At 64.4% G+C, this 56386-nt stretch carries 56 protein-coding genes and 4 pseudogenes (2 of these 60 running past the window's edge); 30 read left to right on the top strand and 30 right to left on the bottom strand.

Annotated elements, in window-relative coordinates; translation table 11 throughout:
* On the top strand, window positions 1-810 hold the 3' portion of the coding sequence (locus tag PSR88_RS39725) for a 1-phosphofructokinase family hexose kinase (RefSeq protein ID WP_016881421.1). It extends 144 nt beyond the left edge of the window; 810 of the gene's 954 nt are visible here — the last part of the coding sequence; its start codon lies beyond the left edge, outside the window; its stop codon occupies window positions 808-810.
* Window positions 811-1082: 272 nt separating this feature from the next.
* Here the strand turns inward: PSR88_RS39725 and ppsA are convergent, their stop codons facing one another.
* Entirely contained in the window at window positions 1083-3455 is a 2373-nt protein-coding gene (ppsA, locus tag PSR88_RS39720; RefSeq protein ID WP_016881420.1) for a phosphoenolpyruvate synthase, read from the bottom strand.
* 157 nt (window positions 3456-3612) lie between these two features.
* Here ppsA and PSR88_RS39715 point away from each other — a divergent pair, with 157 nt between their 5' ends.
* Complete coding sequence (locus PSR88_RS39715; RefSeq protein WP_016881419.1) at window positions 3613-3798, top strand: hypothetical protein; 186 nt, start codon at window positions 3613-3615, stop codon at window positions 3796-3798.
* Window positions 3795-4457: a hypothetical protein gene (locus tag PSR88_RS39710; RefSeq protein WP_016881418.1), complete on the top strand. Its 663-nt coding sequence runs from the start codon at window positions 3795-3797 to the stop codon at window positions 4455-4457. The genes PSR88_RS39715 and PSR88_RS39710 overlap by 4 nt, the downstream gene beginning before the upstream one ends.
* A 443-nt stretch (window positions 4458-4900) precedes the next feature.
* Here PSR88_RS39710 and PSR88_RS39705 read toward each other — a convergent pair whose 3' ends face one another.
* Window positions 4901-5776 (bottom strand): 3-oxoacyl-[acyl-carrier-protein] synthase III C-terminal domain-containing protein, encoded by an 876-nt coding sequence (locus PSR88_RS39705; protein WP_342338989.1) that lies wholly within the window; start codon window positions 5774-5776, stop codon window positions 4901-4903.
* Window positions 5760-6863, bottom strand: coding sequence for a 3-oxoacyl-ACP synthase III family protein (locus tag PSR88_RS39700; protein ID WP_029538612.1), 1104 nt, complete (start codon window positions 6861-6863; stop codon window positions 5760-5762). Before PSR88_RS39700 ends, PSR88_RS39705 begins: the two co-directional genes overlap by 17 nt.
* A 176-nt stretch (window positions 6864-7039) precedes the next feature.
* Between PSR88_RS39700 and PSR88_RS39695 the strand changes: the two genes are divergently transcribed.
* From PSR88_RS39695 to PSR88_RS39680, 4 genes are all read left to right on the top strand, one after another.
* Entirely contained in the window at window positions 7040-7624 is a 585-nt protein-coding gene (locus tag PSR88_RS39695) for a CBS domain-containing protein (RefSeq protein ID WP_016881415.1), read from the top strand.
* Window positions 7625-7681: 57 nt separating this feature from the next.
* Window positions 7682-7939: a hypothetical protein gene (locus PSR88_RS39690; protein WP_016881414.1), complete on the top strand. Its 258-nt coding sequence runs from the start codon at window positions 7682-7684 to the stop codon at window positions 7937-7939.
* A 106-nt stretch (window positions 7940-8045) separates the two neighbouring features.
* Window positions 8046-8942: a universal stress protein gene (locus tag PSR88_RS39685; RefSeq protein WP_029538609.1), complete on the top strand. Its 897-nt coding sequence runs from the start codon at window positions 8046-8048 to the stop codon at window positions 8940-8942.
* Between the two features lie 319 nt (window positions 8943-9261).
* The gene (locus PSR88_RS39680; protein WP_016881412.1) at window positions 9262-9825 is read left to right on the top strand and encodes a CBS domain-containing protein; all 564 of its coding nucleotides are present in this window, start codon (window positions 9262-9264) and stop codon (window positions 9823-9825) included.
* 6 nt (window positions 9826-9831) lie between these two features.
* On the opposite strand, the gene PSR88_RS39675 is transcribed toward PSR88_RS39680, so the two are convergent.
* Window positions 9832-10146 carry a DUF1918 domain-containing protein gene (locus PSR88_RS39675; protein WP_016881411.1) on the bottom strand — a complete coding sequence of 105 codons (315 nt, stop codon included), beginning with the start codon at window positions 10144-10146 and terminating at the stop codon, window positions 9832-9834.
* A gap of 603 nt (window positions 10147-10749) precedes the next feature.
* Here PSR88_RS39675 and PSR88_RS39670 point away from each other — a divergent pair.
* Window positions 10750-10968 carry a hypothetical protein gene (locus tag PSR88_RS39670; protein ID WP_157180107.1) on the top strand — a complete coding sequence of 73 codons (219 nt, stop codon included), beginning with the start codon at window positions 10750-10752 and terminating at the stop codon, window positions 10966-10968.
* Between the two features lie 243 nt (window positions 10969-11211).
* Window positions 11212-11583: pseudogene (locus PSR88_RS39665) on the top strand (PAS domain S-box protein); the annotation flags it as partial.
* Window positions 11584-11768: 185 nt separating this feature from the next.
* On the opposite strand, the gene PSR88_RS39660 reads toward PSR88_RS39665, so the two are convergent.
* The 5 genes from PSR88_RS39660 to PSR88_RS39640 all read right to left on the bottom strand — a co-directional run bounded on the left by PSR88_RS39660 (window position 11769) and on the right by PSR88_RS39640 (window position 14971).
* Complete coding sequence (locus PSR88_RS39660; protein ID WP_016881408.1) at window positions 11769-12203, bottom strand: CBS domain-containing protein; 435 nt, start codon at window positions 12201-12203, stop codon at window positions 11769-11771.
* Window positions 12204-12264: 61 nt separating this feature from the next.
* Entirely contained in the window at window positions 12265-12429 is a 165-nt protein-coding gene (locus PSR88_RS39655) for a hypothetical protein (RefSeq protein ID WP_016881407.1), read from the bottom strand.
* 130 nt (window positions 12430-12559) lie between these two features.
* Entirely contained in the window at window positions 12560-13024 is a 465-nt protein-coding gene (locus PSR88_RS39650) for an Hsp20/alpha crystallin family protein (protein WP_016881406.1), read from the bottom strand.
* Between the two features lie 212 nt (window positions 13025-13236).
* Window positions 13237-14589 carry an alpha/beta family hydrolase gene (locus PSR88_RS39645; RefSeq protein ID WP_016881405.1) on the bottom strand — a complete coding sequence of 451 codons (1353 nt, stop codon included), beginning with the start codon at window positions 14587-14589 and terminating at the stop codon, window positions 13237-13239.
* 157 nt (window positions 14590-14746) lie between these two features.
* Window positions 14747-14971: a hypothetical protein gene (locus PSR88_RS39640; RefSeq protein ID WP_237723972.1), complete on the bottom strand. Its 225-nt coding sequence runs from the start codon at window positions 14969-14971 to the stop codon at window positions 14747-14749.
* Between the two features lie 426 nt (window positions 14972-15397).
* Here PSR88_RS39640 and PSR88_RS39635 point away from each other — a divergent pair, with 426 nt between their 5' ends.
* Window positions 15398-16297, top strand: a complete 900-nt coding sequence (locus PSR88_RS39635) for an SPFH domain-containing protein (RefSeq protein ID WP_016881403.1) — start codon at window positions 15398-15400, stop codon at window positions 16295-16297.
* Here PSR88_RS39635 and PSR88_RS39630 read toward each other — a convergent pair.
* Window positions 16280-16465 carry a hypothetical protein gene (locus PSR88_RS39630; protein WP_237723977.1) on the bottom strand — a complete coding sequence of 62 codons (186 nt, stop codon included), beginning with the start codon at window positions 16463-16465 and terminating at the stop codon, window positions 16280-16282. The two genes, PSR88_RS39635 and PSR88_RS39630, sit on opposite strands and share 18 nt — an antisense overlap.
* Here PSR88_RS39630 and PSR88_RS39625 point away from each other — a divergent pair.
* The 3 genes and pseudogenes from PSR88_RS39625 to PSR88_RS39615 form a co-directional block, all read left to right on the top strand.
* Window positions 16379-16783 (top strand): annotated as a pseudogene (locus PSR88_RS39625) (universal stress protein); the annotation flags it as partial. The gene PSR88_RS39630 and the pseudogene PSR88_RS39625 overlap by 87 nt on opposite strands.
* Complete coding sequence (locus tag PSR88_RS39620; protein ID WP_016881400.1) at window positions 16780-17199, top strand: universal stress protein; 420 nt, start codon at window positions 16780-16782, stop codon at window positions 17197-17199. The pseudogene PSR88_RS39625 and the gene PSR88_RS39620, both read left to right, overlap by 4 nt.
* Window positions 17200-17237: 38 nt before the next feature.
* Window positions 17238-18245 (top strand): potassium channel family protein, encoded by a 1008-nt coding sequence (locus PSR88_RS39615; protein ID WP_037196474.1) that lies wholly within the window; start codon window positions 17238-17240, stop codon window positions 18243-18245.
* A gap of 24 nt (window positions 18246-18269) precedes the next feature.
* Here PSR88_RS39615 and PSR88_RS39610 read toward each other — a convergent pair whose 3' ends face one another.
* From PSR88_RS39610 to ctaD, 6 genes and pseudogenes are all read right to left on the bottom strand, one after another.
* A complete protein-coding gene (locus PSR88_RS39610; protein WP_016881398.1) occupies window positions 18270-18503 on the bottom strand; it encodes a PLDc N-terminal domain-containing protein in 234 nt (77 codons plus the stop codon).
* A gap of 73 nt (window positions 18504-18576) precedes the next feature.
* Complete coding sequence (locus tag PSR88_RS39605; RefSeq protein ID WP_016881397.1) at window positions 18577-19119, bottom strand: flavodoxin domain-containing protein; 543 nt, start codon at window positions 19117-19119, stop codon at window positions 18577-18579.
* Window positions 19116-20612 (bottom strand): DUF4389 domain-containing protein, encoded by a 1497-nt coding sequence (locus PSR88_RS39600; protein ID WP_016881396.1) that lies wholly within the window; start codon window positions 20610-20612, stop codon window positions 19116-19118. The genes PSR88_RS39605 and PSR88_RS39600 overlap by 4 nt, the downstream gene beginning before the upstream one ends.
* Before the next feature lie 103 nt (window positions 20613-20715).
* On the bottom strand, window positions 20716-21990 hold the full coding sequence (locus tag PSR88_RS39595) for a wax ester/triacylglycerol synthase domain-containing protein (protein WP_237723971.1): 1275 nt from the start codon (window positions 21988-21990) through the stop codon (window positions 20716-20718).
* Between the two features lie 325 nt (window positions 21991-22315).
* Window positions 22316-22825, bottom strand: a complete 510-nt coding sequence (locus PSR88_RS39590; RefSeq protein WP_016881394.1) for a pyridoxamine 5'-phosphate oxidase family protein — start codon at window positions 22823-22825, stop codon at window positions 22316-22318.
* 519 nt (window positions 22826-23344) lie between these two features.
* A pseudogene (gene ctaD, locus PSR88_RS39585) lies at window positions 23345-25167 on the bottom strand (cytochrome c oxidase subunit I).
* Window positions 25168-25344: 177 nt separating this feature from the next.
* Between ctaD and PSR88_RS39580 the strand changes: the two are divergent.
* Window positions 25345-25779, top strand: a complete 435-nt coding sequence (locus PSR88_RS39580) for a pyridoxamine 5'-phosphate oxidase family protein (RefSeq protein WP_016881393.1) — start codon at window positions 25345-25347, stop codon at window positions 25777-25779.
* Between the two features lie 764 nt (window positions 25780-26543).
* On the opposite strand, the gene PSR88_RS39575 is transcribed toward PSR88_RS39580, so the two are convergent.
* The 6 genes from PSR88_RS39575 to PSR88_RS39550 all read right to left on the bottom strand — a co-directional run bounded on the left by PSR88_RS39575 (window position 26544) and on the right by PSR88_RS39550 (window position 30847).
* Window positions 26544-26969 (bottom strand): hypothetical protein, encoded by a 426-nt coding sequence (locus PSR88_RS39575; protein ID WP_016881392.1) that lies wholly within the window; start codon window positions 26967-26969, stop codon window positions 26544-26546.
* 131 nt (window positions 26970-27100) lie between these two features.
* A complete protein-coding gene (locus PSR88_RS39570; protein WP_016881391.1) occupies window positions 27101-28321 on the bottom strand; it encodes a globin domain-containing protein in 1221 nt (406 codons plus the stop codon).
* A gap of 1 nt (window position 28322) precedes the next feature.
* Complete coding sequence (locus PSR88_RS39565; RefSeq protein ID WP_016881390.1) at window positions 28323-28796, bottom strand: RrF2 family transcriptional regulator; 474 nt, start codon at window positions 28794-28796, stop codon at window positions 28323-28325.
* Between the two features lie 604 nt (window positions 28797-29400).
* The gene (locus PSR88_RS39560) at window positions 29401-29751 is read right to left on the bottom strand and encodes a hypothetical protein (protein ID WP_016881389.1); all 351 of its coding nucleotides are present in this window, start codon (window positions 29749-29751) and stop codon (window positions 29401-29403) included.
* A gap of 20 nt (window positions 29752-29771) precedes the next feature.
* Entirely contained in the window at window positions 29772-30131 is a 360-nt protein-coding gene (locus PSR88_RS39555) for a DUF3846 domain-containing protein (RefSeq protein ID WP_016881388.1), read from the bottom strand.
* A gap of 5 nt (window positions 30132-30136) precedes the next feature.
* On the bottom strand, window positions 30137-30847 hold the full coding sequence (locus tag PSR88_RS39550) for a hypothetical protein (RefSeq protein WP_037196485.1): 711 nt from the start codon (window positions 30845-30847) through the stop codon (window positions 30137-30139).
* A gap of 690 nt (window positions 30848-31537) precedes the next feature.
* Here PSR88_RS39550 and PSR88_RS39545 point away from each other — a divergent pair.
* Entirely contained in the window at window positions 31538-32665 is a 1128-nt protein-coding gene (locus PSR88_RS39545; protein ID WP_016881385.1) for a hypothetical protein, read from the top strand.
* A 163-nt stretch (window positions 32666-32828) separates the two neighbouring features.
* Here PSR88_RS39545 and PSR88_RS39540 read toward each other — a convergent pair whose 3' ends face one another.
* On the bottom strand, window positions 32829-33041 hold the full coding sequence (locus PSR88_RS39540) for a hypothetical protein (RefSeq protein WP_237723968.1): 213 nt from the start codon (window positions 33039-33041) through the stop codon (window positions 32829-32831).
* Between the two features lie 83 nt (window positions 33042-33124).
* Between PSR88_RS39540 and PSR88_RS39535 the strand changes: the two are divergent.
* Window positions 33125-33301: pseudogene (locus PSR88_RS39535) on the top strand (GNAT family N-acetyltransferase); the annotation flags it as partial.
* Between the two features lie 132 nt (window positions 33302-33433).
* On the opposite strand, the gene PSR88_RS39530 reads toward PSR88_RS39535, so the two are convergent.
* A complete protein-coding gene (locus tag PSR88_RS39530) occupies window positions 33434-33829 on the bottom strand; it encodes a hypothetical protein (RefSeq protein ID WP_237723966.1) in 396 nt (131 codons plus the stop codon).
* Between the two features lie 215 nt (window positions 33830-34044).
* On the opposite strand from PSR88_RS39530, the gene PSR88_RS39525 reads away from it, so the two are divergent.
* Genes PSR88_RS39525 through PSR88_RS39500 form a run of 6 tightly spaced genes read left to right on the top strand, consistent with a single transcriptional unit; the run spans window position 34045 to window position 40920 of the window.
* Complete coding sequence (locus PSR88_RS39525; protein ID WP_016881382.1) at window positions 34045-35463, top strand: hypothetical protein; 1419 nt, start codon at window positions 34045-34047, stop codon at window positions 35461-35463.
* On the top strand, window positions 35460-37352 hold the full coding sequence (locus tag PSR88_RS39520; protein WP_016881381.1) for a hypothetical protein: 1893 nt from the start codon (window positions 35460-35462) through the stop codon (window positions 37350-37352). Before PSR88_RS39525 ends, PSR88_RS39520 begins: the two co-directional genes overlap by 4 nt.
* Window positions 37349-39442 (top strand): hypothetical protein, encoded by a 2094-nt coding sequence (locus tag PSR88_RS39515; protein ID WP_016881380.1) that lies wholly within the window; start codon window positions 37349-37351, stop codon window positions 39440-39442. Before PSR88_RS39520 ends, PSR88_RS39515 begins: the two co-directional genes overlap by 4 nt.
* Window positions 39439-39834, top strand: a complete 396-nt coding sequence (locus tag PSR88_RS39510) for a hypothetical protein (protein WP_016881379.1) — start codon at window positions 39439-39441, stop codon at window positions 39832-39834. Before PSR88_RS39515 ends, PSR88_RS39510 begins: the two co-directional genes overlap by 4 nt.
* Entirely contained in the window at window positions 39776-40507 is a 732-nt protein-coding gene (locus PSR88_RS39505; protein ID WP_342338988.1) for a hypothetical protein, read from the top strand. The genes PSR88_RS39510 and PSR88_RS39505 overlap by 59 nt, the downstream gene beginning before the upstream one ends.
* Entirely contained in the window at window positions 40504-40920 is a 417-nt protein-coding gene (locus tag PSR88_RS39500; protein ID WP_016881377.1) for a hypothetical protein, read from the top strand. The genes PSR88_RS39505 and PSR88_RS39500 overlap by 4 nt, the downstream gene beginning before the upstream one ends.
* A gap of 258 nt (window positions 40921-41178) precedes the next feature.
* Here the strand turns inward: PSR88_RS39500 and PSR88_RS39495 are convergent, their stop codons facing one another.
* Together PSR88_RS39495 and PSR88_RS39490 are read right to left on the bottom strand one after the other, a co-directional pair.
* Window positions 41179-41592 carry a hypothetical protein gene (locus PSR88_RS39495; protein ID WP_157180105.1) on the bottom strand — a complete coding sequence of 138 codons (414 nt, stop codon included), beginning with the start codon at window positions 41590-41592 and terminating at the stop codon, window positions 41179-41181.
* Between the two features lie 912 nt (window positions 41593-42504).
* Window positions 42505-43665, bottom strand: coding sequence for a CaiB/BaiF CoA transferase family protein (locus tag PSR88_RS39490; protein ID WP_016881375.1), 1161 nt, complete (start codon window positions 43663-43665; stop codon window positions 42505-42507).
* Between the two features lie 264 nt (window positions 43666-43929).
* Between PSR88_RS39490 and PSR88_RS39485 the strand changes: the two genes are divergently transcribed.
* The 8 genes from PSR88_RS39485 to PSR88_RS39450 all read left to right on the top strand — a co-directional run bounded on the left by PSR88_RS39485 (window position 43930) and on the right by PSR88_RS39450 (window position 50981).
* Entirely contained in the window at window positions 43930-45087 is a 1158-nt protein-coding gene (locus PSR88_RS39485) for an acyl-CoA dehydrogenase family protein (protein ID WP_016881374.1), read from the top strand.
* Between the two features lie 5 nt (window positions 45088-45092).
* Window positions 45093-46151, top strand: a complete 1059-nt coding sequence (locus PSR88_RS39480; protein WP_237723964.1) for an acyl-CoA dehydrogenase family protein — start codon at window positions 45093-45095, stop codon at window positions 46149-46151.
* Window positions 46152-46474: 323 nt separating this feature from the next.
* Window positions 46475-47182: an HAD family hydrolase gene (locus tag PSR88_RS39475; RefSeq protein ID WP_016881372.1), complete on the top strand. Its 708-nt coding sequence runs from the start codon at window positions 46475-46477 to the stop codon at window positions 47180-47182.
* Between the two features lie 156 nt (window positions 47183-47338).
* Entirely contained in the window at window positions 47339-47854 is a 516-nt protein-coding gene (locus tag PSR88_RS39470) for a hypothetical protein (RefSeq protein ID WP_237723960.1), read from the top strand.
* 12 nt (window positions 47855-47866) lie between these two features.
* The gene (locus PSR88_RS39465; protein WP_237723958.1) at window positions 47867-48391 is read left to right on the top strand and encodes a pyridoxamine 5'-phosphate oxidase family protein; all 525 of its coding nucleotides are present in this window, start codon (window positions 47867-47869) and stop codon (window positions 48389-48391) included.
* On the top strand, window positions 48366-48911 hold the full coding sequence (locus tag PSR88_RS39460; protein ID WP_237723957.1) for a cupin domain-containing protein: 546 nt from the start codon (window positions 48366-48368) through the stop codon (window positions 48909-48911). The genes PSR88_RS39465 and PSR88_RS39460 overlap by 26 nt, the downstream gene beginning before the upstream one ends.
* Complete coding sequence (locus PSR88_RS39455; RefSeq protein ID WP_083853053.1) at window positions 48908-49453, top strand: pyridoxamine 5'-phosphate oxidase family protein; 546 nt, start codon at window positions 48908-48910, stop codon at window positions 49451-49453. Before PSR88_RS39460 ends, PSR88_RS39455 begins: the two co-directional genes overlap by 4 nt.
* Window positions 49454-49562: 109 nt before the next feature.
* Window positions 49563-50981 carry a nicotinate phosphoribosyltransferase gene (locus PSR88_RS39450; RefSeq protein ID WP_016881367.1) on the top strand — a complete coding sequence of 473 codons (1419 nt, stop codon included), beginning with the start codon at window positions 49563-49565 and terminating at the stop codon, window positions 50979-50981.
* Between the two features lie 1068 nt (window positions 50982-52049).
* Here the strand turns inward: PSR88_RS39450 and PSR88_RS39445 are convergent.
* The 4 genes from PSR88_RS39445 to cofH form a co-directional block, all read right to left on the bottom strand.
* Window positions 52050-53405: a coenzyme F420-0:L-glutamate ligase gene (locus PSR88_RS39445; RefSeq protein WP_016881366.1), complete on the bottom strand. Its 1356-nt coding sequence runs from the start codon at window positions 53403-53405 to the stop codon at window positions 52050-52052.
* A 234-nt stretch (window positions 53406-53639) separates the two neighbouring features.
* Window positions 53640-54593, bottom strand: a complete 954-nt coding sequence (gene cofC, locus PSR88_RS39440; protein WP_237723955.1) for a 2-phospho-L-lactate guanylyltransferase — start codon at window positions 54591-54593, stop codon at window positions 53640-53642.
* A gap of 10 nt (window positions 54594-54603) precedes the next feature.
* Window positions 54604-55401, bottom strand: a complete 798-nt coding sequence (gene pgl / locus PSR88_RS39435; protein ID WP_016881364.1) for a 6-phosphogluconolactonase — start codon at window positions 55399-55401, stop codon at window positions 54604-54606.
* Window positions 55398-56386, bottom strand: partial view of a 5-amino-6-(D-ribitylamino)uracil--L-tyrosine 4-hydroxyphenyl transferase CofH gene (cofH, locus tag PSR88_RS39430; protein ID WP_016881363.1) — the 3' end only. It continues 1483 nt past the right edge of the window; 989 of the gene's 2472 nt are visible here — the last part of the coding sequence; its start codon lies off the right edge, out of view; the stop codon is at window positions 55398-55400. The genes pgl and cofH overlap by 4 nt, the downstream gene beginning before the upstream one ends.

Below are 56386 nucleotides of genomic sequence, written 5' to 3'. Positions count from 1 at the left end.
CACGTTCTCGGCACCCCCGCGACGGCGGTGTTTCCTTCCGGCGGCCACACCGGCCGCGCCCTCGAGGACCTCGTAGCCACCGAAGGCGTTCCCATCCGCAGCCGGACGATCCGCGGCTCCACCCGGGAGAGCCTGACGATCAACGAAAACGAGACCGGTCTTCAGTACCGATTCGTCCTGCCAGGACCGATAGTGACCGCGCGGGAGCAGATGGAGTGCCTCGACCTGGTCACCGAGGTCGCGTCGGGCGCTGACTATGTGGTGGTGAGCGGGAGTCTGCCGCCGGGCGTGCCCGCCGACTTCTACCAGCAGGTGGCGGACGTCGTCGGTGACCTCGGTGCGCGAGTGATCGTGGATACCTCCGGTCCGGCCCTGCGACTACTTCGGGGCGGTGTCTTTCTCGTCAAACCCAGCATCCGCGAACTCCGGGACTGGACGGGGCGGGAATTATCGGTGATCGACGACCAGGTGGCCGCGACTCGGGAAATCATCGACCGGGGGGTCTGCGAGGTGATCGTCCTCTCGCTCGGCGCCGACGGGGCACTGCTGGTCACCCGGGACCGCGACGAATATTTCCCGTCAGTCGACGTCGCCGTGGTCAGCGGTGTCGGAGCGGGCGACAGTATGGTCGCCGGCGTGATCTGCGGTCTGGCGCGCGGTCGGTCGTTGAGCGACTCGGTCCGGTACGGGATCGCCGCGGGGGCGGCCATGCTGCAGACACCGGGCACCGCCCTGTGCCGGCGAGCCGACGTCGAGCGATTCTATGCACTGCTCACCGACGGATCCGCGGCCGGCACCACCGTCGGATAGTCACCCGTGCGCGAGAGGGAGACCGGCGCGCGCACAATTCGGCGTAGTCCGGATCAGATCGTGAACCGTCCAGCGCGAGTTGAGAATAGACGACGCCGTACGCCCGGGGCGAGCTGCGCCCGGGCGCCGTCCGCGACGGTGAGCGGATCCCCCTCCCTCACCACGACCCCGCGTGACGTGCGTCGGGCAGCTGTAACACGGCCACAGGCAGCACAGTGTCGATGCCCACAGAAGTCAGCGGTGCTGCTTGATCGGTGTCGCGACGGGTTCGCTTATTCGGTTCCTCCGCGCCGGTCGCCCTCCGCGGACGTTCGCAGATCAGATCGCGCTCGGTCGAGCAGGATCCTGCGTTCGGCGGCCGAGACATTGTGGCGGGTCGCGGCGAGGGCATCCGGTGCCACGGACACCGAGGTAATGCCCTTGCGTACGAGGTGTTCCGCCAGAGCGGGATTGGTCGACACCGCCTGCCCGCACAGGGAAGTGGTGAGCCCGGCACGGGTGGCCCGCTCGATGATGACGTCGATGGCGTCGAGTACCGCGGGATCCATGGTGTCGAACAGGTCCCGGCAGATTTCGGAATCCCGATCGACTCCGAGTACCAGTTGGGTGAGGTCGTTGGTCCCGATGGAGACACCATCGATGCCCAGGGCCGCGTACTCCGGAATCCAGTACGCGACGGACGGCACCTCCGCCATGATCCATCGGCGCATGCGGCGATCCGCGCCCAGCGGATGGGAGTCCAGGTCGGCCAGGCACTGTGCGAGCTCCCACCGGGTACGGACGAACGGGATCATCAGATGCACGTTCGGGTAGCGCTTCCGGACGGTGAACAGCACGTCCAGGTCGAGGCGGAACAGTTCGGGTTCGCGCACGTAGCGGAAGCAGCCGCGGTAGCCGATCATCGGGTTGTCTTCGTGAGGCTCCACGTCGCCACCGGCCAGGTCGGCGAATTCGTTGGTGCGTAGATCGATGGCCCGGTAGATGACCGGACGCGGGGAGAATGCGGCGGCGATGCGTTCGACCGCCGCCGCCATCTTGGCCACGTACTCGTCCCGGCGGCCTTGCGCGATCATCGCGGCCGGGTGTGTCCCGCCCAGCGCGTCCATGATCATGAACTCGGCGCGCAGCAGGCCGACTCCGTCGACGTCGGCGGCGGCCACCCGGTCGGCGGCGTCCGGGGTGGCGAGGTTGACGTACACGGAGGTGGCCGTCACCTCCGGTGCCGCTCCCCCACCGGCCCGATCGGTCGCCGGTCGCAGTGAAGGAACGGCACCCGTCGCCGACGACTCCGGTGCAGGACCGGATACCGCGCCGTCGTAGACCACCCCCGAATCGCCGTCGACGGTGACGATCGCCCCGTCCACCAGTTCGCTGGTCGCGGTCCGGGTACCTACGACCACGGGACGTCCCAGCTCGCGCCCGACGATGGCCGCATGACAGGTGATCCCGCCGCCGTCCGTTACGATCGCCGCCGCACGCCGCAGCACCGGAAGCCAGTCGGGGCGTGTCATGGGTGCGACGAGGATCTCTCCGTCGGACAGCCGGTGAGCATCGGAGACGGACCGCAGGATGCGGACCCGGCCGGACGCGGTTCCGGGACCGGCGCCGAGCCCGTGGACAAGGACCGTGCCCGTCGACGCACGGGTTTCCTCCTCCGGACGAGTCCGGGACTGTCCCAGCGTCGTGATGGGGCGTGTCTGGACGATCCACAACCGATCGGCGGCGAAGACGAATTCGAGGTCCTGGGGAACGTGATAGTGGTCTTCGACCGCGGCGGCGAGCAACGCCAATCGTTCGAGCTGTTGGTCGGTGAGAACGCGCCGGCCTCGTGCCTCAGCGGGAATCTCCACCGCATGCTCCCCATCCGAATCCGCGGTGAGGGAGAACGACTGTGACCCGATGTGGGCGTCGATCACCGCGAATCCCGACTTCGCCACCACATAGGTGTCCGGCTCCACCTGGCCGCCCACCACCACCTCACCCAGTCCGGTCGCCGCTTCGACGACGATGCGGTCGCGTGCGCCTGTTCTGGGATCTGCGGTGAAGACCACGCCCGACTGGTCGGCGTCGACCATCAATTGCACGACGACCGCGATCGACGGTTCCTCGGTCACTCCCTGGACACTGCGATAGGTGAGTGCGCGTTCGGACCACAGCGACGCCCAGCACTTGGTGATCGCCTCGATGAGCCTGTCGGCACCGGATATGCCGATGAAGCTGTCGTGGATACCTGCGAACGAGGTGTCGGCGGCGTCTTCGGCGGGTGCGGACGAGCGCACCGCGACCCTCGGCGACCCGTCGCCGAGTCCGCGGTACGCACCGAGAATTTCCGCGCGCAGGGCAGCGGGCACCGGAGCGCCGAGAACGGTCGCCTGCAACTCGTGCGACGCTGCGGTCAAGACGCTGTCGTCGGCTCCGGCGGGTGGCAACGCGTGTTCTCGCAGGGTGTCGCGCACTCCCGCCTCGTCCATCGCCTGCAGGTAGCCTTCCGCGGTGACGGCAAATCCTGCGGGGACCGGATAACGTGCTCGCGTCAGCTCACCGAGATTTGCCGCCTTGCCCCCGACCGATGGCGCGTCGGACAAGCCGAGTTGATCGATCGGCGTGACCCAACGGTGTTCGACCACCGCCTGTTGCGGATTCATGAGGTCTCCTCGTCGTCAGGGTCCAGCGAACACCGTCGACATCGGACCGCACAGGGTCCAAAGTCACCGCCACGTGCGCGCGGGGCCGTAATACTCTGTCCATTCCTGGTCTCCCGGCTTGATGATGGGACGTACCTCGACCGAACGGAGCCGCGAGATGAGAATTCTGGTCACCACGGCAAGCGAACACGGGGCCACCACCGAACTCGCCGGCCGTGCCGGAGCAGGTCACCGGGGGCGGGGACCGACCGCCGAGGCAGCCGAACCCGACAACAATCGGAGTCGCGATTCCGCCACCGCCCGCGTCGATACCCGGCGACCCGGACAGGAGACAGGGCGGTGACGCGTGTCACGCTCATCTGGCAGTCCATCGGCGGCGCGGTGTTGATTGCGGTGCACGTGATCCTGACGAAACCGCTACGCCGGTGGCGCACGACGTGGGGTGCGACCGCAACGGAGGCCGCGGCAGCGCTACCTGGAGACGACCTGATCGAGAACCCCACATGGGGTTACACACACGCCGTCACGGTCGACGCGCCACCGGAAGCGGTGTGGCCCTGGATCGTCCAGATGGGTCAGGGCCGCGGCGGCTTCTACAGTTACGTCGGACTCGAGAACCTCATCGGCTGCCGCATGCGTAATACCGACAAGGTACTTCGCGACTGCCAGAACCTGGACACCGGCGACGAGGTGCGGCTGCACCCGAAGGCGCCCCCGCTGACCGTCGCATCGGTCGAACCGAATGCACGCCTGGTCCTCCACGCACGCGACCCTCGCACCGGCGACGCCTTCATCTGGGCGTTTCATCTCCTTCGCGACCGTACTGGGTGCACCCGGTTGCTCGAGCGGGGCTGCAGCTTCTGCGGACCCGGGCTCGTCAGCCGACTGTCCTTCGGGCCATTACTCATGGAGCCGATCGGTTTCGTCATGAGCCGGAAGATGCTCCTCACCATCCGCGCTCTCGCATCGGCCTCCGGAACCGAAGCCGCGCGACCAGACTGAAGCGGAACCACACCTGTTCGGAGAAGTACGGCTGCAAGTATCGGGGTGGGGTTCGCCCACCAACACCGTGCCGAACGCGCCACTGCGGCATTACATCCACGCATGCGGCGCGCGATTCTCCGCGACGGCGCCCCGAGCCGGGTGGACGTCATCACCTGGGTGCCGGGCGACGTGGTGCGACTCTGGCGGGCGAAGTCGTCCCCACCCATCTGCGGCTACTGCAGGCGGTACGCGGCAACAGGACGACCCGCCGAGCGCCTTCTCCGACTGCGCGTTCTTGGAAACCATCGCACATGCTGGGACGAGCACGAGGATTGTCATCATCACCGATGCCAAGCCGACTTTCACTTGTCCACAGTTGGTTTCGATCGCAGTGGGCCTCGGCGAACTCAACCCAAGGGTCGGCCTCCGCCGGTGGCCGAGAATCCAGTTGCCTGCCGGGCTCAGGGTTGTTCGCTGTAGAGGGCGGCACCGGCGGTGACCCCTGCACCCACGGCGATGATCAGGACTCGGTTCCCGGCCGGGATTCCGCCGGTCCGGCGGTCCAGGGCTGCCACGAGGGACGCGGTATGCATCCGTTCGTCGTCCGCGACCGCAATCCGCGGCACGGGGACACCCAGATGTTCGGCGAGTGCCGTGCGGAACTTCCGCCGGGCGGGAGCGGCCACGATCAGATCGACGTCGGCGAGCCCGAGGGAGGATGCCTTCAGGCATTCCCGTGCCGCCTGCGCTCCGGCGGCCGCGAATCGCTCGTCCCTCGACTCCGACTCCCGGAACCGAAGTACGTTCCGGGAATCCTCGAGTCCGACGGTGGCACAGAAGCTTTCACCGGCGTCGGGGCAGTTCACCCAGCGGACGGGCCCGAGGCCGAATTCGTCGTCGGTCCACCGGCAGAGGATGGCCCCGCCCGTCGGCGCGAACGGAAAGTGCTCGCTCATCCCACGGCCGGGATCGGCGTCACTGGCGACCACCAGCGCCCAGTCGATGGTGTGTGACCGCAGGAATCCGTCGACGATCTGCAGTCCGGTGAGAGCCCCGCAGGATCCGTTGGCGACGTCGAACGAGAAGGTCCCGTGTGTGTCGTCGTGGGGGTCCTCCGGGTGGGCTCCGATGTCTTGCTGGATGAGTGCAGCGAGGGCGGGCTCGCCCAGATTCCGGTCCCGGTACATCCCGACGTTGACAAGCAGGTCCAGGTCGTCGGCGTGTCGGCCGGCCCGTTCGAGGCAGGTCTGGGCAGCGGAGACCGCGAGATGCAATGCACTGTGCCGGGTACGCCAGCCGCCGCGGGTGACGTCGAGCCGATCAATGACGGTGCCCATAGCGTGCCACCAATTCCTCGTCCAGGGTCAACAGAACGACGCCGATCTCCAAGCCCGAGGCGAGGGCGATCAACGCCACGGTCTCCCCCGCTCGGATGCGGCCGGCTTCGAGTTCCTCGACGAGCGCGACGGTGTGGGTCGTCGAGGCCGTGTTCCCGTATCGGTCGACGGTGATCACGGCGTCGTGCCGCGGAGCATCGCCGAGGGTGGCGGTCACCTCGGCCATCCCTTTGCGGATCGCCCGCGCCGAGGTTTGGTGCGTGATCACGTGATCGATGTCGTGCAGGGAGATCCCAGCGGCGTCGAGCACCTCGTGCAACAACAGCGGGGTGTCCGCGATCGCCGCCCGCTGGATGCCCCGAGAATTGGTGAACATCCGGGCGCCGGGGTCGCCGCCCTTCGGGTAGGCGAGACAGAGCCGGCTGTAGTCGGCGACGGTGGTGAAACCGGCCAGGCCGATCCCGGCCGATCCGACGGGGGCACGTTCGAGGAGCAGCGCGGCCCCGGCGTCGCCGAGGGTCAGGCAGGCAAGTTCCTTGCTCATGATGTTCCGGATGTGCTGGGCAGCATTCTGTCCGAGCTGCGAAATGTATTCACCACTGACCACGAGCGCCCGTTCGACGATGCCCTGACGGATCCAGTTGTTCATCACCGTCACCCCGGTCAACATTCCGGCGCACGCGTTCGAGAGGTCGAAGGTCATCGCCGTTCCCGCGCCGATCGCCTGGGCTACTGCACTGCTCATCGTCGGTTCCACCCATTGGGTGAGACCGCCGTGAAACTTGGTGATGCTGCAACTGACCACCACATCGATCGACCCGGCGTCCCGGTTCGCCCGTTCCAGGCAATCCAGTGCCGCCGAGATCGCGAGCGTGTAGGAGTCTTCGTCCCCGACCGACACCCGCCGCTCGCGGATCCCGGTGAGGCGTTCGAGGTCGATGTGGGTCGAGTGCCGGGTGGTCGACATCAGGTCCGTGGTCGTGAGATGGGTGGCGGGCAGATGCCGGCCGGCCCCGGCGAGACGGGACGCGAACGGCATTCGCAGGCCGTCGTTCTCGGTCTCCATGACCAGCCAACGCTTGACCATCCCGTCCACCTCCGTGCTCACTTCACGATCGCGCACCGGGGATCTCGTCACCAGGGCATTTGGTCCCTTCCGGGGACCTTCGAAGTCTTCTCCGAGGAACTCGACGAGGTGAGGTCCTAGGACCCTTGTCCCGGGGCCGCGGCGCGCCGACGCTGAGGACAACGAGAGGAGTCGTCATGCAGGCACGACACGTCATGAGCAGCCCGGTCACCACGGTGGACAAATCCACCTCGGTGGACGAATGCCTCCAGCTGGTCGGCAAGTCCGGCTTCACGGTCCTCCCGGTCGTCGACGAGCGAAAGCATCTCGTGGGCATCGTGTCCGAGGGCGATCTCCTGCGTGCCCGATTCCGTGAGCTGGGCGGGGTCGACCCGGTGGCGACGCAGGACGAGGTGACCGCAGGAGACGTGATGTCCAGCCCTGTCGTGGCGATGACGGCCGACGCCGAGGTCAGCGAACTCGCATCCGCCATGCTTCGATCGCGGCTGCGCGGCATCCCCATCGTCCACGATCACGACATCCTCGGGATCGTCACCCGACCCGATCTCATCGCCATCCTCACCACCGACGACGCCCAGATCGCCAAGGAAGTGCAACACCGCCTCGACGTCTACGGCGGAGCCGGCCGATGGCGCGTCGACGTCGCCCACGGCTCCGCCACGATCTTCGGTGCCACACCGCAGGACCCGGAACGTAATGTCATCGCCGCACTGGCCGACACCGTGCCAGGGATCACCGAGGTGCACTTCCCGCCCGAGTAGCCACCCACGAGCCGTCATGCGACACCGGTCCTCGACCTTCCCCGGCAGGAGGCAGCAATGCAGGCACGGTATCTCGACGCCCGAGACCTGCGTTGGCCGTGGGTTGCCGCCGCCACCATCGTGGGATTTGTCGCGTTGTCGGTGACAACTCCGCTCACTATCCTCGGGGGCGCATCCGGGATCGTCTTCATCGGACTCGGTGTCTTCCGCAGTCCACACCACCGTGTCGCCGGGGCCGCGATCGTGTCCGTCGGTGTCGGACTGATGGTTCCGGGATTGCCGACCCTACTTCTGCAGGGCGTGAACTCGCTGTGAGCTCCCGCTCGGCGATCCGGAGCTGGCTGTGCGCCCGATCGAGACGGTCACGCGGCGGCGCATTCTCGACTCGGCCGGGGTGAACGAACAGAGACGAGGAATCGACGTGACGACAGATTCACCGATCGTCGTGGGTGTGGATGGATCGGCGCAATCGCTCGACGCCGTGCGCTGGGCGACGGCCGCGGCCGTCCTCCACCGGGCCCCGCTGCTTCTGGTGTCTTCCCTGCTGACGGCGCCCGGTACGTTCGGCGACGCTGTCAACCTGTCCGCGGGCGCCTTCACCGGTGTGGAATATGTGGGTGCCGAGCGGCTCGCCGCCGCGGCGGAACTCGCCCGGCGCAGTGTGCGCGGCACTAACCTCCCCCTCCGGACGGTGCTGCTTCACGGCTCGGCCGTGCCTGCCCTGCTCGACGCCGCGAAGTCGGCTCGGATGCTGGTTGTCGGTTCCCGCGGGCTCGGAGAGCTCACCGGCGGCCTGCTGGGATCGGTCAGCTCCGCGGTAGCCAGTCATGCGGCCTGCCCGGTGGCGGTGATCCGCTCAATGCCCGACATGGACGGGCCGCCGTTGGACGGTCCGGTGGTGGTCGGGGTTGACGGCTCACCGAACAGCGAACCGGCCATCGCGGCCGCGTTCGAGGAAGCCTGCCTGCGCGACGTCGATCTGGTCGCGGTGCACGCGTGGAGTGACTTCAGCATGTTGAGGCTTGCCCCTGCCGATCCCAGCGTCACCGCATCGGCCTGGTCGGCAATCGAAACCGCGGAACAGGCCGTCCTGTCGGAGAGCCTCGCCGGCTGGACGGACAAGTATCCGGACGTGTCCGTCCGCAAGGTGGTCGTCCGGGATCGACCGGTTCACCACCTGCTCCAGCAATCGCAGGAAGCGCAATTGGTGGTGACCGGCAGTCGTGGGCGCGGCGGCTTCACCTCGCCGTTGCTCGGCTCGACCAGCCGGGCACTCCTCCACACCATCACCTGCCCGCTGCTGATCGTGCGCCGGTGACATCAGCACACCTGCTTCGGCTGGTCCGGTCCGGTCCGAAACGAGACGGCGCAGGGCGCCATCTCTTCGGGGTACTGACCAGGACGCGAAGGGGATTGCGTGACACCGCCACTCCGTGCTTCGCCGTCATCCCCGCTCGCGGCGGCGCCGCCCTGGGATGTGGTCTGTGAACAGGTGACCGGAGACCCTACCCAGGCCCGGTGGATACCGCGTCCAATGGAGGAGCCGGATTTTCCGACCGAGGCATCCACGAAAGGCCCACCCACCTGCCGCCCATCGGCACCGCCCGTGACACGGTTCTCGAAAGGAAAGTGCCGTCATGCACGCTCGACACATCATGAGCAGCCCGGTCACCACCGTGACTCCGTCGACCCCGGTCGACGAATGCCTCCGCATCCTCGCCAGCTCGGGATTCACCGTCCTACCCGTCGTCGACGAGTCGCATCACTTGGCGGGCATCGTCTCCGAGGGCGATCTGCTCCGCGCGAAGTTCCACACACTCCCCCGTCCCGACTTGCCGGCGGCCGAGACGATGACCACCCCGGTCGTCACCATGACACCGGACACCGACGTCAGTGACCTCGCGTCGGCGATGCTGCGCGCGGGCCTGCGCGGGATTCCCATCGTCCACGAACACGATGTCATCGGAATCGTCACCCGGCGTGATCTTCTCGCGCTCCTGACAGTGGACGACACCCTCATCGCGAAGGAAGTACAACACCGTCTCGACGTCTACGCAGGATCACGGCGGTGGACGGTGCAGATCACAGACGGCAAGGTCACGATTACCGGGCTCGCGCTCGACGATCCGGAACGAGAGGTGGTGACGGGCCTGGCCGAGACCGTACCGGGCGTCGCAGACGTTCAGTTCACCCTGTCCTGAGACACCTCAGGCACCCTTGCGGCCGGTTCGGAGAGTGCGCTGTTGGAGGTGCGGTTTTCGGGCAATAGCGTCTTGTAGCGCGGAAATGCGTCGCCGTTCGTGACTGTCTTGCTCGTCCTTCTCGGCGGCTGTCACCACGTGCGCGTCTGGGCCGGGGAACACGAGCGCCTCGTGCCCGTCCCGCATCCATCTGACAAGGTACGGCGGTTCGCCGTCGGTGCGGCGAACCTCGACGATGTGCCCGACCTCGTCCGGGCTGTCGACGACCGTGCCTTTCACCACCAGCCAGTCCCCTGGTTCTGCGTGCATGTCGATCTCCATCCGTTGCCAACCTGACACGGGCGAGGTGCGCGTGTGTCGCGGTTCATTGATGCTGGTCCGTGCGATGGCTGTGAAAGTCGGTTTCGAGGCGAGTGAGGTTGTGGTTGCTGACCCTTCTCAGTCCACCCGTCATCGGGGGAAGACGATAGGGCCGAGGGTCATCAGTACGAAGACTCACCACAGCGACCGGACGGGAAGCCCCCAGCCTGGTTGACACACGGGTGTGCGGTTTCACGCCGCATGCTCGTTCTTCGGATTGGGTCTGCGGGACCGTGTGCGGGATCTCCGAGCGAGGGCCCAATCGAGGAGCGCGGAGCTGTGGTGATCGTCGGGCGGTCATCCGCGTCCTGCCTACCTCAAGGGCGTCAGGGAGGAATGGCTTCCCGGGCCCCGACGGGGCCGGCGGTCACCATTTCGCCGGGGTAGCCGCGAACGACGATCGGGGCGATGATCGGCTGACCCGAATGGGTGACTTTGTGCCCTGTGCAGTAGCGACCTCCGCGCGGAATTCTTGGGTGGGTAGCGGAGCACCGTGTTCCCGATGGTCATGAGGGCCGGTGGCCCGCCCGTCCACGCGTCGATCTGAAAGATGCCGTCCCGACGATGAGCAGTATCCGACTACCGCACTTGCGGCGCCGCCCGACGGCCGACACGACCGCCGGGCGACCGACACCGGCATCGGGAGTGACGGTCGCCATCACGGTGTGCGCTGCGGCGGGCGCGGGGGTTGCGGCAGGGGTGGGGACCGGATCGACCGCGGTGGCGGCCATCGCCGCTGTGCTCATGCTGGGCTGCGTCTCGCTGGCCGCAGTGCTGATGTGACCCCGCTTCACCCACAGGCGGGCCGTGCCGTGAACCCGCCCCGATTGGAGGACCGCGATGAGCAACCAGCAGATGCACCGGCCCGACCAACTTCTGCCCCCGCTCCGATCGCTCAGTACCGAGGAAATTAAGAGCCGCATCGATGCCATGCTCGCTGCCAGTTCCGGGCGGAAACGTGTCTCCGGCACACCACGACGCTCGGCGCCGTGGAACGACAGGCGACGCCCTGATCCGGAAACCGCGGTGGGCTATCTCGAGCAGCTTCCCGCCCTCGTGTTATTGCAGCGGCTACCAGTGCCCACCCTCGCCGCCGACAGCCATGGTGTGATCTTGCATGCGAATCCGGCGCTGGAGCGGATGCTGGGTTACGTCGAGGGCGACCTTCGGGGTAGTTGTGTGGCGGCGTTCGTCGACCCGCGGTCGTCGCCGAACGGTGCCGAGGCGGTGGCCCGACTGCACGATTTCGCCGGGAAGGTGATCGAACTCGGGCACCAGGACGGTTTCGTCGTTCGTGCCCTGGTGAGCAGGTCGATACTGCTCCGGCACGACGATCCGATCACGCTCGTGTGCTTCGAGGACGTCACCGAACAACTGTGGGACGGTGGCCGGGCCCCGAATTCGATTGATGTTCGCGCCGCGCCACGACGTCGCCTCCGGGTCAGCCCAATTGGCCATCCGGAGGCGGTTCCAGACCTTCCATTGCCCGAGAACGTCACGGCCGGCGCCGCCGGCGGCTCTTCGGTAGGCGGGGTCGGCGACGATGGCCCGGTGGATTGCCGGGCCCCTCCACACCATGGGGGTCAGTGGCTGGGAAGGACTTTCGGGGCGCAGATCGCTTCGACGAACGAACCGACGGAGTGTTCGGGAAGATGGCGGGCGATGTCGGCTTCGCTGATCATGCCGACCAGACGATGATCGTCGAGAACGGGCAGGCGGCGAATCTGGTGCTCCTCCATCACGGTGATGACCTCTTCGACGCTCGCTCCGGCATCGACGTGGTAGGGGCTGCCCTGCGCGAGATCTCCGGCCGTCATCGTGGTCGGGTCCTGCCCGGCGGCCACGCATTTGAGGACGATGTCGCGGTCGGTGATGATGCCGTGGAGGCGGTCGTCGTCCCCACAGATCGGCAGGGCCCCGACATCCAACTCCCGCATGCGTTGTGCGGCGGTGGTGAGGGTGTCGTGTTCGCCGATGCAGGTTGCCCCGGTGTGCATGATGTCACTTGCTGTGGTCATGATTGGTGATCTCCAAAGCAGTTGTTCGGTTATGGGATTCCGGTGGTGGCGTCTGACGCGGTCAACGGTGCCCGGTTCCGGGTCCGGTTACCGCAGACGCCAGCAGGTAGGTGCCCAGCACGAGGGCGGCCAGCACGGCGAGTGCGAAGGCGATGGTGCTCCAGGCGCCGATCGCCGCCAGTGCGAGCCACACGGCGGCGATGACCGGGATGATCGTCTTGGGCATGCTGTCCTCGATCGGGAGGGAGTCTCGCGTGGGCGGGGGTGCCCGGTGTTCCGCGGTGGGCCGCAGCGTCCCGGTCTGTCGCCGGGGCGCTGATCCTCATCACGTTCGAACCCGGGCACATCTGCGCCGGTCAGTCGGTTTTGCCGCCGCTGGGGGTGGTCTTGATTTCGACGTGCTTCTCCGGTGTCGGGGATTCGGTGACCGGCATCGTCACAGTCAGGATGCCGTCGGTGTAGGTGGCGTCGATGTCGTCTTCCTTCGCACCGGCCGGCAGCGGCATGGACCGGTAGAAGCTGCCGTAGTGGAACTCCGAGCGGGTGCCTTCCTTCTGTTGTTCGGTGCGCTCGGCCTTGATCGTCAGCTGTCCGTCGCGGATGCTGATGTCGACGTCTTTTTCCGGGTCGATCCCGGGGAGTTCGGCGCGCAGGGTGTAGCGGCCTTTGTCGAGGTGTTCCTCGACGCGGATCATGTGGCCTTCGAGGGAGGTCCACGGGGGCATCGCCTCGAACCTGGCCATCAGATCGGACCAGTCCGGAAGTGACGGCCACGCCGGGAGCAATGCCTGGGACGGGCGGCGGGGCGACAGAATACTCATAGCTGACTCCAGAAATGAGAGGTGATTACCTACCTCTCCGAGTCCACTCCTCATCAGGTAAGGGCAGTAGGGCCAACAGTCCCCAGTTCGAGGACTCCCGTCACCGGCAGCACCTGTCATACCGCGAACCCCGGATCACGCCGTCATGAACGGTCCACCCGAAAACGGAATGCGCAGAATCGAATCGACGCCAGTCCGCGCGGATTCGGGTCCTATTGTTGCGTGCTGCGGCGCCGGGGTTTCAGCGTTGACGGGAGATAGGTGGTGAACCACTCGCGGGCCAGCACTGCAGCCTGTTCGAGGGTGCCGGGTTCCTCGAACAGGTGCGTGGCGCCGGGGACGATCTCGATCCGGCTCTCGGCGGGGATCGCGGCCTGCGCGCGGCGGTTGAACTCGAGGACGACATCGTCGCGGGAACCGACGATCAACAGGGTGGGGGTGCGGATTTCGGTCAGATTCGCACCAGCGAGATCAGGGCGGCCCCCACGGGAGACGATCGCCCCGATATCGACGCGGGAGTCGGTGGCGGCACACAGCGCTGCCGCGGCGCCGGTGCTGGCCCCGAAATATCCGACCGGCAGATCGGCGGTCTCGGGGTGCGTCTTCAGCCACAGGGTGGCCACGACGAGCCGTTCCGCAAGGAGGTCGATGTCGAATACCAGGGCACGGTCGCCGTCTTCGGCGGCGGTCAGGAGGTCGAACAGCAGGGTCGCAAGTCCGGCCCGGTGCAGGATCTCGGCGACGTAGCGGTTGCGCGGACTGTGTCGGCTGCTGCCGCTGCCATGGGCGAACACGACTATCCCGATGGGGTTCTGCGGGATGGTGAGATGCCCCAGGCAACGGACCCGGCCCGCCGTGACCTCCACGTCATCGTCACGGATCGGTGAATCGTCGCCGATGTGCGGTGCCGTTGCGGCGGGTTCGCGAAAGCCCCTGCGTGCACGATGCAATAGTGCGGCCACCTCTTCGTCAGTGGTCTGGGAAAAGACGTAGTAGCCCTGACCTACCGCAGAGAGTCCTCTCGGGGTGTGCATGCACACGACCTCATCGGCGTCCCCGGCGAGGTCGTCGATTTCGCGTGGTGACCCGATCGGGACCGCGACCACCACCCGCGCGGCGCCCTGCGCGCGGGCGACCTGGCACGCGGCCCGGGCGGTCGCGCCGGTCGCCACACCGTCGTCGACGATCAACGCGATCCGTCCCCTGAGCGGAATCCGGTCGAACGTGCCTCGCACTCGTTGCACGCGGTGGTCAAGCTCCGCCAATTGGGCGCGTTCGACGGCGGCGATGTCGGTGACAGTCAGTCCGACCCGCGAGACGACATCGGGATTGATCACCCGTATGCCGCCTTCGCCGATGGCGCCGAAGGCCAGTTCGGGTTGGTACGGCACACCGAGCTTGCGGACCGTGATCACGTCGAGAGGGGCGTGGAGCGCCTTGGCGACTTCGAATGCGACCGGCACTCCGCCTCTGGGTAGCCCCAGCACCACGACGTCCCGTCCTCGGAACGCGTGCAGGCGTCTGGCCAGCCGTCTTCCGGCATCAGCGCGATCGACGAATCCCATCAGAACCTCCTCGGGCCGGAACAATCTCCGGCCTGTTCCGAACCTACGTCGGTCCGGCGCGGGCATTCCAGGGCCATTGGTCGCCAACTCGGGACATTTGCCCCGATGGTTCCGGCGCACTCGGGCGGCACACCGCCCAAGTGAAAACTGCTGTCCGTCAGTCCGTTCCTGTCTTGCATCCGAGCGGGTGCGGGCCGGAAATGTCCGTCACGGCGAGCGCGGCGGTGACGCCCCCGACCAGTGCGAGCCACTGGGCGGCCCCCGGCGTGCCGGAGCCGCTCCGAAACCCGACATACCCGTCCGGGCGGACGATCACGATCCCGGTTGCCGGCCCGCTGCGAATCCGGTGGACCCGTAGCCGCCCGTCGGGAGTAAGCGGCACTCCCCAATGCATGTCCCGATGCACGAGCTACCGCCGGCGACGCGCTCGGGTCGTGCAGACGTTGCTGTGCGCCGTCGACGGTCATCTCCTCGTCGGGGATCCGCTCACCGGCCGGGGCGGCGACGTCGGGACCGCTGGACCCCTCGACCGACAGTGTGCCGTTCCCATAGTGCCGGCCGAGCAGGGCGAGCACCCGCTCTGCGTGCGCTGCGAGCCGACGCCGCCGCCGCAGCAACAGCAGCGGGACCAGCGGCGCCCTGCGGACGAGAAGGCACGGCGTAGCAGCGGGGCACCGGACCGCGGCCGGCCTCGGCCCAGAACGAATCAACTTCGGTGAAAGCCTCAACTAGTGACTGTCGACCCTACTGTCATGCCTGCCAGTCGCCTTCGATATAGACGTACCACTTCCTCGACGTCGGAGCCGTCATGTCTGCCGCGATCATTCTCGCCGTGGTTGTCTCGCTCGGACTTCTCGCTGCCCTCTCGATACGTGTTGTGAACCCGTACGAGCGCGGTGTTCATTTCCGCCTCGGCAAGATCATCGGGGTGCGCGAGCCCGGTTTGACGCTGATAGTCCCGATCGTCGATCGACTCACCACGGTGTCCATGCGGATCGTGACGATGCCGGTCCAGTCTCGAGGAATCATCACCCGCGACAACCTCAGCGTCGATATTGCAGCGGTCGCCTATTTCCGCATCGTCGACGCGAGAAAATCGGTGGGCGTGATCGAGAATGTCGGCAGCGCCATCAATCAGTTGGCCCACACCATCCTCCGCAACGTCGTCGGACAGCATTCTCTCGAGGTGGCCCTCTCCCACCCCGCTGCCATCAATGGGAGCATTCGGCGGATACTCGACACGACCACCCTCGAGTGGGGTGTCGAGGCCTCCCTGGTGGAACTCAAAGATATTCAGCGTCCCGACAGCATGATGCGGGCGATTGCCCGGGAGACAGACGCAGAGGCAGGGGCAGGGGCGGAGCGGGAGAAGCGAGCCAAGGTCATTGCGGCAGAGGGGGAAGCGGAGGCTGCCGCCGCGCTGGGCAATGCCTCCGTCACAATGATCGCCCACCCACCCGCACTGCAGCAACGCAACGTGCAGGCACTCGCCGAGCTGGGCATCGAGAAGAACACCACAGTCGTCTTCCCCGCCCCGTTGACGAGTGCTCTCGGTGAGCTCGGGTCTTTTCCCGCCCGCGAAAGCGCAGCCGCAGCCTCGGCGCGGCCGCCGGCACCGAACCCTGAATCCCGCGGAAGGACGACGCCCACACCCCCTCGCCCATGCCGGCATGAGTTCGCTCCAACCCGATCACGGAGAACGGACTAGTGCAGCGTCGCCTCCGGTCATCGTCACATCGTCGTCGGAATCGACGGTTCCCGCGGTGCGCTGAACGCCGCCGCGTGGGCAACGGAAGTCGCCGCCCTTCATCGTGTTCCACTGCGACTGCTTCACGTACACGATCCCTCCGAAGGCGAGCGACAAGACGAGCCGCACCACGGGGAGCACGAACGCCGGCGGGCACAGGACGCGCGCATGCACCTTGCCGAGGCCGCAGACGTCGCCCGCCGCATTGCCGCCTCGGCACCCACTCGACCCGGGACCACCGAAATCAGAGTGGAGATGCGGGCGGGTACGTCCTTCACCACACTCCTCGAGGCCGCAGATGCGGCCGACCTGCTGGTGCTCGGCGCCAGGAACGGCTCGTCTTCCGCCGACTCATCGCTCGTGACGACCGCGGCGCTGATCGCACGCTCAGCCCGTCCAGTTGCGGTGGTCCGGCCCGGGTTTCGCCGGACGGAGGGCCGGTCGTGACAGGTGTTCGATCAGGCCACGAACCGGAGGTCCTCCGCTACGCATTTCGGCACGCACACCGGCGCGGGACCTCGCTGCGTGCTGTGCATTCCATCGCGGTCGGACCGCATTCGTCACCCCCGGAGACGGAGCCCGCCGCGAGTTCGGAAGAGGCGCGCGATCTTCTCGAGGCATGGTTGGAGCCGGAAAGAGCACGCTTCCCCGAGGTCGTGGTGGAATCGATCACCACCGAGGCACCGGCAGATGAAGTGTTGGTCCGCTACTCGTCGTCGGCGGAGTTGGTGATCGTCGGGCGCGGCGCCCCAGGTTCGCCGCGCGGAAATTTGGGCCGGACGGCCGCGGGCGTCCTCCTGCACGCGAGGTGTCCCGTCATCTTTGTCGGTCCGCACCGCCGCCTTCGGTACGCAGGCGAGTGACCGTGGCACCCCACGGCGGACCGGCGGGGAGGACCGTGATGAGTCCCCTCCTGAGGATCGGCCGCGCACTGGGGGCCTTCGGGTTCGTTGTCGTTGCAGGGACGCTCGGGTATGTCGTCCTGGGCTTCGGCTTTCTGGATGCGCTGTACCAAACCGTGACGACGATCAGCACGGTCGGGTTTCGTGAAGTTCACCCACTCGATGCGGTCGGTCAGTGGTTCACGATCCTGCTCATACTGGCGGGTGCCGGTACGGCGCTGTATACCTTCGGGGTCATCCTCGAGGCACTCATCGAAGGCCATCTACGTCAGCACATGGAGCGTCGGCGAATGGACAGACACATCAGCCGGATGACCGGGCACGTGATCATCTGTGGTTTCGGCCGGGTCGGACGCGCCGGTGTGCAGCACCTGACCTCCCTCGGGATGCCGGTCGTCGTCGTCGATCGGGATCCGGAGCGCCTCGCCGGCCTCGACGTCCCGGCAGTGGTCGGGGATGTCACCGACGACCTGGTTCTCGAAGCGGCGGGAATCGGCCGTGCCCACGCTCTGATCACGGCGCTCGACACCGACGCGGACAATGTCTACGTCACCCTCTCGAGCCGTGCATTGCGGCCGGATCTGGTCATCATTGCCCGCGCCCGCAACGACGGGTCGACGTCCAAGCTGATTCGGGCGGGAGCGAACCGCGTCGTCAACCCACAGCTGATCGGGGGGCGCCGGATGGGTGCCTTCGCGCTCCAGCCGCATGTCGCGGAGTTCTTGGACGTCGTGATGCACGACGAGGCACTGGACTACCGGATCGAAGAGGTCGAGGTGTCGGCTGGTTCGCCGCTGGCGGGGCGGACGCTGGCGGAAGCGGCCCTCGCGGCGTCTACCGGCTCGCTGTTGATGGCGTTGCGGTCACCGACGGGGCAGTTCGTCGCCAATCCTCCGCCGGAGCGACGTCTGAACCCGGGCACCATTCTCATTGCGCTGGGAACTGCGCCGCAGCTCGATGCGCTTCGCCGCGAGGTCAAGCAGAGTGAGGGAGTCGACTCGCCCTGAACGATTCTCGCGCCGTCGCCGTGCCTATTCCGGGGTGCGGCGAGCCCACCGGAAATATGCGATCGGTCCGATGAAGTTCACGGCGATCACGGCGGCCCATGTCGTTTTGCTCCCTGTGATCTCACGTGGATCACGCTTTGCGAGATCCGCCCAGGCGGCCACGGCCAGCCCCAGTTGCACCGCTGCCGCCACGACCAGCGCGGCGCGCTGCAGTGTTGTCAGACTCGACCACGTCACCCGCCTCTTCCATGGACTCATCGATGCTCTTCCGATCTCACCTCACCGGCCCGGCACCGCGAGAGTAGTGCCTCCTCGGCGCCGACCACTGGATCTAGGTCCGTCTTTTCGTGTCCCGGGTCGATTCGGCGGCGATGGTGCCTGCCCACGCGCACACGTCCGACCAGTCCCGGGCGTCGCCGTAGTGCCCACCCATGAGCGTGAAGACGACTCGTCCGAATCCCGGCCAGTCGCCCGGGGCGATCGCCCCGGCGAAGAATCGGTGGTCGCGCACCTCGGCCGCATCCCGCAGCATCTGCACTGCTCGAGGCTCCGGTGTGATGCGACGCAGTAAGCGCGCCAGCCGTTTCGACAGGGTGGTGCTGGTGACGCCCACCGACGACACCGAGAACGCCCACACTCGCCTTCCCTCGAAGTGGGACCGTAGGCGCTCGACCGCGTCGGAGGCCTCGACGAGCCACTGCCCGTCGTGGATCGCGCTCCCGAGAACGATCACGTCGTAGGAGTGCACGTGTGACACGTCCGCGGCCGGCCGGACATCGACCGACTGGCCGAAACCTTCGATACACGACCCGAGTCGCTCCGCTATCCCGCGGGTCGAGCCCTTCGCGGTCGCGTACGCCACCAGTACCGTCATGTGCGGGGCCTTTCCGGAGAGGTGTCGGCACCGGAATCGTCTCCGCCCGGGTGCGGCCTGGGCTCATCTGGCTCGAATGGTCCCTGATCGAGGCGGTACGGTGGGTACTCGTCCCGCATCAGGGTCGCGTACGCCGCGACGCGGAACGCCCAGCGGTTGATTCCCATCACGAAGTCGAACAGACCGTGTGGGTACCGTCCGGTGAAGAGAAGCGCAATCGCCGAGAACGTCACCGCGAGACCGAGCAGAGAACCGAGGAGCCACGGCTGCCCGTAGTGCGCACCGTCGATGACGGTCACTCCGGCACGCCAGCTCCCGAACCACCCTCCCGCGAGTAGCGCCAGGATCAGGTAGTGCGGGAGCGCCAACAGCCACCACTTCACGAGGACCAGTCCGCGGGACAGCCGCACGGGGTAATCGACGTCGAAGTCCGCCGGATAGTCGGTACGTTTCAGGGTGAACGGTGGGTAGCGGTCGGTGGCCAGGGCCGAGTAGGTGTAGAACTGCACGCGCCACACCCACCGGAGAACGCCGACGTCGAAGTCGAAGAGGGCTCGCGGGTACCGCGCGGTGAACAGGATCGCGAATCCGGACACCAGGGTGGTGACGACGAACGCGATTCCGAGGAAGAAGAGCACGAAGTAGTGCGGGATCGCCAGGAGCCATTTCACCAGCCACAGCCATCGCGACAGCGGGGCGTCGAGTTCACCCACGAGGCGAGCGGGATAGACGGTCCACGTAATCTGTGGGTGGGTGGCGTCTCCGGCGATCGTGCCGTCGGCTGCGTCCTGTGCGACGGGATGCGGTTGTGGCGGGCCGTGCCGGCCCAGCCCGATTGCCCCGGCCACGATCAACAGGATTCCGATGATCAAGAGGACGACTGCGCCGATCAGGACGCTCAGAGCGAGTGGTCCGAGGAAAGTGAGGCGTGCTCCGGCCTGAATGTCGACGGACACCCCTGGGGCCGCGTCGGCATTCATGACGACAGCCGTCCAGGACCCCTGCTGCAGCCCCCAGCGCACTTCCTGCGTGCCGGGCCCCGATGAGGACACCGACCAAAACGAATGTGCCCCTGGTGCTTCCGCGGGTCGGGTTCCGGGAAACTGCCGATAGGTCGGACGGAACGGATCGAACTGCACGTCCGTCACCTCGGTGCGAGCAACGTCGGTGAAGTACTTGTCGACCTCGTCACGAGGACCGATCCCGATGAAGATCTCTTGGTCGGGATCGGTCCCGGTGGCGCGCAGCAGTACCCGGCCGAGGTCATCGGTACTGAATCCTTCGGGCAGGTCCGCACCGGCGAAGAGGTCGATCTTCTCCGACACGAGCGCGCTCGCACTCGTCTCGTAACGCTCGCTCGGGGAGGTGAAATGCCCACCGTCGCGTTGCATGAAGTAGGCCCACCCGAGAAACACCGCGGCGGTGAGCAGTGCAAACCCGGCCAGGGCGCTCAGGCAGCCCAAGACGAGAACAGCTACTCTGCCGGTTCGCACAGGCACTTCCTCCCGATCCGGTGTCCCCGAAGACTCAGTGTGAGTCCTGGCTTCGGGTGCGCGTCAGGGTCGTTGGTCACTACCTCGAGCACGTCTGTGCTGATCAGTCCCGGTGCAGTGACGCCTCGAGCGACCGCAGCGTCTCCGCCATTCCCCGGGCAACCACGTCGACCTCGGGACATACGGCACGGTCACCGACGACCGCTATCGTGAACTGCCCCGCATACGAGAACGCGCCGACGCCCACCCCGATATTTCCCATCAGCGCCACCACCGGGATGACCTCGCGCACGGCCGCCCCGCAGAGGTGGAGCCGGACGGGCGGGCCGGGCACATCGGCGACATACGTGTTCATCATCCGTTGCCGAGCCAGCATCGTCAGCGCACACCACCGGACGATCCGGCCGCTGATCACCGCTCCGTGGCGCGGGCGAACACCCCGCTTGCGGATGCGGGTGTCGGCGGAAATCGACGCAAGCCTGCGGACGGGATCGTCTCCCCCGAGCGGGAGCCGCACGATCATCTGGCCGAGCAGATTCTCGCGCACCGGCCCCGGCTGTTCCTGATGCAGCGACACGGGCACGACCGCACGCAACTCGAGGTTGCCGATCGGCTCCCCTCGGCTGCGCAGTAGCTCACGCAGGCCACCGGCGAAGGCGGCGAGCAGCACATCGTTGACTGTGACGCCGTACCGGTCGGAGATCCTCCGCATTGTTTCGAGTTCGGTGTGTAACACGGCGAACTCACGTGCAGCACCGATCGGCCGGTTCAGAGTGCTGCGCGGCGCCCGTCCTCCGGCGGCCACATCCCGCATCGATGCCCATGCCGCGCGGGCACGGCGCACGATTGTCGCCGGATGCGCGCACGATGCACACACACGAATCGCCGCGACCCGGCGCTGCCGGAGGTGGTCGATGATCAGCTCGCGTGCCGTAGGCACCGGCGCCGGCTTCCACGGTACGACCCGAGGCACCGGACGGTCGGGAGCGGAATCAAACAATGCAGCGAGCATCGCGACCCCGGCCGGGCCGTCGGCGAGCACGTGGTGGACTCGGAGATAGACCGCGAGCCTGCCGGCCGACAGGCCGGGTAGGAACCACATCTCCCACATTGGCCGGGAACGGTCGAGCGGACGGCGACGCAACTCCTCGACCACCTCGAGAAGTTGCGCCTCGTCAACCCAATCGGTCGGCGGGAGCGCACCCACGTGGTCGCGAAGATCGAAGGCGGCAGCATCTACCCGCAGTGGGCGACCCAGACCCCACCGAGGCACGTACACCACTTGTCGCAGGCGCGGCACCAACGGCAACCGCGCCTCGAGCGCCGTGGACGCCCTCGAGCAGGAACCGGCCGCCCGGGTCGACGAGACCACCGGCATCGAGCAGGGCCACCAGACCGATGTCCTGCGGCCATCCGGCCTCGTCCGGCCACAAGGTCATCATGTCCTGCGCGGTCAACCGCTCCATGTTTCTCACCCAACCCGTGCCGGACCTCCCGGAAACGACTCCGGACCCGCCTGCCGTCCCACCCCCGCGAAGCAAGTCACCCGCCAGGCTCGACCAGGCTCGCCGGGACCTGCCGGATGGTGGAAATTCAGCATGAGCGGCGCGCCGCCAGCCTCATTCGCCCGGCGGCGCCCTGTTCGCGGATGCGTTGCCCACCAACAGGTTAATCGGTCAATGTCAGGGGGAGATGTTGCAGTTCTACTCCGAAGGCGAATGTCGCACGTTCGAGAAAGGAGTGCGCCAAGCGGTCGGGTCGACAACCGGAAACCGGCGGCCGGTCACCAGGGTGGGGACGAGCCTGATGAAGAGATTCTTCTTCCCTGCCTGCCACGGAAAGAGCGGCAGATCCACGGTGTCCATCAACTCATCGATCTCACGGATCCCCTCGGCACGCCCCTTGATTACCACGCTCCACGCTTCGCGTGACTGGGCCTCGTAGCCGTCGACTTCCAGTGCAACCGGGGCCTCGGACAGCGCAGCGGACACCTTGGTGCCCCTCCCGGACCTGAACACGATGGTTCCATGATCGACCGCGTAATTGAGGGGGAAGATGTCCGGGTGGTCGTCGACCCACACGGCGAGGCGGCCAATGCTCTCGGTACGGAGCAGCGCCCAGCATTCGTTGGCAGCGAGTTCCTTGACACTTGGGGTGTCGCTTCCCATCGCCTTCGCCTCCTGTCGTGGCATCAGACTGGTGCCGTCCATCATCCAGCGTGGCTGTCCGCCTACCGAGAATCATCGTCGCTGTCTCGGCTTTGCGCGACGTATCCGCCCTATCCACTGCCTGACAATCAGGGTTGCGGTGCCTACGCCATCGACCACTGGCGTCGGCGGTGAGTTTCCGCCAAGCGCAACGAGAATCTACGCGTACCTGCATTATACGGTCTCGCCGCCGATGCCATTCCGTGAAGCGGCGACCTGCGAGCAATCACGTGCCTTTCGGTATGGCCACCGCCAGATGCGTCAACCTCCCTAGCATTTCTTCAGCCGACCACACAACGCGTGCGGCCATTGCCCTGGCCGCGCCGTGTCGTGTCGTGTTCCAACGAACGGGACACCCGGGCTACCCAGATGTGCAAGCGTTGCACAGCCGGTCTGGGCGCAACTGTGTGCGATCTGCTGAAGCTTTGATCAGAGCCACTGTTCGCAGGATTCGCTGTTTCTTCCGAGCGCGAAGTCGGCAGCCAAACCCACTGCCGCTGTGGAGGATCACCACGCTCGTCACCATCACGGGCGGGCGTCGCCATCTGGATCACCGCCGGAGTTCGGTCGCGAGCTAATGATGGTCCCGGTCCGGCGACGCTCCCCATCGGGGTGATCGGTACGTTCGGCGGTGTCCTCGACCGCGGTGACCGTCTGCCGGTGCCCGCCGGGGGTGATGTGCGCTTCGGCCCGCATGCGCTCGATCATGTGCGGGTAGTGCAGTTCGAATGCCGGTCGCTCGGATCGGATGCGGGGCAGCTCGGTGAAGTTGTGTCGCGGCGGCGGGCAGGTGGTGGCCCACTCCAGGGAGTTCCCGTATCCCCAGGGGTCGTCCGCGGTGACGACCTCCCCGTATCGGTAGCTCTTGAACACATTCCACCGGAACGGGATCGTGGAGGCGCCGAGGACGAACGCGAAGATCGTGGAGATGGTGTTGTAGGTGGTGAATCCGTCGGTGGGTAGGTAGTCAGCGTAGCGGCGGGGCATGCCCGAGTTCCCGAGCCAGTGCTGGATGAGGAAGGTGCCGTGGAAGCCGATGAACGTGGTCCAGAAGTGCCATTTGCCGAGTCGCTCGTCGAGGAACCGGCCGGTCATCTTCGGGAACCAGAAGTAGATGCCGGCGTAGGTGGCGAAGACGATGGTGCCGAACAGCACGTAGTGGAAGTGCGCAACCACAAAGTATGTGTCGTGGACGTGGAAGTCCAAGGGCGGGCTCGCCAGCAGGACTCCGGTCAACCCTCCGAACAGGAACGTCACGATGAAGCCGATCGCGAACAGCATCGGAGTCTCGAACGTCAATTGTCCCTTCCACATGGTGCCGATCCAGTTGAAGAATTTCACCCCGGTCGGCACCGCGATCAGGAAGGTCATGAACGAGAAGTACGGCAACAGGACCGCGCCGGTAGCGAACATGTGATGCGCCCAGACCGCCATCGACAATCCGCCGATCGCGATGGTGGCGAAGACCAGCCCGCTGTAGCCGAAGATCGGCTTGCGGCTGAAGACGGGGAAGATCTCCGTCACGATCCCGAAGAACGGTAGCGCGATGACGTAGACCTCGGGGTGGCCGAAGAACCAGAACAGGTGCTGCCAGAGGATCACGCCACCGGTGGCCGGGTCGAACAGGTGGGCCCCGAGGTGCCGGTCGACGAACACCCCGAGCAGGGCGGCGGTCAGCAGCGGGAAGATCAGCAGGATCAGGATGCTGGTGATGAAGATGTTCCACGTGAAGATCGGCATCCGGAACATGACCATGCCGGGGCACCGGAGACAGATCACGGTGGTGATCATGTTGACCGCCCCCAGAATGGTGCCGAGACCACCGAGCGCCAGGCCCATGATTCACAGATCCGTGCCCAACCCGGGCGAGTGCACCATGCCGGTCAGCGGCGAGTAGGCGGTCCACCCGAAGTCTGCCGCACCCCCGGGGGTGATGAACCCGGCCAGCGCGATGGTTCCTCCGAACAGGAACGCCCAGTACGAGAAGGCGTTGAGGCGGGGGAACGCCACATCGGGGCACCGATCTACAGCGGCAGGATGTAGTTGGCGAATCCGAATACCACGGGCGTCGCGTACAGCAGCAACATGATCGTGCCGTGCATCGTGAACAGCTGGTTGTACTGCTCGTTGGACAGGAACTGCAACCCGGGTACGGCCAGCTCGGCGCGGATCAGCATCGCCATCAGACCACCGGCCATGAAGAATGCGAAGGTGGTGACCAGATACATCTCGCCGAGGGTCTTCGGGTCTGTCGTGGTGAGCAGCCGGTAGAGGGTGGCTCCCTTGCGGCGATACCGCGCAGGGTAGGGCCTCCGCGCGTGGAGCGGGCGCACACCTGTGGTCGTCATCGCGAACTCCCGATTCGACACCTGACACGACTCTCCCGGACAAGGGGGTAGACCCGCGGCACCGCGCGCACAGCGGGACGCGCAGATCGACACCGAACGCCCGTACCGTCGGGGGCAATGAGGAATGGGCTGGCCCAACGTGCTGACAATGACGGCATTCGGGTGCCATCATCAGACATGGGCTATGGCACGGATGAGGCAGCCGAGCAACCGATCACCGAGCTGACCTCGGAGGAGAGCTGGCAGTTGCTCGGCTCGGGCGCATTGGGGCGGCTGGCCTTGAGCGTGTCCGGGAGAGTCGACATCTTTCCCGTCAACTACGTCGTCCACGACGGCAAGGTGTACTTCAGGACCGCGGAGGGATCCAAGCTCGTCGAACTCACCATCCACCGGGACGTCGCCTTCGAGGTCGACGAGATAGCCGAGAAATCGGGGTGGAGCGTCATCGTCCACGGCACCGCGCGGCGGCTTCAGAAGCTCAGCGAGGTCGCCGCGGCCGACGAGTTGCCTTTGCGGTCATGGCTGGCCACCCCCAAGTTCAATTACGTCGAGATCACGCCCACCGAAATCACCGGCCGCCGCCTCGTCTTCAGCGACGGACCGGACCGCTGAACCCCGGAGCTGCCTCGGCTCTCCTCCGCACTGCCACCCCGAACGATCATCCTGCGGTGGCGACCGCGGTGCCACGGTACGCGGCTGCGAGCGCGATGAGCCAATGGGTCCGGCGCCAGGTACCTCTGCATGCGGCGGCGGGAAGTTGGTTTGAGATCGGGCCGCGCGATCCCTCGATACCCAGTCCGAGACCGATGAGCAGTGCGGCGGCGTGACCGCGGTTCGGTGATGTCTACGGCGTCCGGCAATCGGCGCAGCCTATCCGAGCAAGCGCGGCGCCGGGCCCCTGGTGGCGGTGCATGCCGTGGAGCGACTTCCACCCCGCCACCGTCTTCACGAGGGATCTTGACGCCCGCGATCTGGGCTGGCCCACGATCGCCGACGCGGGAAAGGCCGTTCTCTCCGAGCCTGGCAGGCTGGTGCGACACCCACCCCGGTGGGCCGTTCGACGGTCGTGGTCCGGGATCGACCGGTGCACCACCTCGTCGAGCAGTCACGGCACGCGCAATTGGTTGTCACCGACGGCCGGGGACGTGGCGGATTCGCCGCCCCGCTTGGCACCATAATCGGGCCGGGCGCCACCCTTTCGCAGTGCCCGGTCATGATCGCCCGAACCCGATGAACCGCCGCTGTCCTGTACTTTCGGGCAGCAGTTGTCTCGCTGCCGCCGAGACCGCGACCACCATCGAGAGCGCTGGCAGCGGACCAGTGCAGTCGACCGTCGAGCACTGGCTCCATCGTTTGCGCGGATCGCCGGGAGGCGCCTACACGCCAAGGAAAAGGATCCCGGTCGTTAGGAGCGCGAGGACCTTCACTGTTTCCAACCCGACATAGACATGATGCGCGCGTGAACGGGGGACATCTTCGCCGGCCAGGACCCGGTTGGACCGACGTGTCAGCCGGGGACGGACAACGGCTACTTGCACGACGAGCACCGTCACCGCGGTCATCGCGGCAGCTACCGCCCCGGCCCGTGGACCGCCAACGATGACTGTGACGACCAGTATTGCCGCCCACACGATCTCGATGCGGTTCAGGGCGCGGAAGACGAGGCGACCGATTCCTAGTCCAACCCGCACCGTCACTTCGGGTGCGCGGAATTTGAGCGGCGCCTCCAGGAACGAGATGGCCAACACCATTCCCAGCCATACGAAGGTCACAGCGATCGCGACGGCCTGCACGGTTGTCATCTGGGGTCCTTCCCGTTCTGCGCGCCGAGTCGGTGAGGGTGCTCACGAACGCGTTGGCGCGGTCATTTAGGGATGGTTCTCCGTAGCACCCCCGATTCAGACGGCGCCGGGGGTGGTACGCGGCGCGCGGCTTACGCCGGGGCGGCCGACCAGCTGTCCGGGCCGAAGACCTCGTAGTGGATGTTCTCAGCCGGCACCTGCTTCGCGAGTAGCGCCTCACGCATGCCGAGCATGAACGGCAGCGGACCGCACAGGTAGGCCCGGGTACCCGGTGCGATGGTGACCTCACCGAGATCGGCGCGGCCTTCCCGAAGGTGGCCTTCGGGGCGGCGGGCGCCGAGGTCTTCGTACCAACGGTGCATGACCGCGAACGGCAGACGTTCCACCAGTTCGGTCAACTCGGCACGGTGCGCGTGGTTGCTCGGCGAGCGGTCGGCATGCAGCACCGAGATCGGACGGGAGTCCTCGGTGTCGGCGAGGTGACTGAGCATCCCCATCATCGGCGTGCAGCCGATGCCGGCGGACACAAGGAGCAGCGGAGCGTCGTCGTCCTGGAGCACCAGGTCACCGAACGGCGTGGTCACGTTCAGCAGGTCACCTTCGAACACGTTGTGGAACAGGAAGTTCGACACCTCCCCAGCCGGTATGACTCCGTCCGGCAGGCTCTGGGCGTCGACGCGCTTGACGGTGATGCGCCAGTCGTCGCTCGACGGTGCAGAGGAGAGGCTGTACTGGCGGATCTGCCGCGCCCCGTCCGGGAGATGGACACCCACCGACAGATACTGCCCCGGAGCGAAGGAAGGCAGCGCCGCGCCGTCCGCCGAGGTGAGCACGAAGGAGACCGCGTCGGCCGACTCGTGGCGCCGGTCGCGCACGCGCACCTGGCGCCACACATCGCCCACCGCGACACCCGCAGCCTGATAGAGACCGGCTTCCATCGAGATCAGCGTCTCGGCCATCAGCCAATACACCTCGTCCCAGGCGGCAGCGACCTCGGCGGTGACGGCGTCACCGAGCACCTCGACGATGGCCGCGAACAGGTACGTGTGCACGATCGCGTACTGAGCGGGCTCGATTCCCAGCGAGGCGTGCTTGTTCGCGATCCTCGACAGGATGAGATCGACACGGGCCTGATCGGGCTCCAATTGAAGAGCAGCAAACGCGGCGATGGCGCCGGCGAGTGCCTTCTGCTGGCCGCCCTGCTTCTGGTTTCCGCGGTTGAACAGGTCACGTTCGAGTTCGGGGTGCGCAGCGAACATCTTGCGGTAGAACAGCGTCGTGATGTCTTCGATGGCAGCACCGACCGCGGGCAGGGTGGCGCGGATCATTTCGGTCGAGGCGGGCGAGAGCATGTCATTCTCCGATCATGGAAGAAATTTCGGGATCTGGGCCGACTCGCCAGGGCAGGGCGAGCAGAACGGTTCGGGTGGGAGACTGGGTGAGGTCTTCGATGGTGAGAGTGTCCAGTGACTCGAAGAAGGCTTCCTGGGCGCGGCGCAGCGCCGACCGCAGCAGGCAACCCGACCGCAGAGGGCACGGATTGGCGCCGTCGCAGTCGACCACTTCTGCCTCACCTTCGAGGCGACGCGCGAGCCATCCCACCGAGGCGGTGCGGCCGAGTTCGGTGATGGCCAGGCCACCTCCGCGTCCGCGTCGTGCATCGACGATGCCGAGCTCGGCGAGCCGGGTGATCACCTTCGCCGCGTGTGCGTACGACACCGACAATTCGTCGGCGATATTCCGGCTTCCGGGACGATCACCGTCCGCGGCAACGGCGAGCCGCATGACGACCCGCAGTCCGAGGTCGGTGAACCGGGTGAGCTGCATGACCTGACCGTACTTTAATTCTCATCCTTGATACCAATTATGTGACCGGTGTTACCCAGGCCGGTGTGCGAGCAGGTCGATACGGTCTTGCTCCTTGCGTGGCCGAGCCACGGCCCGCTTCGCGGGAACCGGCGTCAGGCGGGGCAACACGGGTCAGCGGCGGGTCTCTGTCCCACGACCGCCTGACCGGGCACCGGGGCCACCACCCGGACGGGTGCGGTCGTCAATGAGCGGCGTGGAAGGCGTGCTCCAGCGTTCAGTTCAGGACTATCGGGTGTGCACCGTGGCCGGGGCGACGACTGCCGGGTGGGCACCACGCGATGGAGGGCAAGAACGTGGGCACCTCCGCCCACGCAGGGGCCTGTGCCGAAATAAGCTGCGCAACAATTGAGTTGATGTCGAAAAGCCCTCACAGTAACAGCCCGAGATCAAGCGTTCGAGCACGAAAAACGCCACCCACCCATCCTGTGCTGGGGCACCAGGTTAGGGCGATCTGGTCGCGTTCCCGGAGCTGTCCGTGAGGTGGCCGGACCGGGAGGGGAGCCGCAGCAGCTCCCCTCCCCGTCGGGCCAGCGCGAGGTGGGCCGCCCGTAGTGGCGTCTGGTCAGCGTTTGGTGAGGATGTACCCGAGCGAGTCCGCCAACAGGTGCAGCAGATCACCCGCCGTGGGCAAAGCGGCCCGGTCCATCCGAGCCCGGATCGCGTTGCATTCGGTCTGGTCCTCGCACATGCACTCGCTGTTGCGGGCACCGTTCTCGAGGCCCGAGTCCAGCCCGTGCCCGTCCACCGTCACCGGGTCGAGCACCCACCGATCGGTGCCGCCCCAGTCGCGCATCAGGTAGACCCAGATCGATTCCTCGATGTAGTGGCTGCCGCGTTCGAGCGCGCGCTCTGCCTGCGACATGTACACCTGCGGGGTCGGAATGCTGTCGTTCATGCTGGTCGCGGTTGTCATCGCGGGGGTTCCTTCCTCGCTCATCGGATCACCCTCGGCCGGTAAAACGCGCCCGCCAGCAGGGCATCCTTCAGATCGTCAGGAAGCCCCACAGTCGCGCCTTCCCCGTCGTGGGAGGTGAACACCGCGACCCCGCAGAACGGCTGCCGGATCGCCCCGTGCGCCCGCGCAATTGTCGTCGCCGTGACGTTGATCTGTGCATCCGCCAGCGTCGCGCCCTCGTCGTCGACCAGATCCGGTCCAAGCCGCACCACGTCGAACCAGCGGCACCCGATCGCCGACCGGATCGCCGCACCCGTGCTCGCCGCTGCCGACAGGTCGATCACCTCCGCGCGCCCGTCCAGATCGATCCGCGCCGCCGTCATCATGTGCTTGCTCATGCCGCTCAGTCCTCCGTCACGTTCTGCACGGTGAAGTCGTCAACGGTGAAGTCCTCATGCTCGGAGAACCTGTGTCGCAACGCCTCCTCCACGTCGTACCTGTCGACCTTGTCCTCCGCGTTGGATTCACCCGAAGCGGAGATCGTCAGGGTCACCGGCAGCGTGATGGACACCGACACGTCCACCGTGAAGTCACGGTAGCGACCCTGCAGACCGTGCTCCTCCATGAACCGATCGAACTGACCGCACAGGCTGTTGTCGTCCGCCCACTCCCGAGCATCCGAGGCCAGCGATTCGATCCACTCCGTGTGCCCGGTCTGCGTCGTCGTCAACTGCTCCCGCAGCGCCCGCGTCTCCCGACGCTCCGCCAACACCTGCGCCAACGGTCCCGCTACCCGGTCCCACCACACCGGCACCGGACGCTGCAACGGCGCCACCACCACCTGATCCGAGCGCACCCGACCACACCACGGCGGCGCATCCGGCAACATCGGCACCAACGCCACCGACACCCACCGCTCCACCGCCGCATCAGCGGCACGCGCCGCCGACAACGCCGCCACCTCCGTACGGTCCGCGACCAACCACCCCGCCATCCAGCCCCCGCCCTCGCGGATTTCGACGAACACCCCATCCACCGGGAACACCCCACCAGCCGGGGCAACAGCACCCGCCCCGCTCGTCACGTTTCCGGCAACCGCAATGTCCACAGACATCACCACTCCAAACCCCCGGGCACAACCCGGGACTCGATGGGGCGGAGAGGCGGTCAACCCCTCCGCCCCACATCAACTGGGGAACACCGAAAACATAGCGCACACCACCGACACGTACAAGCCGAACAATGCTGCACAACAACAGAATTAGAGGCGGAACATGCCCACAAACCCACCCCGGAATCAAGCCTTACAAGGCACCAAAACGCCACCTCCACATCCCGTGCCGGGGCACGGGATGGGAACAACAGCCAGCCAAGAGAGTCGCGGGCATATCGTGACGCCGTGACCGCAATCAACGTTGCGCTCACGGCACCGCCCGCACTGCGAAAGTTGTCGGGGACGTCTGCCAGGATCTGGCGATGACATCAGCTCGGAGACCTGCCCCTGTTCGTAGACCGAATCGGGCGCACCAAGTACCCACACAGAATGGCCGCGCTCGGCCAGCAGCGGCCCAAGCTGTCCATCGTCCGGATCCGCACCCGCACCGAGGTCTGACGGTGGATCACCAGTCCACTCGCCGGTGCCGCCCCAGCCGTAGACGTTCCGTCGTCGTTCTCGTTGACACCATGATCGAAGCGGTAATCCCGGTATCATCGCGTGCCGTCGAGTGGACATGGCAGAACGGGGGATCTGGTGTCGGGTAAGCGTCGCGGTGACGGGCATGTCGACGATTCACGCTCCTGGTCGGTGACCAGGGCAGCAAGGGAGGCCGCGGACCTACGTGCCGAGGTCGTCGAGATCATCCCCAACAGCCGGCTACTGCTCGAAAGTACGATCCTGTCGTCAAAACAGCTCTACGAGAGCCGATTCAAAACATTCACTGCACAGGGTCACCCTGCCGCCGCCCACGCGGGCGCGCTCGAGTCGATTAACCTCTTCCAACTGGATCCGCAGGTGCTCAACAATGCGCAACCGGCGGACGCCAACGCCCAGATGCAACTCATGCGCGATCACACGACGATGCGTGCTGCGGACCTGTTCGTGGTCTCGCCCGTCATGCACGCCATGGCCATCGCGGCAGCGTCGACCCTCGACGACGAAGACCTGCGCCTATGGCGAGAGGAAGACCTCCCCTCCCACCACGGTTTCGTGCTGTTCCCCTCACCAGTGGTCTTCCAGCAGAGCACCGGGCTTCTCCCCGACGAGATCGCTGGGCTGTCCTGGCGCCTCGGCACCGTCTACATCGGCGGCGACAAAGGCCCGAGAACACAGCACCAGGCCGCGATGATCACAGCCTGGTACGACGGCGCCGGCGAGATCAAACGCCAGCACTACCTGCACGACGTCGCGATCGCCCGTCGGCGCGGGGAACGGTACCCGAGCATCGTCCCGTTCCATCACTGCTACGCCGCCCTTGCCACCACCGACACCACCCCCATGCCCACCTTCGAGCAAGTCGACGCCTCCGTCCCCTCCGCCGAAGTGATCGGGGAATACTCCGGTGACGCCGTCACCGGCCACATTCTCGGCGTGTGGATGCCCAAGTACCTGCTCGCGCTGACCCGGCTCCTCCAACAGCCCAAACAGGCCACAGAGCGGCCGTACCGCGAGGGAATCGACGCCCGCGCCCGGTGGCGACCCCACCACGACGTACGCGTCGTCCAAGCCCGCGCCGTCACGCCCGCCGACACACTCTCCGACGACCCCAACATCCCACGCAAGTACCGGCACCGCTGGACCGTCCGCATGCACAAGGTCAACCAGTACTACCCGAAAGAAGGCGTGCACCGCATCATCTGGCGCGGCCCCTACATCAAAGGCCCCACCGACGCCCCGATGCTCCAGGGCGAAAAGGTCAACGCGGTCACCGAATAGACCCGAGACGTCGGCCGCAACCGGCCGGAATGCTCCACCCGACTACCGATAGGAGCCCAGTGGGCACGAAGCTTTCGCGGCGGCAACGGTCGAGGCGACCGCCGGACAAGAGTGTGCGGCGACGCCCACCACCGGCCCACTCAACACCTCGACCACAGCACCCTCACACTTGATCCCGGGTGATCCGCAGATTGCGGACCTGTCCTCGCCGCACCGCCATAGAGCTGCGGTGAAGCTGTTCCAGCAGCACATCGGCGGGATTCACGGAACCATCGACGGGCTGGGCGTCGCGCACAAATACCGCCAGATCGTTCCGAGGTACGTCGAGCTTTGGAATGGGATCTACGACGGTCCTGAACTCGTCGCAGCGAGTCACGTAGCTCCGGACTGGGCATACATCACCGAATTTGGGAATCTTCCGCGACAAGATCGACCCGACTGCTGTGGGTCAGAAACTTCATGCTTCGGTGCCCGCTCATCCAGGAGATCGCGGTCGCTTCCAGTCACCGCGGCCGCGGACTTGGCCGAGCCCTGATCGAAGACGCTGGACGGACCGCCTTCAGCAAGGGCGCGAAATCTCTGCACGGGTTCGTGCCCGACGACGAGGGCCCAGGAACAATCGACTTCTATCGTGGCTGCGGATACACCGTCGGAGTTCGGAACGAACCAGTACCGACTGAGTACATCAACGGAATGCACATGGGCCACGATCCGCTCATCGCAGGAAACGGAAACTGGTTCTACAACATCTGGCCGAGACCTGACCAGTCAAGTTGCCGGAAGCAGCACCCGCGCTCGCCTATTCGGATGCATGTACGGCGGCCGCAACCCCATCGGCCCCACACCGCCGGTCGGCACTTCCCTGGCTCCGTCCAGGCACTCTGTCGGTGCGGTGCGTCCGAGACTGTTGTCGGGATACAGATGCGCGAACTCCCATCCGTCCGCCTCCGGAGCTTCGTCGACGGTCCAGGACAGCACATGGCCGTGGCCGGCTCCGCGCTTCTTCCCGATCGACACTATGGGCGCGAGCAGCTCCGCGACAGCCGCCGGGTCCCCGACCGCCCGCCACACCAGATGCCGACACACCGTGAGCGGCAACGGCATCACCCGCGAGCGGTAGCGGCCCTGCCGTTCGGACACCAACGCCGGCAACTTATCTGACATCTGGTCGAGTGCCTGCTGATCCGGGCGAGCGGACCAGTACTGCACATCCTCGCTTGTGTATGCCTGGTCAGTGACCGGAGTGCTGTACGGTGCTACCGGTGTTATCCCGACGGGCCTGGTCGGTCCACTTCACTTCGAGGGATTTGCCGCACCCCTCGCCTCGTTCCTGGCACGCCGCGAACACGGATGAGGATTGGGAGCTATGGCTCGACGAGATGGGCATTCCGGACGGGACGCCATTCATTCTCGGGCCGGATTTCTCCTACGACACCGATCTGAACTCTCATTTCCATAGGGTGAACTTCTTGGCGGGACCGATCAATAGCCAGCGGAACAGGGCGACCGCATTGTGCGCGTTCCTCAACTTCCTGCATCGAACCCGGGGAGCCAATTGGCGAGATGCGACTGAAAGCGATCACGACGCCTTCCTCTATTGGCGTCGGCATGACCTCCGGGGGCCGCGGATTGGCGGCGACACGTGGAGTCAGGACGTATCCCACCTGTTTCAGTTCTATAAGTACGCCAGCCAGAAGTCTTGGGTCGCGGAGATTCCTATTCCGCAAAGGGAGAGTCGAGCAGGCCGTCACAGTTCTCCAGGAGCGCAGGGGCGGGGACACCGTGACGCGGGGGCAGAGAAGGTTCCGGCAAGCTACGCCCACGACGGCGGGAAGCACACCATCGAGTGGTTTCCTCCCGCCTCCTACCGGCAGTGGCGGGACGTCGGTGTGCTCGGCTACGACCGTGATGGGTTGCAGCGCACTAACTTCCGTGGCAGGTGGGCCTCTCGCAACGCTGCGTTCTGCGATCTCATGGTCCGCACCGGAATGAGGCTGGACGAGCAGGCGAGTCTCTTGGTTCTCGAGGTGCCGACCGGCCCCGGACCTGCTGGATACAGCCGCTTCTGGCTGCCGGAAGCCATCGCCAAAGGTGGGTCCGCCCGTTGGATCTACGTGTCGGCCTCGGTGCGGCGAGATCTGACGTCCTATGTGATCGAGGACCGCCGCGCTGTCGTCGAAGAGGCCCGCGCCACCGGCAAGTACCAGGGGATCCGCCGACCGTTCGTCATCACCGACCCCAGCACTCCCCACCAGGCGGTATGCACGAGCGGCATTCAACGCCGCACGAAGGTAGACGTCCGAGACCTGAACCCCGTCGAGCGCCGGCGCCTCGTGGTGGACACCGAGGATGGTCTCGAATCGGCGATGCTGTGGTTGGGCGAGAGTGGTATGCCCCTGAGCCTGTCTACCTGGAAGGACATGTTCCGAGATGCGAATATCCGTTGCTCCGAGCAGGGCGTTGACCTGGCCGGACACGCCCATCTCCTACGCCACACCTTTTCGGTGGTAACTCTCGAGCAGTTGCAGCGCGGGCACATCGCCGCACTCGCCGAGATGAATTCGGACCAGCGGCTGCACTATCAGCGGATCTTCGGTGATCCGCTGGACTGGGTTCGCCGTCGACTTGGACACCGATCGGTCACCACCACCATGATCTACCTGCACGCCCTACAGGAACTGGAGATGGAGACCCGGATGGCGTTGGTGCCCAGTCAGTGGGAGGACCCGCGTGACACCTCGACGGACCTGCTGGGCACCGAGGAGCCCCCGACCGACCTGGTCCAGGCGGAGGAGTGACACGTCGGGGCCGAGGCAGTACAGGGCATTACCGCCCCTCGGCGCTGCCCGAGGAGGGTTACGAAGCGCCGGCGCCGGTTCGGCACGCGGCATCGGGAGGACTCGTCGTCGACTTTCACGGCGAGGACGGTAGACGGGGCTCGTTCGACGTCGGGAAGCTGCCGATGCCCGGCTGGCACCCGTTTCTCGCCGAGGCGTTCGCACTGCGCACCGGCCCTGGTGGGGGCATCCGCACATTGGCTGGGGCACAAAGCAAATGGTTGTCAGTCGGCCGGTGGACCCAGTTCCTGGCCGGAATCGACCCGCTGCCCGCGGTGCCTGCGCAGCTCGCTCGCCATCACGTCAACGTCTTCCACACCCGCACCGATTCCGCGGCGGGCACACGCCACATGGACATGGCCGAACTTCAGCTGCTGTTCGGCCACGAGAAGGTCCGAGACCAGATCCCAGCCGACGCCCGGGACGCGCTGGCACGCCGTTTGGTCAAGCCGAACAGCGAAGCGGTCGGAGGCTACTCGACCGGCGAGATGCGCAGACTGACCGCTGCCGCGAGAGCGGACACAGCCCGCATCGCCCGCCGCATCCGCTCCAACGAGAACCTGATCCGCCAATGGCGGGAGGGCCCCGACGGTGTTCCGCCGCAGCAGCGCGGGCGGGCGCAGATCCTCACCGATCTCGCGGCCACCGGCGCTGTTCCGCCTGGGACAGGATTCAGGCAGTGGGCACAGCGCCGAGAACTCGCTTCTCAACTGTTCTTGACCTGGGGCGACCTTGCTCCGCTTCTGATCCTGATGGCGATCGTGACCGAACGGAACGGGGAGACGCTCAAGGAACTTCCCGCCGAGCATCGACTGCTGGAGGGCCGCGCTGTCGAGGTCGACCTGACCAAACGCCGCCGCGGCGCCAACCGCTGGTTCGACAAGGCGACCTGGGAGATCGGCCCGAAAACACGCGAACTACACACCCCGGGCGGCCTCTACCTGCTGCTGCTGGAACTCACCGCCCGAAGCCGCAACATCTGTGGATCGTCGGCCGCAATCTGTCTATGGCGCAACGGCCAGCGCACGAACATCACAGGGACCCACCACGAGCATTACGCGCCGTTCGCCACAGACCTGCGGGCAAGCGGGCAACTGAAGCTCACGCAGTGGGCGCAAACCCGACCTCAGCCGGTGCTGTCCGATCCCATCGCCGGTGCTGAGCGCGAGACAGCGGAAGGTCCGGAGACTGCACCATTGGCTGCGCCACTCCGGATCAGCTTCAAGACCACCGTCGACGCCCGACGCACCCGACAGCTCGGCGGGCACCTGCCCTCGGCGGCGAAAACCAACACCGCGCAAGTCCTCTACGCCAACTATCTCAAGCCCGACGCGGGAACCCGGGACTGGACCGAGGGCGTCATCGCCGGCGCCCTCGCCGATGCTGAAGAGGCGGCGCGGGCCGCACATGCCAGGGTCACCGCCCGCCGCGGCAGTCCGACCGTTCTTCCCGGCGCCGATGGGCCGGACCGGGCGGGCCTGGAACCAGGCGCCGCACGCGACCTCGCAGAAGGCCGACTCGACACGGCATGGAGCGCATGCGCGGACTTCGCACATCACCCCGAAACCGGCAAGACATGCGGCGACTCGTTCCTGCTCTGCTTCCACTGCGGCAACTGCCTGATCACCCGCGCTCACCTGCCCCGTCTGCTGTCCCTGCTCGACGCCCTGAACCGGCTGCGGCGTCATCTGAGCGAGGAACAGTGGTGGAAGCGCTACGGATCCACCTGGGTCGCTGTCCGCCGTGACATCCTCGGCAAGTTCGGCGAAGCCGAAGTCGCCCGCGCACGACAGCAACAGGTTCCCGACGCCCTGCTCGATCTCGTCGAAAATCCGTGGGAGACAACATGAGTACTGTTGCCAGCGGGCCGCTCGCCTCCGCCCCGTTGCCCACGGCCTTCGTTCTTGCCGGACGCTCCCTGCGGCCCGGTGTCCAGCTGGCGGACACCTCGCGCTTCAGCGACGACGTCTGGCGCCTGAAGCCGGCCATCGTCCAGGTTCAGGAACGAACCGTGGTGATCGACTTTCTCACGCTGCCGGAACGATTCCGGCCGGCGGCCCGGCGCCTGTTCTACAGCCTGCTCTGCCAGGACCTGGAGCCGCCGATCGGCGAGAAACACGGCGCGATTGCGTCTGTCCGGTCCGCGTTCGGGGAAATCAAACGCTTCCTGATCTGGCTCGATGCGAGATGGCCCGCACACTTGCACGAGCTGTCCGCCATCTCACCAACCGACCTGGATGCCTACAACCGTCACCTGCTGAAGATCTTCCCCCGCCGCAGGGGCGCCCGCGAAGCCGCGCGAGCTGCGGTCCGCCTTCTCTGGCGTTGGCGAGGCCACCTGGGACCCGACCGGCTCCAGTTCGATCCCCTACACCTCGACGGATGGGGTGAGGACCGACCACGCCGCGACCGGGAGAACACAACAGATCGGCTGCCCGAAGACGTTCTCGGCCCCCTCCTGGTCTGGGCACTGCGATTCATCGACGACTTCTCCGCGGATATTCTTGCAGCAGACCGTCTCTGGCGTTCCGAACGCACCGGCAACCCCCGCCCGGTGTCTCACCATGGTGTTGACCATCGTCTCCAGGAGCTGCTGGACCGTCACGTCGCAGAACGGCGGCCGCTGCCGGGCTATCAAGGTCAACCGAACGTGACCCGCCTTGCCGCACTGATCGGCTGCCACCGACGAGACATCTCCAGTCGGAGCGAGATAATCGACGCCGCGGCCGCCGCCGTCGGCATAGCGGACGCCGCATTCATCGACACCGATGCCATCACCGGTACTCTCGACGGCAAGCCCTGGGTTACCGCGATCAACACCTCACACGCCCTGCCCACGAGCCTGGCCGCGCTCGCCCGCCACCTGCAGATCGCCTGCTACATCACAACAGCTTTCCTCAGCGGTATGAGGGACGTCGAGATCAAACACATCAAACGCGGCTGCGTCGAGGTCAAACGCGACGAAGACGGGCGACCCTACCGCTGGAAAATTCACAGCCGAGCCTTCAAAGGCGAAAACGACGTCACCGGGGTGGACGCCACCTGGACCGTCTGCGATCCTGTCACCCGCGCCGTCCGCGTCCTCGAACAACTCCAAGAGCCTGGCCAGGACTACCTTCTGGGCGCACTTCCACACGTCCCCGGGCAAGCAAAGGGAGACCGGAAAGATCGAGCCATCGGCGTCGCTGCCACCAACAACAACCTCAACCTGTTCGTCGACTTCGTCAACAGCCTCTGCCAGCAACACGGCCGCACCGACACGATCGCCGCCGGGAGCGGCGCCCTGCGTCTGAAAACCCGGATTTTTCGGCGCACCCTTGCTTGGTTTATTGCGAGACACCCCGGCGGCGTCGTTGCTGGAGCACTCCACTACCGCCACCACAGCATCCAGATGTTCGAGGGCTACGCCGGCACCAGCGACTCCGGCTTCCGAGCCGAGGTCGACAGCGAGCAGGCCATCGCGCGAGGCGAGGTCTACATGGAGATGATCGACTCCCATCAACACGTGAACCTGGCAGGCCCGTCCTCGGCCGAGGCCGCACGCCGCCTGACCGAATTCGGCCACCACGCCCAGTTCGAGGGACAGGTCGTCCTCGACGCGCATCGACTCAAGAGGATCATGAAGCGACACGACCCCGCGATCTATCCCGGCATCTACATCACCTGCGTGAACGATCCGGCCAAAGCGCTCTGCGAAAAGGCCCGCAGAGGCAACAGCGAAGACCTCCCAGCCCACGGAGGATGCCAGCCCCTGGCCTGCCAGAACGTCGCACTGACAGCAGAGAACATCCGCGTCTGGCGCACCGAGATCACCCGGATCGATGAGCATCTCGGCCAAGTTCCCCTACTTGCCCCGCGCCTCCAGACCCTCCTTACCCGGCGACGGCAGAAGATCGTCGATTTCCTCAAAGCCAACGGACAGGAACACTCGCCAGAATGACGCGCAACGGCCCCGACGTCTCCGACGCTCTGGTCAGGAAACGATTCCAGGAATTGACCATTGCCTGCAAGGAACGCGGCAAGACCCCCAGCGTCCTGGAATTAGCCCGCCTACTCGGCCTCCCGAACTCGACGTTCCGCCGTCGTTACCCCGACATTGCGCAAGAAATTGCCGACCGCCGAACGACTCCGATAGTCAAGGCCGCCAGGCAAACCGAAGAAGTCAGGCTCGCGGCGCGGAATGCGAAGCTGAAGAGAGAGAACCATCAGCTGAAACAACAGCTCCAATTGGCCGTGGCACAGATCCAACGGTTGAGCCTTCACAATGCCCAACTTGAAGAAACTCAAACTGCAGCGAACGTTACTCACATCGGACGAAGGAGGCACCGCTGAGCTGAGCCGCGCCACCCCCCGGTTCGGTCAACGGTCAGCATTGAAGGGTGTCTACAACCTTGCCTGGCATATCGCACGACGCCCGAACGGCCTTGTCGCGCTGGCTATTCAGTATGGGCATCTTCGCACGGCCGTATCGGGAAATTATGCGGCTCGTAGTCGGGGCGGGATCCAGGACCTGATCGACATCGAGACCGCCCGTGTGGTCGCCGACACCGTCGCCAACCTCCACGACAGCCTGGGGTCCGGTGAGGGCGTGTCTGGTCCGGCCGCCCGGCGCGCAATCAATGCCGCCGCGACCGCACCTCGCTTCGTCGGCACAGTCATCACCGCCACCACCGCCCGGCGGCTGATCGCGAACGAGGACGCCATGATCTACGACAACCCGCACGCACTGCTGCTCTGCCACTACAAGCGGGCCACCGCCCTCTGCCACCGCGACGGGGTCAAGGACACACCCAGCCTGGACCACTGCGTCCCCGGCTGCGGCAACATTATCCGAACCGATCAGCACGCTATCCAGCTCCGCGAGCGCGCTACTGTCATGGACACCCGAGCCGCCCGGGTTCCCGGTCCGCTGGGTGACCGGCTGCGCACCAACGCCGACAAGCTTCGAGATTATGCCGACACTCATGACCGCACCCGCATCACCTTGACCGAGGACGCAGGATGAACACCGACGAGCGCGACCAGATCCGCGTCGCCATGGACCGCATCCTGTCCGGCACCGCCGAGCGATCCAACGGTGCGCTCACGATCGTCGCCCTCGCCCTGGAGGCAGATGTCCCTAGAAACGCTCTGCCACAACGCCATACAGACTTAAAGAACGAGTTCTACGCGCGGGTGACCGAGCGCGGGGCGCCATCGGAAGTCGAGACCCGACTCCGGGCCACCATTGCCGCACTGAAGAAGACGATCGCGAACAAGAACGCCGAACTCGTCCAACTTCGGGCCGACGTCCCCGCGCTTGTCCGGGCGGTGAATCAACTCACGCTGGAGAACCAGGTGCTGCGGGAGGCGCTGGCGAACCCCAGCGCTGCGGTCATCCCGATTCGGCGACGGCAGCCACACCACACAGAAGAATGATCGCGCCGGCACGCGGCCGAAGCACACCTCCGACAACTCTGCCCCGTGCCCACATACCAATCTTCGGGGAGCTTCATCTGCCCGAGAAACAACACCACGCTGGCTGCCGCGTGTTGGTCAGGTGGATGGCTTCAGGATCTCAACACGCAGACTTGACAGGGAAGAGCATCGCCTCGAACACCGCGGATTCCGGACCCGAATGCGCGACATTGGAAGCGAGCACAAGGTGTGCGGCACCGTGAAGAGCCCCCTCGTGCGTCATGATGCATACAATGCAACATCGATGAAGCGTCGGCAACCAGCTTGAGCGGTGTCGTCGTCGCCGGACGCACAAGCCTGCGGCCGCTCTTTGGGCGCGAGATCTTGCGCACCGTCGACGCCGAATCCCCACTTGAAGACACGTTTCCAGGTGCAGCAGTTCTGTCGGTGGCCGCCGGTGGAGTCCGCGATTGCGAAAATCGAGCATACCGCCGGGATACGCGTCGCCACACCGGAGGTAACTCGCACTGTTGAGTGGGGGTTGGCGCCGGAGCTGACCGGCGACGCTGCCGCCCGGATCGCCGGCGTGGCGTCCTCGTCGCGGGCGCCGGACACCCGCCGCAGCGACACGTCGGCGTGGCGCCGATTCAACTGAGGTGCACTGCGTACGGCCACGTCGCGTTGCTGGCGCACCCCGGAGACCGTGGCCCCGTACCTCGTCGACCGACGCAGACACGAACGGCACTGTGGGGAGCAGGCCTACTCCCCCGTCCACTCTGGGCCCGTTGGGCGGCCGCCATCGGACGCCAAGGGCGAGTTGCTCAACCATGGTGGTATGAGTGTGTGACGGCATCCAGGGAAGCGGCCGGGCACTGCCTGTGACGGCTGCCAATAGCTGCCTCCTCGGCCCTATTCATGCCGCTACGGTTCCGGAGGGCGGAAGCCGGACTCCCAGTCTCTCTCTGGTAGGCGATCCGCAGCAATGAGGCCACCATCGCACCTCCCAACGACCCAGAGCCATAGCTGAGCTCACCCATAAGGCTTTGGATGAGCTTCTGTCAGGGCACTATTTCCCTGGATTCGGCGCATACATCCCGGACAAACCAACAGCGTCACGTTCTACCTCGGCAGGTTCGCGAAGTACCGCCAGAAGCTGGCGGATCTGTCGAGCAACAGCTTTGACGGCTTAGAGCCGCGTAACGGCACTCGTGCCACGGTCCTGGGCTTTACAAACCAGAACGACAGCTTCGGTCGGAGCCAGTCCACGACGGAACCGTGCGCCGGGCAGGCTGCAGTCGTTCAGCGCCCCGGGCGGCAAAGATGCGTCGTCGATGTGTTTCATTTTGGGACAGGACGCATCAGGGATGTATGTCACGCTGCGACTAGGAAGACTTTCGTCCGCGTGGAGGGGATCAAAAGTGGGTGTATCTGAAAAAGGCGGGAGTCCCGTCCGCGAGTCGGTGGTTCGGTGCACCACACCACCGCTTCGCGGGCACCCTCTGCGGCCAACCCGGGTGAAAGGTCCTGCCTGCGCGAGTCAGGCGCGAGATGGAAGTTGCGGGATCGCGCACCCGGTGGAGGACACGGCCTTGAGTCAGGAGCAGATTATCTGATGCTCCAGTCATATTTGCCCGGGTCGTTGGAGCGCAGAGAATCACCTAGCTCAGGAGGAGCACTCCGATAGCTGGGCGGAGTCGCCGAGAGGTTTATGGGGTTGCGAGCGAGCCGGACAGCCGTTCCGTCCGGCCGCGGCACCTCCACGATCGGTGCCAGTCCCAACGAATCGGCGAGAGAATATGCATCCGCGATACTGTTGATGACTCCTGCAGGCACCCCAACCGCCGAGCAACGTTCTACCCAGTCGTGTGCAGGCAGCTTTCGAAACTCAGCAGCTAAGTAATTGTGTAGTTCATCCCGATTGTCGTTGCGATGGGAATTCGTCGCGAACCGGGTGTCTTCGGCGAGCGCCTCGAGCCCGACCACAGTGCACAGTCCGCGGAACTGCCGGTCATTACCAACCGCAATAACCAGGTGCTCGTCCGCGGCCGCAAAAGGCTCGTATGGCGCGACGCTGGGGTGCCAGTTGCCGAGGCGACGGGGAACTACCCCCGCGCTGGTGTAGGCGGTCGCTTGATTGACCAGTCCACTCAACAGTGAAGTAAGGAGATTCACCTCAACATGCTGGCCTTCGCCAGTGGCATCTCGGTGCCGTAGCGCCGCAAGTATACCCACGGTCGCGAACAAACCAGCAAGTACATCTACTATCGCCACACCCGCCTTCTGTGGTTCGGCGTCGGGAGGGCCTGTGATACTCATCAATCCACCGAGTGCTTGGATAAGTAAGTCGTGGCCGGGGGTCTCTAGGGGATACCCAGCGCCGGAGATCGAACAGTAGACCAAGCCCGGGTTAGCCTGCAGTGATTGATATCCCAGATCAGCTCCATCGAGCACTGCAGGCTCTAAGTCACTCACGATAACGTCGGCAGAGAGAGCCAACTGGCGAGCAATTTCTTGATCGTGAGCGTCGTTGAGATCGAGCACCAGGCTTGCTTTATTGCGGTTGACGGACTGGAAGTAGGTTGACATTCCTCGGACATCGACTGGGGGGCACCGGCCGCGCGTGTCGTCGCCCGTCTCAGGCTGCTCGATTTTGATGACTTCAGCCCCGAGGTCGGCCACCATCATCGTCGCAAAAGGCCCAGCAAGGTGACGCGACAAATCAAGGACTCGGAGCGGGGTCAGCGCGCCAACAGAAGAATCGACCATCGTCAACTTCCAATCATTCGTGAAGTACAGATCATGTCTGTAACCGTTTCTGCATTGATCGCTGAGCGGAAACTGCCAGGCGAAACGGCTGCCAAGCGGATTCACTGTGGTACCCGCCACTGATACCTGATACGATTCTACATGCTTTCACGTGCGGTCTCCTGGCTCCGAGGGATCTTGCAGCGCTGATCGCCTTGTCGCTACTGGCAAGCACATAGTCGCATCGGGACAGAGCACTGTCGACCAGTTAGGAGAACGTCGCAGATGACCTTGACGATTGTCCCCACGGCTGTTCCGCTGCCGCAGACGGCAGAACCACTACGGGAGGAAATCCGGAATTTTCTGGCCGCCGAAGGAACCGCGGGCAACTTTGTCCCGAGAGTGGACAACTGGCTGCAGGGCTGGGATCCGGATTTCACCCGCAAGTTAGCCGCACGGGGCTGGGTTGGTATGACCATTCCGACGGAGTATGGCGGAGGTGGCCAGTCACCGTTACACCGATACGTGGTGATAGAGGAGTTACTCGCCCGCGGTGCACCTATCGCCGCGCACTGGATCGCTGATCGGCAGATTGCGCCTTCATTGCTGCGCTACGGTTCCGACTACCAAAAACAACGCTACCTTCCAGGCATTGCCCGCGGTGAAATTTACTTTGCCATCGGAATGAGCGAGCCCGACGCTGGGTCAGATCTTGCTTCGGTCCGCACGCGGGCGACACAGGTGGACGGTGGATGGCGAATCTCGGGTACTAAGGTCTGGACCTCGGGGGCGCACAATGCGCATGCCTTCTTTGTGCTTGCCCGCACCGAACCACTCGATACCGCCAATCGTCATGCAGGACTGTCCCAGTTCATCGTCGAACTCCGCCAGCCGCAGATTGAGGTCCGGCCGATCCGCTTGCTCAGTGGAGAGGAACACTTCAATGAAGTCATCATTGATGATCTCTTCGTGCCAGATGCGCTGGTACTCGGCGAGATTGGCAGTGGCTGGAAGCAGGTCACTTCAGAGCTAAGTTACGAGCGCAGTGGACCGGAACGGATTCTGTCAACGTTCCCACTTCTCGCGGCGGCTATTGGGGAACTCCGTCGGACTGACGCTGCCACATCGGAACGAGCACGTTGGGGTTCGTTGGTTGGTCGACTTTGGACGCTGCGTCAACTGTCGATTTCCATAGCTGGGGCGTTGTCTCGCGGTGAGCAAGCTGATACGTCGGCAGCGGTAGTGAAGGAACTCGGGACGAGACTCGAGGGTGACATCGTCGAAGCCGTAGCGGAGTCGTTCTCTACTGAACCCGACCCGGACGGCGAAGGTATTCCGCGAATGCTAGCCGAAGCGATCCTTCAGATGCCTGGATTCACGCTACGGGGTGGTACCAACGAAATCTTGCAGGGCGTCATCGCCCGAGCGATCGGATTAAGGTGAACTTGATGAACGACGAACTAAACGATCTGCGCGATCTTGCAGACGATGTGTTCGGCAAGCAGTCGGTGCCTGATCTTGAACTCACCAGATTTGATCTTGATGCGCCATTGTGGAACACACTGGCGGAACTCGGTCTCACCTCGCTAAGCATCCCGGAGTCACAGGGTGGCGGCGGTGCCACCTTGGTTGAATCGGGGGTTGTGCTTGCCGCCAGCGGCAAGTTCGGCGCCTCTGTCCCTATAGCCGAGAACGAGTGGTTAGCGGGTTGGCTCTGGTCGATGTCGGGCGGATCGGTGGATGATGCCGCATTGTCGATTGCAACCGGAGACCTGTCGGCAGTGGCCGCCGGTGATGAGTACAGGATCGTCGGTACGGCCGCCCGGGTCCCTTATGCCGGTGATGTTTCGGCCCTCATCGTTCTCGTCGGCTCAGCCGAGGGCGATCTGGTGGGCTACGTGCCGCGTCCCGACTACGTCGCGGAACCGGGTTGGAATCTCGCCGGCGAGCGACGTGACACGGTAACTTTCGACGTTCGCCTTTCGAAGGAATGCCTGCGACCCGCGCCCGGGGGCGTCCGTCAGGAGTTGTGGCTGCGTGGTGCACTCGCGCGATCTGCCCAGAGCATCGGAGCCGCCGAACGGGCCGTCGAACTGACGATCGATTACACATCCCAGCGGAAGCAGTTCGGGCGAACGTTGTCCAAATTCCAGATCGTTCAACAGGCTGTCGCCGCACAAGCCAGCGGGCTGGCCGCCGCGCGGGTAGCAGTCGATGTCGCTATGCGAACCGCCGCGGATCACGGATTTGCGACTCCTGCAACTACTCTCGCTGTAGCGGTCGCGAAATCTCGCACCGCAGCGATCGGTAGCACCGTCGCCAGATCAGCGCATCAACTACACGGCGCGATCGGATTCACCATGGAGCATCAGTTGAGGTTGTCAACGACACGGCTCTGGTCATGGCGGGCGGAATACGGTAGTCAAGCTCACTGGGACTCCGCAGTCGCCGATATAGCCGTTGACGCGGGGGCAGAGAACCTGTGGGCTGCGCTGACGGCTCCGTAACAGCGGCCCACACCCCGGCGCGCGCGCCGGAGGGGCTCGCTAATTATAGAAACCATTCTTTAGCGAGTCTGCCCTAGCATGACGCCCGGGACCCCTGGCCCGGCCAGCGAACAGTGCTGTACTGCAAGGTTTAACGCATCTTTCCTTAAGTATCGTCCCGGGGCCGGCCGAGCAACATTCGTAGAATAGAAACGTTACTACTATTGCCGTCTTGTACCTCTCCAGTTATCGTTATCCCACAGCGCGGGTGAGGAGCGTCACGTCTCCTCAAACCCGCAACGCTTTACATGACGGACTTCGATAGTCCCCGAGATTGAGGTGAGATGGGCGTGCAGACGCATCCGAGGCAAGAGGTTCCGGCAGTCGACGGTGGGAGCCGGCTCCATGTGTTCGACATGGATGGGACGCTGCTGATGGGGGCTGCCACGGTGGAGCTTTCCCGATACTTGGGGTGCTTTGATGCGGCCTTTGCCCTTGAGGAGGCCTGGCTGCGTGGGGAAATCAGCGAGGTCTCTTTCTGGCATAAGGCTCTTGAGCTATGGGCAGGAGCGAGCGAAGACGAGATTGACGGGGCCTTCGAAGCCGCCGTGTGGCTCAAGGGCATCCCTGAGGTCTTCGCCGACATTGCCGAACGTGATGAACGGTGCATTGTGATTTCGCAGTCGCCCTACTTCTTCGTTCGACGTTTGGAACGGTGGGGGGCACATGCAACGTTTGGGTCGCGAATAGAACTGGGAGGGGAAGTCACTGAGCACTCCACGTTGACCGTCGAAGACAAAGTTCTCATCACCAAGCGAATCCTCGACGACTGGGGACTGGCTGTCACTGAGTGCGTTGCGTACGGTGATTCGACTTCTGATATCTCCCTCTTTGAATGGCTCCCGAACACGGTTGGCGTCAACGCCAAGGATCCCATTCGCAGCCTCGCAGCCGAACTCTACGACGGCGACGACCTTCGACACGCCTACACCATCGGACGTCGTCTCATCGCCGGACCCACAAACACTCTCACCGGAAGTAGCAGCGGATAGCGCACCCACCACCCCTTCCCTGTACGTAGGTGGAAGCCTCATTGATTGTCAGAGTTCTGCCGCTGGGCATCGTCCAGCGTTCCGATACGACTGTGTGCCACAAGCGGACTCCACACCGATTCGCGAATCAAGGTAGCAACCCAGAGAGGAACACTCATGCCCAACCCGCGCACGTCCACCACGAAATCAGTGGGCGCCGAAATTCGAGCCTCATTTCCGTCCCGCCCTCAACGATTTCCAAAAGTAATCAATTTCAAGGACATTGAGAGCATGCCACGTCTGCCCTTTTCCAAGGGCTGCGCGAGTGGAGTTTTCATCTCCCGCGAACGTGAGGACTCTCGTTACTACACACAAGGATACTGCTTCCACGATTCAGACATGGAAGACTTTGTTTGGGATGAGACCGCATGGGATGAGGCCTTCTACTGTGTGAAGGGCCAGCTGCGATTGCACGCTGTCGACGCCGACGGGGCCGAGGCCGATTACGTCGTCGACGAAGGTGACCACTTCTGGGCCCCAGCGGGCTTCAAATACACCTTCAGAGCCTCGGGCGTGGACTCAATCAACTTCTGGACGATGGCACCGGTCCAACAATCCGGATGGAAATACACAGGCGACGATCCGTCCTACAGCGACGCACTGATCGCGATGCGCGACAACCCTGAACTCTGAGGAGACTAGGTCATGGCAGTTTCACTGAACGAATTTGTTCCCCTCGATGGCATCGGACGACGGGCATACCTACAACGTGCCCGAAAGGTTCGGTTGGCTTCCTCCGATGATTCCGGAGCAATTCACGTAAGCGCCGAGTGGTTCGTGGCCGACGAGGAAACCCTTTACATTCCCCTCGATGGTGCGATTGGCGACCCAGGAGCCACTACGACACCGGCGAATATTCACATCAACAACATCAGTAGGAACAACGTAGTTTCCGGCGTCATCGACGAAGGCGACGAGATCACCGAGTTCAGGTCAGTCCACTTCCGCGGAATTGCTCATCTCACAGAGGGCGACTTTGTCGAAACACTGCTCGACATTTCCGCCGAGAAGTACTTCTATCATGCTCACCCCCACCTTGAGTTCTATTTCAGCGACGGCGCTGTGAAGAACCGACGTTGGTATCGAATCGACGTCGACGAGATGAGCGGCTGGGATGCACGACTGCTCGCACAACCGCCTATCAATGAACGAAGACTACTTCCCAAGTAAGTCGATTCCACCTCACAACCCATTTTTAGGTGTATGGAAAGGCATATCGATGTCAGACGTTGATCCACAGGCTCAGAACGCTCGTCGTTATCCTCGAGCAATAGCTGAAGAAGAAATTGAGTCCCTCCCGCAGATGAACTGGAACAACGGAATTGGGACCAAGATCTTTCTCACGCAAGAACGAGATGATGCAAGGTACTTCCGGCACGGAATGATGTACGTAGAGCCCCAGCACGGGGAAGTACATTGGTTTCAAGCGAACTTTGACGAAACCCAGTATTGCATCTCAGGCATGATGCGGGTTCGTGCGCAGGACCGCGGAGGCCGCGAAGTCGTGTTGGAAATTGGCCCCGGCGAAGTCCTATACCTGCCGGCAGGATTCAACTACACCATGGAGCCGACAGGCCAGGAGAGTCGTCTCTTGTTCACCAGTGGACCATCACCAAGGCCTGGAATCGTCGAGCAAAAAGCTTACAGCAAACAGTTGCGCAGTCTGCGGGGACAGGGGATGGAAAAATGAGTGAAGACGTGCCAGCCGTTACCGCCAGTGTGGCGGCGCCACTGCGAGGACAGAAGAGGTGGGCCTATCTAGCCCGTCAGCCAATGATCCGACTGGCTACCTCTAACGAAGACGGGACGATCTACTTGTCGTCGTTGTGGTACGTAGTCGATGACGAGAAGATCTACCTTCCCATTGACGCCGCCGGGCGTCACGCAGCGAATGTGAGGGCCGGCCGCGCACTGTCCGCACTGGTAGACAGCGGTGACGAGTACGCCACCGTCGCGGGCGTACGGATCCTCGGCTCTGCCGTTCCGATAGAGAACGATCCCGAGCGTGTGGCTCACCTCGAACAGCTGGTTTACGACAAGTACTTCTACACAGGGCATCCCTTTGCAGAGCCGTACTTTCTGTTCGGCAAAGTCGCTGGAAGAACCTATTTTGAGCTGCGGCCGGAGAAGATGATCGGCTGGGACACACGGGAGACGACCACCCCGCAGGTCACAGAAGTACACGAACTTCCGGATTTTCTCAAAGATCGCAGGATCTCAACAACGGATTGATTTTCCGTGACCCCTGAGGACGTTTGGTCCACCTCGTTGGGCGCTTCCACAGTGCACTAGGTGCATCTGATCGAATTCTTGCCTCCCCCCATTTCCGTAGGAGCATTATATGTCCACCAGAACTGGCTTCACTAACCTGCTGACCAATACCGACAACTATAAGCACACGCAGTTTTTCCAGTATCCGCCCGGCACCGAGTATGTGTCGAGCTACATTGAGTCCCGAGGCGGCGCCTTCCCCGCCACACTTTTTTTCGGCCTACAGGCCTTCCTCCGGGAGTATCTCAGCAAGCCTTTCACCGTCGAAGACATTGATGAGGCCGAAGCAATAATTCGGGGTACTAATGTTGAGTTTAATCGACAGATCTGGCTGGACCTCTTAGAAGACCATGGGGGCTATTTGCCGATCGAGATCGAAGCCGTTCCCGAAGGGACAGTAGTTCCGACAAGGAACGTAATGCTGCAGGTCATCAATACCGATCCAAAGTACTTCTGGGTGCCCAGCTTCTTTGAAACCGCACTTTTGCGGGCCGTTTGGTATCCGACTTCCGTAGGCTCCCTGAGCTGGATGTTGAAGAAGATTATCTGGAACGCCCTGGAACGCACCTCGGATAATCCTGACCTAGCAGGCCACTACCTGGCCGACTTCGGCGCTCGCGGTGTGAGTTCATTGGAGTCTGCAGCGTTGGGCGGGATGGCGCATCTGGTGAACTTTGACCAGAGCGAGACTGTACCCGCAACAGTGGCCGCTAAAAAATACTACGACGCGTCAACTCCCGCTTTTTCGGGTGTCCACATGGAGCACGCGAGCATTTCTTCATGGGGCCCCGATGGGGAAGCCGAACAAATGCGACGAATGCTCGAAAGAAAATCGCCTATTGTCAGTTTGTTGACTGACACTTTCAACCACGAAAACACCGTTCGGAATATCGTCGGCGTAAAGCTGAAGGAGTTGGTAGAGGAATATCCTGGGCTCGTCGGCATCCGTATCGACTCGGGCGACGTGGTGCAGGTCACTTCCGACACGGTCGAGTGGCTGATGGAGGCGTTTGGGCACGAGGTCAATAGCAAGGGGTTCAAGGTCCTCCCGCCCTACATTCGCGCGCTGCAGGGTGACGGATTGACGATCGAAAGTTTGCGTCAGGTTTATGACGAGCTCGAGCGTCGAGGTCTCTCGGCGGAGAACGCGCTGTGCGGTATGGGTGGCGGGCTGCTGCAGCAGATCAACCGCGACACGTTCAATTTCGGCCAGAAGGCAAACGCCATCTGTATCAATGGTGAGTGGAAGGACATTGCCAAGAGGCCGACCGGAAACCTGATGAAGCACTCCAAGGCTGGACGATTGGCGTTGCGCAAGGTCGACGGTGACTACAAGACTGTTCCACGAGCGCAGGTCTCGCCTGAAGAGAATCTGTTGGTTCCAGTCTTCAGGAATGGGAAGATTCTGCGGACGTGGTCATGGAACGAAGTCCTCGAAAACAGCAACCGTGAAGTTCCCGCCTACTACTATGACGAGGTGCTCTCGTAGAAATACCTCGGCTTTCGGAAGCAGCAATTTTGCGCGGCCGATAGCACCGGGTTTGGGCGCTACGGCCCTCGGTAGCCAAGCCTCCGAGGAGTTCGTCAGGAGAGCGGTCAACTTGACGATCGGCAGATCTGTACCGCCAGGTCAATATTGTCGTACAGCAGATGTTCCGGTGTACAGCCTCATACCGGTCCACGTACTATCTCAAATGTAGGTGCTCGGCGAGTCCTGTTGCACTCACCCGCGACAAAGTGCCACCCTTCGAATCGTCAACCGCCACAGATGACGAACCCGAAGGGTGGCCGTGGCCATCATCTCGATGGAGAGCGTTGGACGTACATACGCCGTTTCAAATGGCTGCCAGCGTCCGTGATGAGCTTGGTGCGGTCGAACCGGGCACGGCAGGTGCCGCAATAGAATTTGACCCTGGTAGGTGACAGTGATGGATCCTTCACTTTCGAGACGTTCGTGAATAGCCGAGGCCGTGAAGGTGATGTCCGACGAGAACGTGGCTTCGATTGCGATACCACCCGCCGTGACGTCGCGAAGTCATGCGCATGTCGGACACCGACAGATCACGTCGCGCACCAGCCGACATGTGAGGTTGGGCAGCCGACATGTGAGGTTGGGCAGCCGATTTGGACCACAAGGGCATGTCCGCCGCGGCGGTTCGTCGCCTGCGCTACCGACGAGCGTGCCGCCACCACGAGGGCGGGTCTGATGTCCCCATAGAGGTGGGATGGAGTTTGCCAGTGGTGTCGGCTGCGCCACTGAGCTTTTGAATTGGCGGCGAAGCGTGGAGGTCTCGGTCCGAGCTGTCGTAGGCGGCGGTCCATGCGGACGGGAGTCGCCGTTTGGCGTGACGCTTGGGATTCCCTGACTCGCTGGGTGCTCGGGTCGATTGCCGCGTCGGAGTTGTGGGTGCGCTCAACCGTGGTTGCGGGTCTCCCGCCCTCAAACTTATACAACACCTTGGGGTTGATCAATTCGCCACCTAACGGGCCGATACTGTGCGTCCGGGCGACCGAATGTCTGAGTGCCCCGAGGTAGGACACCTTGAAGCGGGCGTGCTCAGAGTTCGATTAATGCATCAGCGTGGTCTGCCTGCGGGCGGGGCTCCGGCGGCTGAGCTGCGTAGCCTATTGCGACGGCTCCCAGAGGTCGCCACTCTGCCGGGAGGTCGAGCTGTGCGCGCACTACGTCTGGAGCGAAGATGGTGGAGCCGATCCAGCAGCTGCCAACCCCCTGAGTAGCCAACGAGACCAGTAGGCCGTGAACGGCCGCGCCAACTGACACGGTGAACATCGTCGCCTCCGCCTGCCGTCGGTTCACGTCGGGATAATCATGAGCGCCGTCCGGTACACAAAACGGAACGATCATTTCGGGCGCATTGAATAGGATGCTGCCGCGTTCCATACGTCGGTCCACCAGCTCTGGCGGTAATGCATCGCTGACAAGATCTGTGCGCCACTGCTCACGCATGGCTGTGAGTAGTCGATTGCGCTTGACATCGGACCGCAGCCAAACGAACCGGACGGGACGGGCGTGATGCGGCGCAGGAGCCGTAAGAGCTTCGGCGACTGCCGTCCGGATCAGTTGCGGTTCTACCGCTGTGTCGGTGAAGGAACGAACCGAGCGCCGAAGCAACAATGCCTCGCGGCGCCCTCGTCTCACCGCCTCGGAGGTGCCGAGCCAGAACATGTCGTCCGGTCCGGGTCGGAGCACATCACGCGCGCTGGTGCCGTCATCTTGCAACGTAAGCCCGCGCACAACAGCAACCGGATTCCCCGACAGCTTTCCCTTCACCAGGTCCGCGGCGGCGGCGACTTCATCGACGACTGCCACTTCGGTGACCTGCAACTCGTTGCCCTGCGAGTCTGTGGTGCCGGCGTACCCGTGCAACACTGCAATCCCGGCGCTGCCGATCGCCGCGTCGATTTGCCCTTTTCTCCAGGCTCGACCCATCGTATCGGTGATCACCACTGCCACTGTGACTCCGAGCCGTTCCTTCAGCCCGTTTTGAATCGAGTGTGCGCTAGCATCTGGGTCATTCGGAAGTAAAGCCAGCTCGTCAGAAAAGACATTGGATGCGTCTATTCCCGAGGCAGCTTGAATGATGCCGATCCGGTTCTCAGTAATCAGGGTGTGGCCCCTTCGGGCTACGATTCGCACCGCCTCTTGCTCGATGAGCCGACCCCTGAAGGCCTCCCGCTCGTCGGTGTCGCCCGGTACAGCGACTATCCGCCCTTCCGACTTGGAGACGATCTTGCTCGTAATCACGACAATATCGTTGTCGACCAGCCAAGACGCTCGTTGAGCAATGTGTTCCACGAGGTCGTCCCCCGGCCGGAACTCTGGTAGGCCCGTCACGGGTATGACCTGCAGTCCGTTCATCGCCCCGTGGTCGTTCGCCTTTGCACGGGTCATAGCCGGGCACTCCCTATGTCGATGGCAGCGTACAGCCAACTCATCCGTACCAACTTGCTTCGGGTTGGCGGATGGACCGGTACGTCACCTTGTTGCTGGCTCAATCCGGCAGAATATGCGGCGCAGGAAGGCAGCATCACACTCAGCTGTTGAGTCCCGCAAGAGGTCACGCTCACGATCGGACCTCAGTACGTGACGAGCAGTGCGAATGGTTCACCGTAGCTGCACGCATCGTCATCTCGTAGCTCGCCCTCTGTATTTCTGCCAAAGTTCAACTTCCTCCGCGATACGCCCGTATGCCAGCCGAAGCATCGATTCGCGACGAATGGTGCTCAGCTTGGGGGTGACATCCGGCGAGAGCAACTCGATGAGTCGCTCGAAATATGCACGAGGGGTGATACCGAACTCGACAAAGATCTCTTCGTCGCTTCCACCACCGAACGGCGTCCACTGCCGCGCGAAGCGAAGCATCGCGACTTCGTGTTTGTCCAGCATCATCAGCTCGTGGTTCGACTGGCAAGCGGCGATGCGGGCTGCCGTGCACTTGCCAACTCCCAAATCGCGCACCGTCCGGAGATCAGACGCCGTATCCACGTCCGATCTGAGCGAAGGCCAGTGGCCAGCCAACAGGATCGCTCCGGAGGAAAGGTGTGCACGTGCCGACCTATTGCCGAACCGAGGCTGGAGGCTCTCCCCCCGAGCGGAGAGCAGCAATGTCGTCCCGGTTTCCGCCCGATCGACACAAATCGACCGTCGACCTGCTGCAGCAAAGATGAAGGAGGAGAGTTCACGGGGACGCAACGCTGGGAGATCAGCAAGCATTGCGCCAACTATTCGACCTGGCTTTCCGGCGTGCAGTGCCTTTGCCCCATGGTCGAGGGCAGCGTTGAGGCCCCCTCCAGGTTCAGTCTGCAAGACGGCGGCGCCCAGCCGCTGAACACTCTTGGCCACGTCGGGATCGCGAGTAACAACCAAGACGTGGCGAACCGCGGGCGTTTGGAGAGCGGCGGTCACTGTATCGTTCACCATGGCAAGAACAAGACTCTTGTGCCAGGTGGCGCCGCCTTTCCCTCCGTCTGCTGCACCAAGAAGACGGGTTTTGGCTTCACTCAGCGCTTTTACCGGAATGACCAAGTCAACCTGCAAATCTTCTGCAGGGCGAGGTTGCACAGATTCAGCTGTCAGCACAGCCGCCTCGTCACGGTGCTGTTTCGTCGTAACTGGGCAGCAGGCCCGCGGCGCCGGCGTCCAGGAACACCCGGGTTGCGCTCGATCCCTGCGCCCCCGCTGCTGGAAGCTGCTGAGGCGTCAGCCCCTGCTCCATCAGTGCCGCGACTGCAGACGCCTTGGCGTCGCCGGTAGTCATCAGCCACACTTCGCGGGAGCGCGTGATCGCCGACAGGGTCAGCGAAATCCGGGTGCTCGGCGGCTTCGGGCAGTTGTACACCGCCACCACTTCACGTTGCTTCTCCAGCACTGCCGGTGAGTCCGGGAAGATCGAGGCGACGTGACCTTCCTCGCCCATCCCGAGGAGGCAGATGTCGAACAGAGGCGTCCTGTCCAGGCGACCGTACGCGCACAGTAGCGCCTGGTAGGCGTTTGCCACTGCGGTGGCGTCGTTGCCGAAGCCGCCGTCGGAGGGCGCCATGACGTGGACACGGCCCGGGTCCACGGGCAGGTGGTCCAGTAGGGCCTCGCGCGCCTGCTTCTCGTTACGGTCGGGGTGGTGTCGGGATACGAAGCGTTCGTCGCCCCAGAAGAAGTTCACTCGATGCCAGTTGACGATGTCGCGATTCGGGGCGGTGCGTAGTCTCTCGAGCACCGCTGTCCCGGTTCGTCCTCCGGTGAGCACCAGCGACGCGTAGGCGCGCTCTTTCTGTGCCTGGGCAAGTTTCGAAAGCAACCTCGACGCGACGTCACCGGCGAGCTGTTCGCTGTCGTCGTAGATATAGGGGATCGGCTTGGTGGGAGCGGAAGTGGTTCTTGTTGTTGTCATCTGAGGATCACCTCTGGTGAGTGTGTGGGCGCACCGTGCAGATCGAGCTGGTGGGTGGGAGGCGTCAGGTAGTTGGTCGTGCGCCGTCGCAGTCGGCGGCCGATTCCCTGCACCACCGCGTCCAGGTCTGTCTCGTCGAGTTGCTGGCCGTGGGCTGCGCCGGCGGCGCGGCTGATGTTCTCGTCCATCAACGTCCCGCCGACGTCGTTCACTCCGGCTTGGAGCAGTTGACGGACCCCGTCGAGTCCGAGCTTGACCCACGACGCCTGCACGTTGTCGATGAGCCCGTCGTAGACGATTCGCGCAATCGCGTGGACCAGCACTACTTCTCGCCAGGTCGGACCGCGGCGCGCACCTCGCTTGAGGTAGATCGGAGCCGCCATGTGTACGAACGGAAGACCGACGAACTCGGTGAACCCTCCGGTCTCACGCTGGAGTTCTCGGGTGCGGAGGAAGTGGCGCGCCCAGTGCACGGGCTCCTCGACGGTTCCGAACATCATCGTCACGTTCGACGTCAGGCCCATCGAGTGGGCGACGCGGTGACATTCGAGCCACTCCTCGGTGTCGATCTTGTCCGGGCAGAGGATCGCCCGGACGTCGTCGTCGAGGATTTCGGCGGCGGTGCCCGGTAGCGACTTCAGTCCTGCGTCGACCAATCGCTGTAGGTACTTCTCGAGCGGCTCCCCGAGCCGCTTGGCTCCTTCGGTGACCTCGAGGGCCGTGAAGCCGTGCACGTGGATGTCGGGGGCTGCTTCCTTCGCCGCGCGGCAGACGTCGATGTAGTAGTCGCCGTCGAAGGACGGATGGATGCCGCCCTGCAGGCAGACCTCGGTGCACCCGAGATCCCACGCCTCCCGGACACGGGCGGCGACTTCCTGAAGGGTCAGCAGGTACGGCTTGCCGCGCAGGTTCAGCGACAACGGTCCCTTGGAGAACCCACAGAAGGTGCACTTGAAGGTGCAGACATTGGTGTAGTTGATGTTTC

It is taken from the genome of Rhodococcus sp. DK176, assembly GCF_038447315.2.
Taxonomy (GTDB): domain Bacteria; phylum Actinomycetota; class Actinomycetes; order Mycobacteriales; family Mycobacteriaceae; genus Rhodococcus_F; species Rhodococcus_F jostii_A.
The sequence above is the reverse complement of the archived record's forward strand: the minus strand, read 5'-3'. Positions and strand labels throughout refer to the sequence as shown.

Excerpts from the sequence above, each read along its gene's own strand:
- ppsA (WP_016881420.1), bottom strand. The coding sequence starts at position 3,455 with ATGAATCCGCAACAGGCGGTGGTCGAACACCGTTGGGTCACGCCGATC.
- PSR88_RS39715 (WP_016881419.1), top strand. The coding sequence starts at position 3,613 with ATGAGAATTCTGGTCACCACGGCAAGCGAACACGGGGCCACCACCGAA.
- PSR88_RS39705 (WP_342338989.1), bottom strand. The coding sequence starts at position 5,776 with ATGGGCACCGTCATTGATCGGCTCGACGTCACCCGCGGCGGCTGGCGT.
- PSR88_RS39700 (WP_029538612.1), bottom strand. The coding sequence starts at position 6,863 with ATGGTCAAGCGTTGGCTGGTCATGGAGACCGAGAACGACGGCCTGCGA.
- PSR88_RS39695 (WP_016881415.1), top strand. The coding sequence starts at position 7,040 with ATGCAGGCACGACACGTCATGAGCAGCCCGGTCACCACGGTGGACAAA.
- PSR88_RS39690 (WP_016881414.1), top strand. The coding sequence starts at position 7,682 with ATGCAGGCACGGTATCTCGACGCCCGAGACCTGCGTTGGCCGTGGGTT.
- PSR88_RS39680 (WP_016881412.1), top strand. The coding sequence starts at position 9,262 with ATGCACGCTCGACACATCATGAGCAGCCCGGTCACCACCGTGACTCCG.
- PSR88_RS39675 (WP_016881411.1), bottom strand. The coding sequence starts at position 10,146 with ATGGAGATCGACATGCACGCAGAACCAGGGGACTGGCTGGTGGTGAAA.
- PSR88_RS39670 (WP_157180107.1), top strand. The coding sequence starts at position 10,750 with ATGAGCAGTATCCGACTACCGCACTTGCGGCGCCGCCCGACGGCCGAC.
- PSR88_RS39660 (WP_016881408.1), bottom strand. The coding sequence starts at position 12,203 with ATGACCACAGCAAGTGACATCATGCACACCGGGGCAACCTGCATCGGC.
- PSR88_RS39655 (WP_016881407.1), bottom strand. The coding sequence starts at position 12,429 with ATGCCCAAGACGATCATCCCGGTCATCGCCGCCGTGTGGCTCGCACTG.
- PSR88_RS39650 (WP_016881406.1), bottom strand. The coding sequence starts at position 13,024 with ATGAGTATTCTGTCGCCCCGCCGCCCGTCCCAGGCATTGCTCCCGGCG.
- PSR88_RS39645 (WP_016881405.1), bottom strand. The coding sequence starts at position 14,589 with ATGGGATTCGTCGATCGCGCTGATGCCGGAAGACGGCTGGCCAGACGC.
- PSR88_RS39635 (WP_016881403.1), top strand. The coding sequence starts at position 15,398 with ATGTCTGCCGCGATCATTCTCGCCGTGGTTGTCTCGCTCGGACTTCTC.
- PSR88_RS39615 (WP_037196474.1), top strand. The coding sequence starts at position 17,238 with ATGAGTCCCCTCCTGAGGATCGGCCGCGCACTGGGGGCCTTCGGGTTC.
- PSR88_RS39610 (WP_016881398.1), bottom strand. The coding sequence starts at position 18,503 with ATGAGTCCATGGAAGAGGCGGGTGACGTGGTCGAGTCTGACAACACTG.
- PSR88_RS39605 (WP_016881397.1), bottom strand. The coding sequence starts at position 19,119 with ATGACGGTACTGGTGGCGTACGCGACCGCGAAGGGCTCGACCCGCGGG.
- PSR88_RS39595 (WP_237723971.1), bottom strand. The coding sequence starts at position 21,990 with ATGCCGGTGGTCTCGTCGACCCGGGCGGCCGGTTCCTGCTCGAGGGCG.
- PSR88_RS39590 (WP_016881394.1), bottom strand. The coding sequence starts at position 22,825 with ATGATGGACGGCACCAGTCTGATGCCACGACAGGAGGCGAAGGCGATG.
- PSR88_RS39580 (WP_016881393.1), top strand. The coding sequence starts at position 25,345 with ATGGGCTATGGCACGGATGAGGCAGCCGAGCAACCGATCACCGAGCTG.
- PSR88_RS39575 (WP_016881392.1), bottom strand. The coding sequence starts at position 26,969 with ATGACAACCGTGCAGGCCGTCGCGATCGCTGTGACCTTCGTATGGCTG.
- PSR88_RS39570 (WP_016881391.1), bottom strand. The coding sequence starts at position 28,321 with ATGCTCTCGCCCGCCTCGACCGAAATGATCCGCGCCACCCTGCCCGCG.
- PSR88_RS39565 (WP_016881390.1), bottom strand. The coding sequence starts at position 28,796 with ATGCAGCTCACCCGGTTCACCGACCTCGGACTGCGGGTCGTCATGCGG.
- PSR88_RS39560 (WP_016881389.1), bottom strand. The coding sequence starts at position 29,751 with ATGACAACCGCGACCAGCATGAACGACAGCATTCCGACCCCGCAGGTG.
- PSR88_RS39555 (WP_016881388.1), bottom strand. The coding sequence starts at position 30,131 with ATGAGCAAGCACATGATGACGGCGGCGCGGATCGATCTGGACGGGCGC.
- PSR88_RS39550 (WP_037196485.1), bottom strand. The coding sequence starts at position 30,847 with ATGTCTGTGGACATTGCGGTTGCCGGAAACGTGACGAGCGGGGCGGGT.
- PSR88_RS39530 (WP_237723966.1), bottom strand. The coding sequence starts at position 33,829 with ATGTCAGATAAGTTGCCGGCGTTGGTGTCCGAACGGCAGGGCCGCTAC.
- PSR88_RS39525 (WP_016881382.1), top strand. The coding sequence starts at position 34,045 with ATGGGCATTCCGGACGGGACGCCATTCATTCTCGGGCCGGATTTCTCC.
- PSR88_RS39515 (WP_016881380.1), top strand. The coding sequence starts at position 37,349 with ATGAGTACTGTTGCCAGCGGGCCGCTCGCCTCCGCCCCGTTGCCCACG.
- PSR88_RS39510 (WP_016881379.1), top strand. The coding sequence starts at position 39,439 with ATGACGCGCAACGGCCCCGACGTCTCCGACGCTCTGGTCAGGAAACGA.
- PSR88_RS39500 (WP_016881377.1), top strand. The coding sequence starts at position 40,504 with ATGAACACCGACGAGCGCGACCAGATCCGCGTCGCCATGGACCGCATC.
- PSR88_RS39490 (WP_016881375.1), bottom strand. The coding sequence starts at position 43,665 with ATGGTCGATTCTTCTGTTGGCGCGCTGACCCCGCTCCGAGTCCTTGAT.
- PSR88_RS39485 (WP_016881374.1), top strand. The coding sequence starts at position 43,930 with ATGACCTTGACGATTGTCCCCACGGCTGTTCCGCTGCCGCAGACGGCA.
- PSR88_RS39480 (WP_237723964.1), top strand. The coding sequence starts at position 45,093 with ATGAACGACGAACTAAACGATCTGCGCGATCTTGCAGACGATGTGTTC.
- PSR88_RS39475 (WP_016881372.1), top strand. The coding sequence starts at position 46,475 with ATGGGCGTGCAGACGCATCCGAGGCAAGAGGTTCCGGCAGTCGACGGT.
- PSR88_RS39470 (WP_237723960.1), top strand. The coding sequence starts at position 47,339 with ATGCCCAACCCGCGCACGTCCACCACGAAATCAGTGGGCGCCGAAATT.
- PSR88_RS39465 (WP_237723958.1), top strand. The coding sequence starts at position 47,867 with ATGGCAGTTTCACTGAACGAATTTGTTCCCCTCGATGGCATCGGACGA.
- PSR88_RS39460 (WP_237723957.1), top strand. The coding sequence starts at position 48,366 with ATGAACGAAGACTACTTCCCAAGTAAGTCGATTCCACCTCACAACCCA.
- PSR88_RS39455 (WP_083853053.1), top strand. The coding sequence starts at position 48,908 with ATGAGTGAAGACGTGCCAGCCGTTACCGCCAGTGTGGCGGCGCCACTG.
- PSR88_RS39450 (WP_016881367.1), top strand. The coding sequence starts at position 49,563 with ATGTCCACCAGAACTGGCTTCACTAACCTGCTGACCAATACCGACAAC.
- PSR88_RS39445 (WP_016881366.1), bottom strand. The coding sequence starts at position 53,405 with ATGACCCGTGCAAAGGCGAACGACCACGGGGCGATGAACGGACTGCAG.
- pgl (WP_016881364.1), bottom strand. The coding sequence starts at position 55,401 with ATGACAACAACAAGAACCACTTCCGCTCCCACCAAGCCGATCCCCTAT.